The sequence below is a fragment of the Bacillus sp. 205(2023) genome (assembly GCF_037027485.1).
In the GTDB taxonomy this organism is placed as follows: Bacteria; Bacillota; Bacilli; order Bacillales; family Bacillaceae; genus Bacillus; species Bacillus halotolerans.
In genome coordinates this window covers 57,672-115,342 of record NZ_JAXCHF010000004.1, presented here as the reverse complement: position 1 = coordinate 115,342, position 57,671 = coordinate 57,672, and the positions used below count along the sequence as shown (strand labels likewise).

The following is a 57,671-nucleotide window of genomic DNA, read 5'->3' as shown; positions in this document are numbered from 1 at the left end:
AAAGCCTGGCAGAAATGGGCACCGTTTGTAGATGAACGATTAGGATGCTACCTTGAAATTTACAGCAAAATAAATGGTTTGTGTCATGCAGAAGGAATTTTCCTCGGTCCAAAAAATGAATTGATTAAATTATTAAATCCTTTATTAAATGCTGGAACTCCAACACGAGCAGATATCAAAACATTATCCTATCCAGATGCTATAGATTTCTTAGACCCTGACGAACCCATCCCTGGCAGAAATGATCAGAGTGTTAAATTCTCCTCAGCCTGGGGACATGATCTTTGGTCTGACGAACCCATTTCAATCATGAGAAAATTCTTGGAAGAGGCCCCTGGAGCAGACTCCAATTTCTTTTTTATAAATTGGGGGGGTGCGATAAGAAGAGTACCTAAAGACGAAACAGCCTTTTTTTGGCGTCATCCACTGTTTTATACGGAATGGACGGCTAGTTGGCAAAATAAATCACAAGAAGCTTCAAACCTTGCCTCAGTTGAAAGAGTACGTCAGCTGATGCAACCATATGTAGCAGGTTCATATGTTAATGTTCCAGATCAAAACATTGAAAATTTCGGAAAAGAATATTATGGCGCAAACTTTGCAAGGCTTCGTAAAATAAAAGCGAAATATGATCCCGAAAATTTATTTTGTTTTCCACAAAGCATCCCGCCAGCTCGTTAAAAATTAATTCGTTTCGAAAATAAAACCCTCTGAGTTTATAACTTTAATTAAAAAATAGATGGAATCAATAACTCATACTACAAAAGCATTTGAATGGTTTCCGGCACCACGTCTGCCGGGGGGGGCGAATCCCTCCGAGCGCGTCCAATAGAACAACAGGAAAGACGAGGGTTTGGCATTTTGCCGCTTTTGTCTTTTTTGTTTTATAAAAATTTCCCGCTGAAACATAAATATTCCTCCTCTTGGGCACGTTATGAGATGTACGATATGAATTTGCAAGGAGGAAGAACATGGGTATTTTAAGCGGAAACCCGCAGGAAGAACCGATGCATTACGGTGAGGTATTCAGTTTGTGGAGTTATGTGATGGCGGGAAATAAAATGATCGGCAATTACCAGATGTTATTGCATCATGTTGGTGATGGCGATTTAAAGAAGCTGCTTCGTGAGTCCATCGAGAAATGCCAAGATGAAATCAAACAGGTCAGCAATATCCTGAAAGAAAATGGCGTGGGGCTTCCGCCCGCTTCTCCTGAACCGCCGGATGCAGATCTTAACGACATTCCGCCGGGCGCGCGGTTTCTCGATCCGGATGTGGCCGCATCTGCAGCGGCGCAAAATGCAGCCGGTCTTGTGACATGCAGCAAAATTATGGGGCAGTCGATTCGCGAAGACATCGCCATGATGTTTGGGCAATTTCATATGACCAAGGCGGCAACAGGGGCAAAATACTTAAGGCTGCTGAAAAACAAAGGCTGGCTCATCCCGCCGCCGCTTCATCTTCATAAACACCAGGAAGATGAGTAAAAGATAAAAGGCATATACAGCTTTCTGTATATGCCTTTTATGATTAAGACGTAAGACGCAGGCCGATGACGCCGGCAAGTATCAGGCAAAGAGAAATCAGCTGAGAAAGCTGAAACCGTTCCTTAAACCAAATCAGGCTGACTGCTGTTACGCCTATGCTGCCTATACCGGTCCAGACGGCATAAGCAACACCGGAAGGCAGGACTTGCATGGCCTGTGAAAGACAGTAAAAAGATAAAGCAAATCCGGCAGTCATCACAATAATCGGCCATTTTTTCTTTGTGCCGTCTATATATTTCATGGCGATGGCAGCTATAATTTCTTCTATACCCGCAATGAATAATAAAAACCACGCCATTATTTTTCACCTCTCGGCTGAGTTTTATTTTCTTTTGTGAAAAGCTTCATTCCTAAAATACCGGCTAGCAGCAGCATCAAAAAGAAGATTTGCGCTGCTGAGAAGGATTCGCCTAAGAAGATCCCGGTCGTGTAGGTTCCGACCGTTCCAATTCCGACAAATACGGTATACGCCGCGGCCATAGGAATTTTTCGATAAGAGCGGATTAACAGTATAAAGCTTATCGCTATTAATAGAAAAATCATAATCCAATCAAAAAGCGAATCCGCATGTTTGAGGGAGGAGGCCCAAACCACTTCTAGAAGCCCTGCTATCAAAACAAGTACCCAATACAACATTAACACCTCTTTTTATGAATGAACGTCAGTCATTTTTAGGCGTTAAAAAATGAGCGGTGTCACCCAGTCATTTTTTAAGCTTTACCTAAGCTCCGTTTTAAGAATGTGAAAATTTCTTTTTTAGATACTTCAAGGTTTTCATCTTGTTCAAACCCGATATAAAACCGTTCTGCTGTGTTCTCAACCAAATTGATGATGGTTCTTGCCGTCCACTTTGCATTGATGCCTTCGATCACATCTTGGCTGTCGATCGCCTTGTTGATGATGTTCTCAAGCCAGGAATAATAAGGCTGATAAATGGTCTCCCATTTTTCCATGGAATGGTCGATGGCAAGCCCCGAATAGCAGAGGACAATAATATCTTTATGGCGCTCTGTGATATGAAACGTCTCATCAATTAAGGTTTGTAAGACGGTCCAAAAATCTTCCTCGCCATTCAGTCTTCCTTTGATTTGCTCTAGCGTATGAGTAAGAAGGTTTTCCGCAATGGCCGGAATCAGAGCATTTTTGGATGAAAAATATAAATAAAACGTTCCTTGGGCAGTGCCGGCTTTTTTTACGATCTCTGAGATGGAGGCTTTATCGAGTCCCTTTTCAGAAATGACTTCAATCGCCGCCTGCAGAATCTTTTCATATTTTCCTGATGTTTGTTTTGGCATGAGGAACACCTCCTGTAATGACTGACTATCATTCATTTTATCTCGAGTGACGGCGTTTGTAAAGCGAAAAAAGAAGCAAGAGAAACTCCTGCTTCTTTATTTATCATCATCAATCGCGGCTTTCGGGAGCCCGGTATACTTTGCCCAATAGTAAATCGCAAGCGAGCCGATGGCAACCAATATGAGATCGACGGGATTGCTGATAATGCCTAAGCCATGCCCGAAAGAGCCGATATAGGAAAAAATCAGCATCATGACATAAAATCCGACGAGCCACCAGGCTGATTTTAGCTGCTGGGCCAGGCTGACGTCTTCTTTAGGCGCGTATTTGCTGAAGCAGAGATAGATCAAAAACATGACGAGCTGTGAGCCGAGAAGCCAGGAAACAGTTGTCCATCCTGACCAGTACACAATAAACGCTGTGAAAATAAATGAAAGCGGCCCGATGATGCTCATTCCTTTCAAATAAAACGGCCTGTTTAAGTCCTTCGCATTTACTCTCAGTGCGGCTGAACAAATTGGTGCAATCGCATAAGAAAGGATGAGAGCGACAGAACAGACATTGACGAGCGCGTTCCACGAAGGAAATGGGAGCGTCCAGAAAATCGACATGGCAAATGAAAGCCAGAGTGAAGCACGGGGTGTTCCCGTTTCTTTATTGACCTTTGAAAATATGCCAAATAATGTGCCATTCCGCGCCCAAGCGTAAACGAGGCGAGATGTCGTATTCATAAAAATATTCCCGTTTCCTCCCGGAGACAGAATGGCGTCTAAAATGACAAGCGTTGCAAGCCATCCTAAACCAAGCATGACCGCAATGTCTTTAAACGGCAATGAAAATTCACGGCCGATTGCCGGCCAGCCGTTTTTCAGCGTTTCTGTCGGAATCGCACCGATAAAGGTGATTTGCAAAATCGTGTAAATAATGGTTGAAACGATAATACAGATAATTAAAGCGATGGGGATATTGCGTTTCGGATTTTGTACCTCACCGGCAACAGACACAATAGGGTGCAGCCCGAGATATGCAAACATGACACCCCCGGTCGAAATGGCGGCCTGTATGCCTGTAAAACCAAAAGGCGCAAACCCTTCAACCGACAAGTTTCCCGGCTGAAAATGAAAAAACAGCACAATAATGATCGTGACCGGTACGATATATTTAAAAATAGAAATAATGAAATTGGCTTTTGCAAAGGTTTTAACGCTCCAGTAATTCAGCAGGAAAAACAAGCAGAGCAAGGCAAACTGCAAAATCCAGCCTGCAATGGTCGGTGAGTCAGAGCCCTCTTTGGTCAGGCCCGGAAACCAATAGGCCACATATTGCCGGACGGCTGTGACTTCAATCGAAATCAGGCTTGTGTAAGCGACAATTGTGACAAATGAAATTAAATAGCCGACCAAATGGCCGTGTGAATAAACCGGATACCTGATGATGCCTCCAGTGCGGGGTAGAGCGGCTCCGAGTTCTGCGTACACCAGTCCGATTAACAGAATAATGGCTCCTCCGATAATCCAGGAAAAAGCGCCGGAGGGTCCTGCTTTTGAAGCGACATTACTGACAGCGAACAGCCATGCTGATCCAAAGATAGCTCCCATCCCGATCAGAATCAGATCAAACAGCGACATCGATTTTTGAAAATTTCCTTGTTTAGACATCCGCTTCCTCCTTAGAAACAAGCCTTATATTTCTTACAATGCCCAATATGAAACAGAGAATACCGTTCTGAAATAAAAAACAGGCGCAGCCCGCGCTGCACCTGTTTTTATTCATGAATCGAATCAAAGTGTTTCACTGTTATATTTTTGAAGGAGGCTGTGCCGCCATCAGAAAAAAGGGTAATACCTTTATCTTCAGGCTTTGGGAAGACTTCATTTGAAAAAACGGTTTTCCCGTCGTCAACAAATACCTCTACCGTTGTTTTATCGACAAGTATTTTCAAATGCACCTTACGTTTGCTTACATCATAAGGAGCTTTGCTTTCGACATAGGTATTGCTTTTGTCAGGCTGATTTGTGGCTGCTCTATTGACATATGCATAGCCGCCTTCAGCGAAAATGCCGACATCAATATGGCGTTTTTGGTCTTCTGATTCTCTGAGCCTGACGCCAGCATTCTTCAGCTCTGACCAAGAAAGATCCGTATCAAGCTGGTACGTATCACCTGTTATCGACAGAGTTTTTGATCCGTTCACATCCTGATCCTCTATTTCGTCAGTTGAAACAGTCAGCTGCTCCAAAGCTTCAATCGGCTGTGAGACGAGGCTGTATGTTCCGTCCTGCTCCTGCAGTCGGAGTTCGCGTATGACAGAATCTGTGCCGTTAAAGCCGTTCTTCATTGTCGGGGTGTTGTTGGCATAATCCCAATTGTTCATCCAGGCAAGCGCATACCGCTTTTCTAATGGATCTGTGCTTTTGCTGTCTTCGAACGTCACACCGCCGTACCAGTCGAAGCCATAGTCAAGCCATTGAGCTTCAGTCTGATCCGCTGTAAATTCTTTTCCGTCGAAGCTTCCGGTCCAGTAGGCGTACGTATTTGGTTTGCCCCACGGTTTACCGTTCGCGCTCGCACCGAGAACCCATTTATTCGTTCCGTCGCTTGCCCGCATCATGTAGAGGTCAGGACATTCGACCATTCCCGCCTGCTCTGGGAAGAATCCGCTTGTGTAATGCCAGTCCTTAAGATTATCGGATTCATAAAAGCCGATTTTTGATCCTTCAGCCATGACCATGACCCATTTGTTATCCTGGTCATCCCATATCACTTTCGGATCTCTAAAATCGTCTGTGCCCGGATTAGGCATAACGGGGTTGCCAGTGTAGAATTTGAAAGATTTTCCTTTGTCTGTGCTGTACCACAAATATTGTTCCTGCTTTTTGTCTTTGGCTGAGGGCTGTGTCACAATCGCGACAAGCGCATTTTTCCCGAAGCCGGCTGTGTTCTCTTTATCCACCACGACGGAACCAGTCCAAATATCACCGTCCGGGTTTGTATATTTCGGAATCGCCACGCCTTCATCTGTCCAGTGCACCAAATCGTCTGATACGGCATGGCGCCATTCTGTACCGTTGCCTTTTGGGTAATCCCGGTTATATAGATAGAAATAATGATACTTGCCATCAAAATAGATCGGTTTTTGAGGGTCATTTTTCCATTTATCCGGCGTCGTAAAATGATATGCCGCCCGGTAGTCCGGCTTTTGGACAGATTTTGATTTTTTGGCCGGCTCCTCGTTTGACCATAAGTCAATAAACAAAAGTATTCCTGTAAAGATGAGGAATACGGCTGACCATTTGCATGTTTTTTTATATTTCATTTCGGATTCTCCGCTTTAGATTTTAATAAAGAAATAAAAGAAAATGCCAATAGGGTATCGGCATTTTCTTTTGCGTTTTATTTGTTAACTGTTAGTTGTCCTTGTTCAAGGATGCTGTTTTTCACAACAGATGTCTTTTTGCCTTTGATGTTCAGTAAGAAGCTTGGCGCAAACGTTGCTTGTTTGTCTGCATAGAAGCCTCTGTTTGTCATGTAGCTTGTAATCACGACATTGTTCCCTTTAGCTTGCGGTACGGCAAAGTGTGAGTAAGTAAAGGTCACATCGTTAGGATCTAGATCCATTTTCAGTACAAGGCCGGTTTTGTTCAGCGGCTTGTACGGGCCTGTTAAGGAGTTAGAGACATAACCCAGCATGTAAATATCGTTAGACGTAATGCCGTCGATTGTCATTTTTGATCCTCTAGAGTCAGTGAACAGATACCATTTGCCGTTCATTTTGAAGACATTCGCACGTTCGATTTCGTCAGTTACTGTGTTAGATGTGATCAGCGGCTTCATGACTTTCTTCAGTGTGTAGTCATCGTTAAGCTCAATCATGCCAAGTGCGCCGTTAGCTAATTCTGCAGTGCGTTTTTTATCGCTTTGCAGAAGTTTTTGACTTTCTTGACGGAAGAATGATGAGCTTTTGCCATAATAAGCTTTGTTAAATAAAGATTCTTCGCCTTGGTAGCCGTCTTCAGTTCCTGTGTTCGCTTCAAATACCAGGTATTTGCGGCCATGATCTTCCACATAGTGAGGGTCTCTCAGCGTATGGTTATCGCCTGAACTATAGTTGCCCTCATCAATGAATTGCTGAACATTTTGATATGTTTTTCCGTCGCCGTCAAAAATGGACTTGTGATCTTCTACACCGTTAATCGTAAGAGAACTGTCTGAAGTTGACACGTTAACCTGTGCAGTTGTCAGTGTTTGTTTGCCGTAATGTTTACCGGAAAAGTCAGTGTAGAATAAACGGATTTTGCCGTCAGATGTAAATGTAGCTGATCCTGACCATTCTTGTGTCTGATCTTTTAAGATGGGATCATTTGCATCAAACTTGTCACTATCTTTAAAGACACGGCCTGCGTTCTTCCAGCTGTCAATGGAAGTCTCGCCAACTTTTTGATAGAACATGTAAATCGATGTGTCATCCGCGTTTTTAGGGTCTCCTGCTAATGCAAAGACAACATGATAGCCATGATAGTTTGCGACTGTGCCGTCAGCGTTTTGTAATGGCCAGCTGTCCCACACGTCCAAACCTTTTGCGGAAGAGATGTTTTTAATCTTCGATTGGTCAAATTCAGGCACCTGATATTTTTCATTCTTTTGCTGTTCAGGGATTTGCAGCATGTCGTGGCGGGTAATATGGGAAATGCCGTACGTTTCTTTATACGGTTTGTGATCTGCTTCTTTCGCAAACGCTTGAGTCGCGCCTCCTGCCAGCAGTGCGGTTGTAAAGGTTAATACTGTTGCTTGTTTGGCAAACTTTTTGATGTTCATCGTTCATGTCTCCTTTTTTATGTACTGTGTTAGCGGTCTGCTTTCTTCCAGCCCTCCTGTTGATAATGGCAAGTCGGTTACGTGCAATAAAAAAAGACCTAAAATATGTAAAGGGGTGACGTCAAAGAATACACTTTGCCCTTAACACATTTTAGGTCTTGCCTGCTTTATCAGTAACAAACCTGCGTAATTTACTTTTCGACATTATTCTATTAGACACTGATTCTTATTTCAACGGGTCTATTTTCCTCTTTTGTTTGATAGAAAATGAAGAAAAAGAATTTAAGAGTACAGGTCTTATGGACTAATCCGACTGATTATTTCTTTGCATCTTCTACAGGTTATAAAAAGCTTTCGCATGGGCATAAAGTTCCTTTTTATCAGGCCTATCCGAACAACACAAAAGTGATAAAGAAATGTAAATTCATAAATCATTCACAAATATGTGACAGTATAAATAAAGCCATTTTAGCTTCATAAGGGAAGGAATGATAATAAAAAAGATTTTAAACGGTGGTCCTTTTTCTTCTAGCATATAAGTGTTGACTTATATAATTGGTGAATTATACAATGAACGCGGAAGGGAGCTGATGCTTGATGAAGCATGCCTTGACATCTGCTGAAATCAGTCACTGCCTGAAGCTTCTTCATGATCAAACCAGGCTTTTGATCATGAAGCTGCTGGAGGAAAAAACATACTGTGTCTGCCAGTTTGTCGATATGTTTGACATGAGCCAGCCAGCTATCAGCCAGCATTTACGGAAGCTGAAACAGGCCGGATTTGTGAAAGAAGAGAAAAAGGGACAATGGCGGTTTTATTCAATTAATTCGGCTTGTCCTGAATATGGATTGATTCAATCGATTCTCAGTCACATCAGCTCAGATGATGACGTGTTGCAGTCTATTCAGAAAAAAGAAACTCAAGTTTCTTGTAAGTAGGAGGTTCTCGTTTGAGTTCAGCAGTTTTAGCAGCAAGTATCTTTATCCTTACACTTATTTTTGTTATTTGGCAGCCGAAAAATCTGTCTATTGGCTGGTCAGCCTGCGGGGGAGCGGTTTTGGCTTTGCTTGCGGGGGTTGTGAGCGTAAAGGATGTGGCGGACGTTACCGGCATTGTATGGAATGCGACTCTGGCGTTTGTGGCGATCATTCTCATCTCGCTCATTTTAGACCACATTGGCTTTTTCGAATGGGCTGCTTTGCATATGGCGAAGGCGGCCAAAGGCAGCGGCCTTCGTATGTTTATTTATATTTCCGTTTTAGGCGCCGTCGTGGCGGCGTTTTTTGCCAATGACGGTGCGGCGCTTATTTTAACGCCGATTGTGCTTGCGATGATGCGGGCTTTGCGTTTTGAAGAAAAGCTGGTGTTCCCATTTATTATCGCGAGCGGGTTTATCGCTGATACAACATCGCTTCCGCTTGTGGTCAGCAATTTGGTGAATATCGTGTCGGCCGATTTCTTTCACGTTGGGTTCATTGAATATGCGGCACGGATGATTGTCCCGAATCTCTTTTCGCTTGCGGCAAGTATACTCGTCTTATACTTGTTTTTCAGAAAAGGGATTCCGAAACATTATGATCTCAGTCAGGTGAAGAAACCGGCTGACGCCATTAAAGATATAAACATGTTTCGTATGTCATGGCTTGTGCTGGCCATGTTATTAATCGGTTATTTTGTAAGCGAAATATGGTCCATCCCCGTATCCTTTATCGCCGGTGCGGTAGCTGTTTTCTTTCTTCTTATGGCGAAGAACAGCCCGGCCGTTCATACGAAGCAGGTGGTCAAAGGAGCACCGTGGGCGATTGTGTTTTTTTCCATTGGGATGTATGTCGTCGTGTACGGGTTAAGAAACGCCGGCTTAACAGACCTTCTGTCCAGCCTTATACAGGCAGCCGCAGACCAGGGGCTGTTGGCGGGAACCATGGGAATGGGCTTTATCGCGGCTATTTTATCATCGGTAATGAATAACATGCCGACCGTCATGATTGATGCTATTGCGATAGCCGGTACGGATACACATGGAATGATGAAAGAAGCCTTAATTTATGCAAATGTCATCGGTTCTGATCTGGGGCCGAAAATCACGCCGATTGGGTCGCTGGCGACGCTGTTATGGCTTCATGTTCTCGCGCAAAAAGGAGTGAAAATCTCTTGGGGGACATACGTGAAAACAGGGGTGATTCTGACTGTTCCGACCCTGCTGATGACGCTTTTCGGCCTGTATATCTGGTTATTGATCATTCACTAAAACATCTGGGAGATGAACAAACATGTCTACAAAAACCATCTGCTTTTTATGCACGGGCAACTCCTGCCGCAGCCAAATGGCTGAAGGCTGGGCGAAACATTATCTAGAAGATGAATGGAATGTATACAGCGCGGGAATCGAAGCGCACGGGCTCAATCCGAATGCTGTAAAAGCGATGAAGGAAGCGGGGATCGACATCTCCGGCCAAACATCAGATATCATCGATCCGGCTATATTAAACAGTGCTGATCTTGTCGTGACGCTTTGCGGGGACGCAGCTGATAAATGTCCGATGACGCCGCCTCACGTCAAGCGCGAGCACTGGGGCTTTGATGACCCTGCAAAAGCGGAAGGATCGGAAGCGGAAAAATGGGCGTTCTTTCAGCGAGTTCGTGACGAAATCGGCGAGCGGCTCAAGCGCTTTGCGGAAACAGGTAAATAAGCTGGAAAAGCCGGGAGGATGGTCTCCCGGCTTTTTTGTGGCTCTCATCGCGGTGATGATGCTGGCTGTACCCGCAGATAACAGGGGATACCAAACGATATTGCCATTGGTAATTCTCGTAATCGCAATTAAAAATGTGGATTGATCTTATATCTTTTTTATAGTTCTTGTAGTAGAAGCAGTAATCCGTTTTGGAACTAGCAGCTTTCATTTTTGTTTTTGAGTTTAGTCGGGCAGATACCGTTTCAAAGCCTGTAACGATCAATATAATAATGTATTGCGAAAGCAAACAAATGATAGAAGCGAAAGAAAACGTATAAGGAGGAATAAGTCAATGCCGCCACGGCCAACGAAATGGATTAAGAGAAACGATCGACCGGAACCTCTTTTATCACCAAGTGTCATGCAAGGCAGAAATGCAAATACCCCATCCACTCAACAAAACCAGCTCTTCGCACCAATTACATCAGATACGAACCAGCCTATTTCTGCTTTCAGAGCCACCAGCAATGCGAATCTGTCAGTGGCTGCAAATGCAGCTAGCGGAGTCCGATTTCAAAATGTACAATTTGATTTGGCGAATGAATATAACCCCAACACATCTACATTTTCACCGAGAACAGCAGGCGTATATTCTTTAAATGCATCAGTTGAGTTTCAAACGAATGCGATTGTTGACTTCAACTTAGAAGTCGTATTTCTCGTGAATCAAGATGTGGTAGGCGGAAATAGCCAATTTCAAGCAGGAAATCTTCCGGCAGTCGTAGCCATTACGGAAATTCTTCAGTTAAACGCCGGAGATACGGTGACAGTTGCAATGAGAAGTACTGCCGCCGGATTCATTCAAGCGACTCCGAGAACCCGTTTTGCAGCCGCCAGAGTTCCTTCTCCGACTGCGTAAAAAAGAGATTTTGATTCAATGTAAATCTAAAGTTGATTTTTCCTGCTAGAGGATTGATCAGCTTTTTTTATATTTTCAAAATAATTGAAACATTTACAGCTCAGTATCGTACGAAAAAGGGGAGGTGGAGCAATGAAGCAGAAGAAAAGGAAGGAACTTAAGACTTTATTTGAAACATTAGGTGAAAGAAAACAATTCAACGGGGCGGTTTTAGCCGCAGAGGATGGCGACATTTTATATCATCACGCTTTCGGTTATGCGGATTTGCCGGAAAAACGGCTTTTGCAAGAAAACTCTTTGTTTGAGCTGGCATCACTATCAAAGCCTTTTACAGCGATGGCAGTTGTTCTATTGAAGGAGAAAGGGATTCTTGGTTATGAGGATACGGTGGAGCGCTGGATTCCCGGATTTCCTTATGAGGGTGTTACGATTCGGCACTTATTGAACCATACATCCGGGCTTCCCGATTATACGGAGTGGTTTGTCGCCAATTGGAATAAAAGCGAGATTGCAGTGAATCAGGATGTTGTGGATATGCTAATGAATGAGCAGCCGCCTTGCTATTTTGCTCCGAATGAAGGCTGGCTGTACAGCAATACGGGGTATGTGCTGCTGGCAGTTTTGATTGAGAAGGCATCCGGCATGGGCTATGCGGATTTTTTGAAACAACATATTTTCACCCCGGTCGGCATGGCGAACACGAGAGTATATAACAGAAGGCTGCGTCCTGAGCAGATTGATGGCTATGCGTATGGTTATGTGTATGATGTGCATTCCGGACAGTACGTTCTTCCTGATGATCTGGAGGAAACCAGCTATGTTGTGTATCTGGATGGAATACAGGGAGACGGTACAGTGAATTCTGTCACAAGCGATTTATTTCGGTTTGATCAGGCTTTATATCAGGACAAATTGATCAGCAAGGCTTCTAAGGAAGCCGCGTTTTCGCCTGTACAACTGAACAATGGGGAAACGGTTGACTACGGATTTGGCTGGGTGCTGCAAAACAGCCCTGAAAAAGGACGAATTGTCAGCCATAGCGGAGGCTGGCCCGGCTATTCGACGATGATGATCCGATATATAGACCATCGTAAAACGCTGATCTATTTGAGCAATATGGAACAGGATGCTGATTATGAGCAAGCGATACTGAAGGCGGCGGAGAATATTTTATTTGACCAGCCTTATGAAATCCCGGAACGTCCTGCTGATAAAAAGAAAAAAGACATTGATACAGCGATTTACAGCCGCTATGTTGGCAGCTACTCCATTCATGATGGGACAGCTGCGACGGTGACAGCCGAGAACGAGCGGCTTTATCTGCAAATTACCGGACAGATGAGGTTTGAATTATTTCCTTCCTCGGAAACGCGTTTCTTTCTGCAATCATTGCCTGTTGAAGTTGAATTTATGTTAGGGGATGGTGCTGCGAAGAGCTTTATCATTTATCAGGACGAAACAGAGGAAGAAGCGGTCCGGACGGATAGAAAGGAATGAATTTGATGATTGGCATATTAGCTGGAATGGGGCCAAAATCGACCTCTCCGTTTTTAGATAAGGTCATTGATTACTGTCAGAAGCTCTATGGCGCTTCACATGATATCGACTACCCGCAGATGATGATTTATTCCTGTCCGACACCCTTTTATGTCGATCGTCCAATCGATCATGATGAAATGAAAAAAGCGATTATTGATGGAGCCGTCAAGCTGGAGAAGACCGGTGCGGACTTTATTTCTCTTCCTTGTAATACCGCGCATGCCTATTTTGAAGACATCCAGCAGGCATTGTCGATTCCTTTGTTACATATCATTGAGGAAACGATGAAGGAGCTTCCGGATTCAGCACAAAAAGTGGCTGTTTTAGGAACAGACTCAAACATACAATCCTGTATTTATCAAAAAGGGTTGAAGGCGGGCGGACATGAGTTTATTCATGAGAAACATTGGCAGCGGGAAGTCAATCAGCTCATCGCCGCGATCAAACAGCCGAATCATGTTCACAAGACTCAGGACATATGGCGGGAGCTATATTTGGAAATCAGTAAAAGAGCGGATCTCATCATTTCGGCTTGCACAGATTTGAACACGGTGTTAGATCATTTTCACGGTGATATCCCGATTATAGATTCCTCTGATTGTCTCGCAAAAAGCACGGTCAGCACGTATCTTGCTTATCAAAACGAACCATTCAACAAGGGCTGTATGTAATCGGCTCTTGTTTTTTTGTGTTCTTATCGTTTGACAGCCTCATGCAATGTTGTTAAAGTAAACATGTAAATAGTTACATGATCTCTTCTGGAGGTCAGGTGGTGCTTATGAAGAATCCAGTTTTAAAGAAATTCGTCTCTCTAGACATGAAGGTTGATCCTCCGATCACCATTGGTGAGACAGGTTTAGGGCTGAGACGTTGGATTCCGATTCGATCGGGAACAATAACCGGGGAAGTGAAGGACGTATTTTGCCGGGCGGAGCTGATTCGCAAATCATTCGCGCTGACGGCAGAACAGATTTATCTGCCAGATATGTCATAGAAACAGCAGATCATGAACTGATTTACATTGAAAACAATGGAATACGGCAAGTCAGCGAGCCGTTCCGAACCCAAGCAGCACCCGGTGAAATGATTGACACCGAGCATGTTTATTTCCGCACGGTGCCGACTTTTGAGACAGGCAGTGAAACCTATCGATGGCTGTATGACCGCTTGTTTATCGGTTCCGCAGAAAGAACCCCTGATTACGTTCGATTAGACATTTATGAAGTAGAGTAAAAGACTAAGGAGAGTGTGAAATATGGAAAACTTTATCGGAAGCCACATGATTTATACTTATGAAAACGGTTGGGAATACGAGATTTATATTAAAAATGACCATACAATTGATTATAGAATTCATAGCGGAATGGTTGCCGGACGCTGGGTTCGGGATCAGGAAGTGAACATTGTCAAACTGACAGAGGGCGTATATAAAGTGTCTTGGACAGAGCCGACAGGCACAGATGTTTCGTTAAACTTTATGCCGAATGAAAAACGCATGCACGGCATTATTTTCTTCCCGAAATGGGTGCATGAACATCCTGAAATTACGGTCTGCTACCAAAATGACCACATTGACCTGATGAAAGAATCACGCGAAAAATATGAAACCTATCCAAAATACGTAGTGCCTGAATTTGCGGAAATTACATTTCTGAAAAATGAGGGAGCCGATAATGAGGAAGTCATTTCTAAAGCGCCTTATGAAGGAATGACAGACGATATTCGCGCAGGAAAATTGTAAAAAACAAAAACCCGGTAAAGAGAATGACTTCTCTTTACCGGGTTTTTTTTGCTGAGTATGTGGGCACCATCACAATTCCTGCGAAAAACAGTATGATTCCAATCCAGCGAATGGGCTGGTAATAAGCTGTGTCTCGCAAAAAAACGACTGCTGATAAAATGAAGATACATGCTGCCACAACGATGACGGCACCCATGCAGCCCGATTTCCCCATGTGATTCTCCTTATGAGTGTAATAGTTTTTTCCGCTTCTCACCATCAGGATCATGCTCAATAGAAAGTTCGCAATTCAAAATCAGGGTTTCTCGTTTGTTTTCAGTATAAGCCGGCCATTGTACATCCTCGCAGCTTGGATTTCCTGTTTTTGCGAAGGCAAGCCATGCTGATTGTATCGTGTGTGAGAGCTGTTTGACCTCATCCGTAATGTCTGCTTGTACCATTCGTTTCAGTCCGTTTAGATTGCCGAACACAAACGGCAGTTCCAGTGCGTGAAACGCTTTATTGTATGGCGGCTTGTCCGGATGCCAGCCGAATCGGTACATCCAGACAGGTGCGTAACGGGACTGGGCGGAGGCGCAGGCGACGGCCGGGCGCCAAAACAGCAAATCGGTCATGATATGAATTTGGCTTTCGAGAGAGCGCGGATACAGATCGGCCGCTTTCTTTGCCAGCGGCTGACCCAATAGATACTCAAGCGCTTCATCTATCGTTTCCTGAGAGTGAACTTCTGAATCCGGTGTGAAAAATAAATACCCTTCATCACGATTTGTTCCGACTAACAGCGGAATGCCGTCAGCAGCCCCTTGAGCAATGGCTTTCTCAGGCTCAGCAGGCAGTGTTTTCGGATCAAGTGCAGGCTGGAAGAACAGCTGAAAGATATTTTCATTTTCGGTTTTTCGCAGCTGATCGGCGGCTTTAAGCAAATCTTCCGCAGACACAGTATGCAGCCTGTCCAATTGGTGGCGGTCAATTCCAAGGATTCGTAAAAAAGCATGCGCGGTGCTGGCCGCTTTTTCTTCCGTCATGGTTCGGGAAGATCCGCTTTCCAGGATTGCTTTCTGGAACAGGCCTTTTGCAGCAGGCATGGCAAGCAGTGCGGCAATGCTCATACCGCCTGCTGATTCTCCAAACACCGTTACATTTCCCGGATCGCCGCCAAACGCAGAGATATTGTCCCTGACCCATTTCAGAGCCGCGGTTTGGTCAAGCAGTCCAAGGTTGTCGGAATACGCTTCATCAATGGAAGACAAATGTAAAAAGCCGAATGGCCCCAGCCGATAGTTCAGTGTGATGACAATGACATCCCCCTGAGCCGCCAGGTTTGAGCCGTCGTATAAAGGCTCACTGCCTGCGCCGAGATAAAATGCGCCGCCGTGAATCCACACCATGACAGGACGATTTTTGCCCGGAGTGTCAGGTGCAAATACATTTACATACAGGCAATCCTCAGACTGGCGGGGCAGTTCAGGGTATGAATATGACAGTAAATCAGGCGGCTGCGGGCAAACCGGGCCGTACGCAGTTGCGTCCAGTACGCCTTCCCAGGCTGCCGGCGGCTCAGGTGCTTTAAAGCGCAATTGTCCGACGGGCGGCTTTGCGTAGGGGATGCCTTTCCATATTTGGACACCGTTTTTTGAAATGCCTTTCACTGTGCCGTATTGCGTTTTGACCATTGATTCAGACATAGCGTTCTCTCCCTTTTTCCCCATTATAAACAGATTTGTCCTGATGATGCGAACCTCAGCCCCTTATCTGATAGTCATTTTCCCATCGTTTTTAAAAAGGTTTTGACTTCTTGAACTGTCAGGCCGATTTCTCTCGCTTCTGCCATCAGCGCTTTCCACTCTTCTATATTCGATTCTGTCAGCTTTCGGTTTCGGTAGGAGGCGGTTTCAGGCTCCTCTTTCTTCAGCTTGTTCGTAAAAGTGAACAATTCTTCCTTTTCCATTCCAGCTTGAACAGCTTGCACAAGATGCACACGCCATTCATCCTCTCCGCCGCTGATTTTTTGATACATCATCGTTTCAGCGTCGAATAATTCTGTTAATTCGACATCCAGGGTTGCTGATACTTTTTTTAAAAATTGAACGGACGGATTCTTATGAACGCCTCTTTCAATCTTGCTTAAATAGGATTTTGAAACGCCTGACTCGATAGCCAGCTGATTTATAGAATAGCCTTTTCTTTTGCGGTACAAACGGATAATTCTTCCAATCATAATATGAAATTCTCCTCTATTCCTGTCGTTATTTCGTTCATTATAAGGAATTATTCGTTCTTTATAAAATTTAAAATAATAAGGGAAGCGCAGTAAATAAGAGGAAAATCATGATATTGTTCTCTAAAGAGAACTTATTGGCTTATTTTGCAATTTTTAAATAATAAAGTTTTCTTTTATAATCCAATCATTAACAGAAAGGGGCTTGGGAAGCCAGCCGTGAGAAGGCTGAAGGCTATGAATATATGAATGAGAATATGAGTTTTAAAGAATTATACGCGATTGTCAGACATAGATTCGTGCTGATTCTGCTCATCACAATAGGCGTCACCTTTATTACTGGTTTTGTGCAATTTAAGGTTATTTCACCGACTTATCAGGCGTCGACTCAAGTGCTGATTCATGAATCAGACGGTGAAGAAAACTCGAATCTCAGTGACATCCAGCGAAATCTTCAGTACAGCAGCACGTTCCAATCCATTATAAAAAGCACGGCCTTGATGGAAGAGGTCAAGGCGGAATTGCATCTTTCTGAATCGGCTTCCTCGCTGAAAGGAAAAGTGATGACCAGCAGTGAAAATGAATCAGAAATTATCACCGTTGCTGTTCAGGATCACAATCCGGAGCAAGCGGCTACAATTGCGAACACGTTAGTCAGCAAGTTTGAAAAAGAAGTAGATGAACGAATGAATGTCCAAGGCGTACATATTCTATCAGAGGCGAAGGCTTCTGAAAGCTCGATGATCAAGCCGTCCCGAATGAGAAATATGGTCATGGCTTTTGGGGCGGCCGTGATGGGCGGCATTACACTGGCTTTTTTTCTGCATTTTCTCGATGATACGTGCAAAAGCGCACGGCAGCTCAGCGAGAAAACCGGATTGCCCTGCTTAGGCTCCGTCCCTGATGTCAAAAAGAAACGGAATCGCAGGGTTGGATAAAACATTTCGAGGAGTGAAGTGAGTGGTCTTTAGAAAAAAGAAAGCAAGGCGAGGTTTGGCTCAAATATCCGTTTTACATCATAAATCAATTGTTGCGGAACAATATCGCACCATTCGGACAAACATTGAGTTTTCATCCGTACAGACCAACTTGCGGTCCATTCTCGTCACCTCCTCTGTGCCTGGTGAAGGAAAATCGTTCAGTGCAGCGAATCTTGCGGCAGTCTTTGCGCAGCAGCAGGAAAAGAAAGTGCTGCTGGTGGACGCCGATTTAAGAAAACCGACAATTAACCAGACGTTTCAGGTTGAAAATCTGACCGGGCTGACAAATGTGCTGGTCGGCAATGCTTCTCTAAATGAAACAGTGCAAGAGACACCGATCGATAACTTATATGTGCTGACAAGCGGACCGACGCCGCCGAATCCGGCAGAACTGTTATCCTCGAAGGCAATGGGAGATTTGATATCAGATATCTATGACCAATTCAGTCTGGTGATCTTTGATTCTCCTCCGCTTTTAGCTGTCGCGGACGCTCAAATTTTAGCGAACCAGACAGATGGAAGCGTGCTCGTTGTCTTAAGCGGAAAAACAAAAACCGATACCGTCCTGAAAGCGAAGGACGCACTGGAGCAATCCAATGCAAAGCTGTTGGGCGCTCTCTTAAATAAAAAGAAAATGAAAAAATCAGAACACTATTCCTATTAATTTGTGCTTTTAGGTGATGTCTCCTTACCTGTATCAATGGAGGCACTCGGCTCCGCTGTGGGCAGCTTGAACAGGCTGCCTTAGATGCTGGTCGTCGCTGGCGGGGCGTGAGGACGGGTTAAATGCCCACTTATTTGATATACATAGGAAATGTTATCGGTTTAGCTGCTGTCGTTTTTTAGATGACGAAACCGCCGCAGCTAAACCGATAAAAGTATTAGGGGGGAAAAGGTTGAGTTACCGGAGAAGACTGTCAATGATTATCGCGCTGGATACTTATCTCGTTTTGAATTCAGTTATTGCAGGATATCAATTTTTAAAAGATTCTTATCAATTTTATGACTCCGGAGCATTATTGCTTACCGCTGTCAGCTTGCTCCTCAGCTATCATGTATGTGCTATCCTGTTCCGTCAGTATAAACAAGTCTGGACATACACCGGGCTTGGCGAACTGATCGCTCTGCTTAAGGTCATTACGATTTCAGCCGCTGTGACCGGCATCATTCAGTACGCTGTGTATCATACAATGTTTTTCCGGCTGTTAACGGCGTGCTGGGTGCTTCAGCTTCTGTTCATCGGGGGGACCCGCGTTTTATCGAGAATAATAAAAGAAAGCATCAGAAAAAAACGCAGCACGTCGGCCCGCGCATTGATTGTCGGAGCGGGATCAGGCGGAACCCTGATGGTCAGGCAGCTGCTGCAGAAAGACGATCCTGACATTACACCTGTCGCTTTTATTGATGACGATCAAACGAAACATAAATTAGAAATTATGGGACTGCCCGTCATCGGCGGAAAAGAAAGTATCATGCCTGCGGTGCAAAAGCTCAAAATTAACTATATTATCATTGCGATTCCTTCTCTCCGTACCCATGAACTGCAGGTGCTATACAAAGAATGCGTGCGGACCGGAGTGAACATCAAAATCATGCCTCATTTTGATGAAATGCTGCTTGGAACGCGCACTGCCGGGCAAATCAGAGATGTAAAGGCTGAGGATTTACTCGGCAGGAAGCCGATAACCCTCGACACAAGCGAAATTTCAAACCGCATCAAAGAAAAAACAGTTCTCGTCACAGGAGCGGGCGGTTCAATCGGCTCGGAAATCTGCCGGCAAATCAGCGTGTTCCAGCCTAAGGAAATCGTTCTTCTCGGCCATGGGGAAAACAGCATTCATTCTATTTATTCTGAACTGAATGGACGATTCGGCAAACACATCGTGTTCCACACAGAAATTGCGGATGTGCAGGACCGCGACAAAATGTTTACCTTAATGAAAAAATACGAACCGCACGTCGTCTATCATGCGGCTGCCCATAAGCATGTGCCTTTAATGGAGCACAACCCCGAAGAGGCAGTCAAAAACAACATTATCGGAACAAAAAATGTGGCGGAAGCGGCAGATATGTGCGGGACAGAGACATTTGTGCTCATTTCATCTGATAAAGCGGTGAACCCGGCCAATGTAATGGGGGCAACAAAACGCTTTGCTGAAATGATTATTATGAATCTGGGGAAATTCAGCAGAACAAAATTCGTCGCTGTCCGCTTTGGCAATGTGCTCGGCAGCCGAGGCAGCGTCATTCCGGTTTTTAAGAAACAGATTGAAAAAGGCGGTCCCGTTACGGTGACACATCCGGCGATGACCCGCTATTTCATGACCATTCCCGAAGCGTCACGGCTTGTCATCCAAGCTGGAGCGCTGGCGAAAGGACGCCAAATTTTTGTTCTTGATATGGGCGAGCCCGTAAAGATTGTCGATCTCGCCAAAAACCTCATTCATTTATCTGGCTACACGACGGAGCAGATTCCGATTGAGTTCACAGGCATTCGCCCGGGTGAAAAAATGTATGAGGAGCTGCTGAACAAAAATGAAGTTCACGCCGAACAAGTTTTTCCGAAAATCCATATCGGCAAAGCGGTGGACGGCGACTGGCCATTGCTGATGCGCTTTATAGAAGATTTCAATCAGCTGCCGGAAGCCGAGCTCAGAGAGCGGCTGTTTGCGGCAATAGACACATCAAACGAAATGACGGCTGCCGGCGTTCGTTAGGGGGAGTGGAGATGACGAAAAAAATCCTATTTTGTGCCACTGTCGATTATCACTTTAAAGCTTTTCATCTTCCTTACTTTAAATGGTTTAAACAATTAGGCTGGGAGGTTCATGTCGCTGCGAGCGGGCAGACGCGGCTGCCGTATGTCGATGAGAAATTCTCCATTCCGATTCGAAGGTCACCCTTTCATCCTCAGAACATTGCCGTTTACAGACAGCTGAAGAAAGTGATCGAAACCAACGAGTACGACATCGTCCATTGCCATACGCCGGTCGGCGGCGTTCTTGCCCGGCTTGCGTCACGGCATGCGAGACGAAACGGAACAAAGGTGATCTACACCGCTCACGGATTTCATTTTTGCAGCGGAGCGCCGATGAAAAACTGGGTCCTTTATTATCCGGTTGAAAAATGGCTTTCTGCCTATACAGACTGCCTGATCACCATAAATGAAGAAGATTACACACGAGCGAAAGGGCTTCAAAGACCGGGCGGAATGACAGAAAAAATTCACGGCATCGGCGTTAATACAGACAGGTTCCGGCCAGTCAGCCTTGAAGAGCAGCATAGGTTGAGAGAAAAGCACGGCTTCCAAAAAGATGACTTTATATTGATCTATCCGGCTGAACTGAACCTCAACAAAAATCAGAAGCTGTTAATTGAAGCTGCCGCACTGCTGAAAGATAAGATTCCTGAGCTCCGTCTTGTTTTTGCCGGAGAAGGAGCGATGGAACAAACGTATCGGGCCTTAGCTGAAAAGCTTGGAGCTTCCCGCAATGTTTGCTTTTACGGCTTTTGCCGCGATATTCACGAGCTGATCCAGCTTGCGGATGTATCTGTCGCCTCCAGCATCAGAGAAGGCCTCGGCATGAATGTGCTTGAGGGCATGGCGGCGGAGAAGCCGGCGATTGCCACTGAGAACCGTGGACACCGGGAAATCATCCGGGACGGAAAAAACGGGTTTCTCATCAAAATTGGCGACAGCGCCGCTTTTGCCGATCGCATTGAACAGCTCTACCTTGAGCCGGAACTGCGGAGAACACTCGGACAGGAAGGCCGCCAAACAGCCTTGCGCTTTTCGGAAGCGCGAACGGTAGAGGAAATGGCAGATATTTATTCCGTGTACATGGATATGGATAAAAAGGAGAAAAGCGTATGAATTCAGGACCGAAAGTTTCTGTCATTATGGGCATTTATAATTGTGAACGCACTTTGGCGGAAAGCATTGAATCTATTCTCAGCCAATCCTATAAAAATTGGGAGCTGATTATGTGCGATGATGCGTCAACAGACGGCACGCTCCGTATCGCGAAGCAGTACGCCGCTCATTACAGCGACCGCATCAAGCTGATTCACAATCAAACAAACAAGCGGCTGGCCGCTTCGTTAAATCACTGTCTTTCTTATGCGACAGGCGAGTATATCGCCCGTCAGGACGGAGATGATCTGTCCTTTCCGCGCCGTCTGGAGAAGCAGGTTGCTTTTTTAGAAAAGCATCGTCACTACCAGGTGGTCGGCACCGGCATGCTAGTGTTTGATGAATTTGGCGTAAGGGGCACACGGATGCTGCCTTCTGTTCCGGAGCCGGCCATCATGGCGAAAGGGACGCCGTTTTGTCATGGGACAATCATGATGAGAGCCAGCGCTTACCGTACGCTGAAAGGCTATCGCTCGGTGCGGCGGACAAGACGAATGGAGGATATCGATTTGTGGCTCCGCTTTTTTGGAGAGGGCTTCCGAGGCTATAACCTCCAAGAAGCGCTGTATAAAGTAAGGGAAGACAGCGACGCATTCAAGAGGCGGTCTTTTACCTATTCAATCGACAACGCTATTCTTGTGTACCAGGCATGCAGACGCCTGAAGCTTCCTTTTTCCGCTTACATCTATATCGCAAAACCGCTCATTCGCGCGTTTATGCCTCCTGCTGTGATGAATCGTTACCATAAAAAAAGAGTGATGAATCAGAAGGAAGGGCTTGTGAAGCATGAATAACAGCCAGCAGCGCGTGCTCCATGTTCTCAGCGGCATGAACAGGGGCGGCGCGGAAACCATGGTCATGAATTTATATCGGAAAATGGATAGAAGCAAGGTGCAATTTGATTTTTTAACCTATCGAAATGATCCGTGCGCTTATGATGAAGAAATTTTATCGCTAGGCGGGCGGCTTTTTTATGTCCCGAGTATCGGACAAAGCAATCCCCTCACATTTGTGAAGAATATAAGAAACACAATAAAAGAAAACGGGCCGTTCAGCGCGGTTCATGCGCACACAGATTTTCAAACCGGCTTTATCGCGCTTGCGGCAAGGCTAGCCGGGGTGCAGGTCAGAGTATGCCATTCCCATAACACCTCGTGGAAGACCGGCTTCAATTGGAAGGACCGCCTGCAGCTGATGGTGTTCAGACGCCTCATTTTGGCATATGCGACTGAATTGTGCGCTTGCGGAGAGGATGCGGGACGGTTTTTATTCGGGCGATCCAATATGGAGCGGAAGCGGGTTCATCTGCTGCCGAACGGAATAGACCTTGATCTGTTCTCTCCCGCCGGGCAGGCGGCCGATGACGAAAAAAAATCACGCGGCATAGCGTCTGACCGTCTGATCATTGGTCATGTGGCCCGGTTTCATGAAGTGAAAAATCACGCGTTTTTGCTGAAGCTTGCCGTTCACCTGAAAAAACGGGGAGTTCGCTTTCAGATGGTTCTCGCAGGGGACGGACCGCTGCGGGAGCAGATGGAGGAGGAAGCGCGGCGGCTGAATCTGCTTTCAGATGTCCTCTTTTTAGGAACTGAAGAACACATTCATGAGCTCATGCGCACCTTTGATGTATTTGTCATGCCGTCGCTGTACGAAGGCTTGCCTGTTGTGCTTGTGGAAGCGCAGGCTTCAGGCCTTCCGTGCATTATTTCCGACACGATCACAGAAAAAGTCGACACGGGGCTCGGACTTGTGAAAAGGGTGAGTCTCTCTAAGCCGATGGACATTTGGGCTGAAACGATTGTAAGAGCGGCCGCCGCAGGCAGGCCGAAGCGGGAGCTCGTGAAAGATACCCTTGCGAAACTCGGCTATGATGCGCGGCGAAATGTGGGTGCATTGATGAATTTATATCAGATTAGCACTGAAAAAGGACAATAAAAATGATTGTGTATGTCGTCAATATGGGAATTGTATATATTTGGTCTTGGTTTGCTAAAATGTGCGGCGGTCGGGATGAGTCACTTGCTACCGGCTATCGTCCGAACAAGCTTCTCATTTGGATTCCGCTCGCCTCGCTTGTGCTTGTTTCGGGCCTGCGTTACAGGGTCGGTACAGATTTTCAGACGTATACGCTGCTGTATCAAATGGCAGGAGACTATCAAAATATTTGGCAGATATTCGGTTTCGGCACGGCGAAAACGGCAACAGATCCGGGCTTTACCGCACTGCTATGGCTGATGAATTTTATCACGAAGGACCCGCAAATCATGTATGTGACCGTTGCGGCCGTGACCTATATCTTTATTATCAAGACGCTGGCAGACTACGGAAGACCGTTTGAGCTGAGCGTCTTTTTATTTTTAGGAACCTTTCATTATTACGCATCCTTTAACGGAATCAGACAATACATGGTGGCAGCCGCTTTGTTTTGGGCGATTCGCTATATCTTCAATGGAAACTGGAAGCGTTATTTTCTGATTGTGCTGGTCAGTTCGCTCTTTCACTCCTCGGCGCTGGTGATGATTCCGGTCTATTTTATTGTCAGAAGAAAAGCCTGGTCACCGGCAATATTCGGTCTCTCAGCTTTATTTCTCGGCATGACCTTTTTATATCAGAAATTTATTTCGGTATTTGTCGTTGTCCTTGAAAACAGCTCATACAGCCATTATGAAAAGTGGCTGATGACAAATACAAACGGAATGAATGTGGTCAAAATCGCTGTTTTGGTCCTGCCGCTGTTTTTGGCCTTTTGTTACAGGGAGCGCCTCCGAAAGCTGTGGCCGCAAATCGATATTGTCGTCAATTTGTGCCTTCTCGGGTTTTTATTCGGTCTCTTGGCCACAAAGGACGTGATCTTTGCCAGATTTAATATTTACTTCGGACTGTATCAAATGATCCTAGTCCCTTATTTTGTCAGGATATTTGATGAGAAATCGAATGCGTTGATCTATATCGCCATTGTGGTTTGTTATTTTTTATACAGTTATTTGCTTATGCCGGTTGATTCTTCCGTTCTGCCGTACAGAACGATTTTTTCCCGGTAATTTATGCAAGAGGAGCCGGTCATTATGGAAACACCTGCGGTTAGTCTGTTAGTCGCTGTTTATAATACAGAAACCTATATCAGAAACTGCCTTGAATCTTTAAAGAACCAGACATTGGACAATATTGAAATCATCATCGTCAATGACGGTTCGGCAGACGCCAGCCCGGACATCGCTGAGGAATATGCAGAAAAGGATAAACGATTCAGAGTCATTCACCAGGAAAACCAAGGGCTCGGTGCGGTCCGGAACAAAGGGATCGAAGCGGCCCGCGGCGAATTTGTGGCTTTTATTGATTCAGACGATTGGATCGAGCCTGATTATTGCTTGCAAATGGTTCAGGCAGCTTCGGAGGAAACCGATCTGGTCATTTGCAACTATGCCGCGGAGTTTGAGGATACTGAAAAAACCGTTGTCTCAGACATTGCGGAAACCTATCAGGATCAGCCGAAGGAGTCCTATATCAAGGCGTTATTCGAAGGGAAGGTCAGGGGATTTTCATGGAATAAACTGTACCGAAGAAGCATGATTGACGCACACCGGCTTTCGTTCCCGCTCAGAGGTGAGCTGGAGCATGTCGAGGATCAGTTTTTCAGCTTCAGGGCACATTTTTTCGCCCGCTCGGTTTCCTATGTAAAAGCGCCTCTCTACCATTATCGCATTCACCTTTCCTCCATCGTGCAGGGTTATCAGAAAAAACTGTTTGAATCAGGACTGGCGCTGTATCAGGCGAACGCAGGGTTCTTACAGGAGAACAACAAGCTGGAGGAGTACCGAAAGGAGCTTGATTTCTTTATCGTTCTCCATGGGACCATTTGTCTTTTGAACGAATGGAAAACAAGCGCCAGCCGGCGTCTTTTGGAAAGGCTCAAAACGGTCGGCGTGATTTGCGCTGATCCGGTGTTTCAAGGCAGTCTGTCGAAAACGGGGACAGCGCCTTTTGACGCAAAACGGTCATGCCTGCTGCTGATGGCGAAATACAGAATGATTCCGCTCGTTGCCATGGCGTCCGCCGCGTATCAGCGAGTGATCGAGTACAAAATGAAAATCAGAGGGTGAAGACATGTCGTTACATTCATTGAAAATCAATCTTGCAGAATGGCTGCTGCTAAAGGTCAAGTACCCGTCCCAATTTTGGCTGGGTGCGGCCGATCAGCCGGTAAAAGCTGCCGCACATAAGAAGAAAATCATACTGACCCTGCTGCCTTCCCATGACAATTTGGGGGATCATGCTATTGCTTATGCCAGCAAAGTGTTTCTTGAGCAGGAATACTCCGATTTTGAAATCATTGAGGTCGATATGAAGGACATATACAAATCAGCAAAAGCGCTGATTCGCTCCCGCCACCCGGAAGATATGGTCTTTATCATCGGCGGCGGAAACATGGGGGATTTATACCGGTATGAAGAGTGGACGCGCCGCTTTATCATTAAAACGTTTCATGATTATCAAATCGTCCAGCTACCGGCAACCGTTCATTTTTCTGATACGAAAAAGGGACGAAAAGAGCTGAAACGGGCGCAGAAAATTTATAACGCGCACCCCGGTTTATTGCTGATGGCGCGTGATGAAACTACGTATCAATTTATGAAGCGGCATTTTAAAGAAAAAAAGATCCTGAAGCAGCCTGATATGGTGCTGTATTTAGATAGAAGCAGCACCCCTGCGGAACGCGAAGGGGTGTATATGTGTTTACGCGAGGATCAGGAAAGTGTGCTTCAGGAGGATCAGAGAAAACGCGTGAAGACCGCTCTTTTTAATGAATTTGGCGAGATCAAAGCTTTTACGACAACGATCGGGCGCCGGGTCAGCCGCGGTACACGGGAACAGGAGCTGGAAGCGCTTTGGTCTAAGTTGCAAAGTGCTGAAGCCGTTGTCACAGACAGGCTGCACGGCATGATTTTTTGTGCGCTGACAGGAACGCCGTGTGTAGTGATCCGGTCTTTTGATCACAAAGTAATGGAAGGCTACCAATGGCTGAAAGATATTCCAACCATGAAGCTGATTGAACAGCCGGAGCCGGAAATTGTGACAGCCGCAGTGAAAGAGCTGCTGACAAAAGAAACAAACCGTGCCGGCTTTCCGCGGGAGATGTATTTTAAAGGGCTGCGGGATAAAATCAGCGGTGAAGCACAATGACGCCGCTCGTCAGCATTATTGTCCCGATGTATAACGTTGAACCATTCATTGAAGAATGCATCAATTCACTGCTTGCCCAAACGCTGTCCGATATAGAAATCATCCTTGTTAATGATGGAACACCCGATCGATCTGGTGAGATGGCAGCGGCATACGCGAAACGGGATGCAAGAGTTCAAGTCATTCATAAAAAAAATGGAGGCTTGAGTTCGGCTCGAAACGCGGGAATCAAAGCGGCGCGCGGCACGTATATCGGGTTTGTAGACGGAGACGATTATGTCTCTCCCGCCATGTTTCAAAGGCTTGCAGAAGAAGCGGAGCAGCACCGGCTCGATATCGCTGGCTGCGGATTTTATAAACAGTCCGAAGACAGGCGGGTATACGTGCCGCCGCAGCTCGAAACAGGCCGTGTGCTGACCAAAGCGGATATATCTGAGCAGCTCCAACGTGCCCACGAAACGAGATTTATCTGGTATGTATGGCGATATGTGTATCGCCGTGAGCTTTTGGAGAGGGCGAACCTGTGGTTTGATGAAGACATCCGTTTTGCTGAAGATTCACCCTTTAATTTATCTGCTTTTTATGAAGCCGATCGGGTAAAAATGCTGGATGAAGGCTTGTACATATACCGTGAAAATCCGAACAGCCTGACGGAACTCCCTTATAAGCCTGCGATGGATGAAAATATCCAAAAACAATATCAAGCCAAACTCGCATTCTACAATCAGTGCGGCTTAGCGGATGTGTGCAAAGAGGATTTAGATGTGTACATTTGCAAGCACCAGCTTCCGATGCTTCTGGCAAACGCCTGTGCCTCATCGCAGCCGCCGAAAGACATCAAAAAACAGATCAGACAGATTTTATCCTATGACATGGTTCGGCAGGCTGTCAGACACACACCGTTCCAGCATGAGAAATTAGGCAGAGGCGAGCGATTGGTCTTAGGACTGTGCAAATGGCGGCTGATCTTTCTCATCAAGCTGTTTTTTGAGACACGCGGAACCATGAAAGGCAGTGCGAAGCAGGCATGAAATTCACCATTAACTTCAGCGCCAATCTCACAGCTTTTCTTCTGTCCGTATTCCTGTCTGTCTGGATGACGCCTTTTATTGTCAAAACGCTCGGTGTCGAGGCTTTTGGCTTTGTGAATTTAACGCAAAATGTGATTAATTATTTTTCCATTATCACGGTGGCGCTCAGCTCCGTGGTTGTGCGTTTTTTTTCTGTCGCAGCCCACAGGGGAGAGCAGGAAAAAGCAAATGCGTATATCAGCAATTATTTGGCTGCATCTGTTTTGATTTCATTGCTGCTTCTGCTGCCTCTTGTGAGTGCGGCTTTTTTTATTGACCGCGTTATGAATGTCCCTCAGGATCTATTGGCTGATGTTCGGCTGTCGATTTTAATTGGGAGTCTGCTGTTTCTTTTAACATTTTTGATGGCGGGGTTTGGGGCGGCGCCGTTTTATGCCAACCGGCTGTATATCACCAGTTCGATTCAGGCGGTGCAAATGCTCATCCGCGTGCTGTGTGTGCTGGCGCTGTTTGCCTGCTTTACGCCAAAAATCTGGCAGATTCAGCTTGCCGCTTTAGCCGGTGCCGTCATAGCGTCTATTCTGTCTTTCTGCTTTTTCAGAAAACTGATTCCATGGTTTTCATTTAGGCTGAAAGACTTGTCATTCCGCATAAGCAAGGAACTGTTTCAGGCAGGAACCTGGAACTCAGTCAATCAGATCGGCGTGCTGCTTTTTTTGCAGATCGACCTATTAACCGCCAACTTGGTGCTGGGTGCATCTGAAGCGGGAAAATACGCGGCGATTATCCAGTTTCCGCTGCTGCTGCGCAGTTTGGCAGGAACAGTTGCATCTCTATTTGCGCCTGTCATTACTTCTTATTATTCAAAAGGCGATATGGACGGCTTGGTCAAGTACGCCAATCAGGCAGTGAGACTGAACGGGCTTTTGCTTGCGCTTCCGGCTGCATTATTGGGAGGTTTGGCCGGGCCTTTTCTGACGATCTGGCTTGGTCCGTCCTTTTCCTCTGTAGCGCCGCTTTTATATATTCACGCCGGATATTTGGCGGTCAGTCTTGCCTTTATGCCGCTGTTTTATATATGGACCGCCTTTAATCAACAAAAAACACCGGCGCTCGTCACCCTGCTGTTAGGCGCAGTGAATGTTGTGCTGGCGGTCACATTAAGCGGGCCGGCGCATCTGGGGCTTTACGGCATTACGCTGGCCGGAGCGATTTCGCTTGTGCTGAAAAATGTTATCTTTACGCCGCTTTATGTATCACGCATTACCGGCTACAAAAAGCATGTGTTCTTTACAGGCATGTTCGGTCCGGTCTTTGCCGCTTTATTTGCCTGGGCGGTTTGTGAGGCCATCCAGTTATGTATCACCATTGAAAGCTGGACATCACTGATTGCCGCAGGTGCTGCCGTCAGCTGCTGCTACGCGGTTTTCGCTTTTATGTTTGTTTGTACGAAAGAGGAACGACAGCTGGTGCTGAGACGGTTTAGAAAAACGAAAGGAGCTGTAAATATTTGATCCTGAAACGTCTTTTTGATCTGACGGCCGCTATTTTTTTATCGTGCTGCACGGGTGTCATTATTCTATTCACTATCGCCGTAGTCAGGCTGAAAATAGGATCGCCTGTCTTTTTTAAACAAGTACGGCCCGGCCTGCATGGGAAGCCGTTCACCCTTTATAAATTCAGAACGATGACGGACGAACGGGACAGTGAGGGAAACCTGCTGCCGGATGCAGTCAGGCTTACGAAAACCGGCAGGCTGATCAGAAAGCTAAGCATTGATGAGCTGCCGCAGCTTCTGAACGTTTTGAAAGGAGACCTCAGCCTCGTCGGTCCCCGGCCGCTGCTGATGGACTATCTGCCGCTTTATACGAAACAGCAGGCACGGCGCCATGAGGTGAAACCCGGGATTACAGGCTGGGCGCAGGTCAACGGCAGAAACGCGATTTCCTGGGAAAAGAAATTTGAACTGGATGTTTGGTACGTTGACAACCGTTCATTCTTGCTCGATTTGAAAATTTTATGTCTGACGGTACGCAAAGTTCTTGTTTCAGAAGGTATTCAGCAAACCAATCATGTGACCGCAGAACGCTTCACAGGAAGCGGAGATGTGTCCTCATGAGAAACGTGGCCATTGTGGGAGACGGCGGTCACGGAAAGGTGATCAGAGAACTCATAAGCGCCCGTTCAGACACGCGCTTAGCTGCGGTGCTGGACAATAAATTCAGCACATTTGCTGCCGGGAAAGAGCTGTACACAGGCCCCCCGGCAGCAATTCCTGAATTGCGCAGGCTGATCCCTGATGTCATGTTTGTGATTGCAATTGGAAACAACAGCGTCAGAAAACAGCTGGCGGAGCGGCTGGGGTTATACAAAGAAGATTTCATCACATTAATCCACCCGTCAGCCATCATCAGCAAATCGGCTGTCATCGGGGAAGGAACGGTTATTATGGCCGGTGCGATTATTCAGGCGGATGTTCAGATCGGCGCCCATTGTATCATCAATACGGGCGCGATTGCAGAGCACGACAATCAGATCGGCGATTTCGTACATCTTTCTCCGCGCGCCACGCTTTCTGGTGGTATTGCGGTTCAAGAAGGGGCTCATGTTGGCACCGGGGCCTCCGTCATTCCGCAGGTTACTATCGGCTCTTGGAGCATTGTCGGCGCAGGTTCCGCGGTGATCCGCTCCATCCCTGCCGGGGTAACGGCAGCAGGAACCCCGGCGCGCGTGATTTCCTCTATTCAAACCTAAAGCAAAGGATGGTTACATGCATAAAAAAATCTACTTATCCGCCCCTCATATGAGCGGCAGGGAGCAGCACTATATTTCAGAAGCCTTTCGCTCAAACTGGATTGCGCCGCTTGGGCCGCTTGTGAATACATTTGAAGAAAAATTAGCTGAACGAGTCGGCGCCAAAGGAGCGGCTGCGGTCAGCTCAGGCACCGCCGCGATTCATTTGGCGCTACGTTTGCTGGATGTAAAAGCGGGAGACACCGTGTTTTGTCCGTCCTTTACATTTGTGGCAACGGCAAACCCGATTTTATATGAAAAAGCGGTGCCTGTTTTTATAGATTCTGAGCCGGATACGTGGAATATGTCTCCGAAAGCACTTGAAAGAGCACTGGAGGAAGCAAAACGAAATGGAAATCCGCCCAAAGCGGTCATTGCCGTCAACCTGTACGGACAAAGCGCGAAAATGGATGAGATTGTAAGCCTGTGCGGCTTATACGGAGTGCCGGTCATTGAGGATGCGGCTGAATCCCTCGGTTCAGTCTATAAAGGGAAGCAGAGCGGGACATTCGGCCGTTTCGGCGTTTATTCATTTAATGGAAACAAAATCATTACCACTTCAGGAGGCGGGATGCTTGTATCAGACGATGAAGCTGCCATTGAAAAAGCAAGATTTCTCGCTTCACAGGCCCGCGATCCTGCTGTTCATTATCAGCACAGTGAAATCGGGCACAACTACAGATTGAGCAATATCCTTGCCGGAGTCGGCATGGCCCAGCTTGAGGTGCTGGATGAGCGGGTGGAGAAAAGACGGGAGATTTTTACGAGGTATGAAAATGCGCTTGGCAGCCTAGATGGCGTTTGCTTTATGCCGGAATACTCAGAAGGCGTGTCCAACCGCTGGCTTACTGCACTCACGCTCGATAACGGGCTGATTCCATATGAGGTAGTTCAGCATCTTGCTGAAGAACAGATTGAAGCGAGACCGCTTTGGAAGCCGCTGCATACCCAGCCTCTGTTTACATCATCTGCATTTTATTCCCATACAGATTCTGAAAGTGTGTGCGAAAACTTATTCAGGCGAGGGATCTGCCTCCCATCCGGAACAAATATGACCGAAGAAGATCAAGACCGAGTAATCGATGTGTTGTTACACTTATTCCAAACAACAGAGGTGAAGAGATGGACAGCAAGCATTCAATGATCAGCCTGAAGAAAAAACTGGCCGGGCTGCTCGAAATGATTCCGAAGCAATCCGTAATCATTTACGCCGACTATCCTCTATACGGAAATGTAGGGGATCTATTTATTATGAAAGGAACGGAAGCCTTTTTTAAAGAAAATGACATTCGGGTCAGAAAACGCTGGAACCCAGACAATTTCCCAATCGGGCGAAAGCTTGATCCGAATCTGATCATCGTCTGCCAGGGAGGCGGCAACTTCGGGGATTTGTATCCGTACTATCAAGGATTTAGAGAGAAAATCGTTCAAACCTATCCAAACCACAAAATCGTCATTCTGCCGCAATCCATCTATTTTCAACATGAAGACAACTTAAAACGGACGGCTGACATTTTCTCTGCCCATTCAAATCTGCATATCATCACAAGGGAAAAAGCCTCCTATGCAACGGCACAGGCGTACTTTCAAAACAATCATATCAAGCTATTGCCTGATATGGCCCACCAGCTGTTTCCCATCATTCCGACACAGCAGCCGATCGGCCAAAAGCTGAGATTTATCAGAACAGATCATGAAGCAAATGATGAGCTTCAAAGACATGCGCAAGCGGAAAGCTATGACTGGCGTACAGTGCTGTCAGCTTCAGACCGCCGGACAATCGCTTTTCTCCAAACGCTGAACGTCCTGAACAAAAAAGCGGGCAATCCTCTGCCAATCGCATTTATATGGAGAAAATACTCGGATTACATCGTCACCAAAGCCATTCGCTTTTTCAGCCGTTACCAATCGGTGGAAACGTCAAGACTGCACGGCCATATTTTGTCCTCTCTTCTTCAAAAAGAAAACACGGTCATTGATAATTCCTACGGAAAAAACGCCAATTACTATCATACTTGGATGGAGGGAGTGCCAAACACTCAAATCATTCGGGACGCCTCAAAGAAGGAAAACCTTCCTGCTCACATGTGAGCGGAAGGTTTATTTTGCTTCTCCGCGTTTTACTTTGTTGTAGGCTTCATCTAAATGCTGAATCCGCTTCAGGACAACGGCGTTTTTTGTCAGCTGATCCTGCACAAGTGTGGAAACGACAGAACGGTAGTAGCTGTTCATTGCGTGGATCTTATCCTCAGACGGGTTCATTTCAATATGCTGCTTTAAGTTTTCAATAAAATACGGTACAGAAAAAAGTTCAGACATTTCTTTGGCAGCTCCTTTTTCATAAATGTATACGGTGTCATCCCAATCATGTACAATGAAGAAAGGGGAGTGAGCAAGATGGATATGAAACTTCAGCAAGTACAAGTACTAAAGCCTCAACTGACACAGGAGCTCAGGCAGGCCATTACGCTGCTTGGCTATCATTCGGCGGAACTGGCCGAATACATTGATGAGCTCTCACTGGAAAACCCTCTTATTGAACGAAAGGAAACAGACACACCGCCACTATCTTACCATAAAACAAACAAAAACAGGATCAGCAGGCAGGAGGCGGGCCTTCAATTAAGCAATCCGCAAAAAACACTGCAGGATGTCCTCAAACAGCAGTCGCTGGATATGAATCTGTCAAACACTGAAAAAAAGATTTTTAATTATCTGATACATTCGCTTGATTCAAACGGATATCTGGAGGAAGATGTGGAGGAGGCAGCCCGGCGCCTGTCTGTTTCGGCAGAGGAAGCGGAAGCGGTTCTGAGAAAACTACAGTCGCTTGAACCAGCGGGAATCGGCGCAAGATCTCTTCAAGAGTGTATTCTGCTGCAATTACAGCGTCTCCCGAACAGAAATGAACAGGCAGAACTGCTTGTTTCAGAACACTTTGATGTATTTGCGCAAAAAAACTGGAAAGCGCTTTCAAAAGAAACTGGAATCCCGCTTCACGCGATTCAGGACATTTCTGATAAAATTGCTGCGCTTCACCCAAGACCCGGCCTTCTGTTTGCCAGTCCGGAGCAGGATATGTATATTGAACCTGACATTTTCATCATCGTTAAAAACGGCCAGATCACAGCGGAACTGAACAGCCGCTCGTTCCCGGAGATTGAGCTGCATCCGCAGTACAGGCCGCTTCTATCGTCGGGCGCCTGTCAGGATACGGTTTCCTATTTATCTACGAAATATCAGGAGTGGCGCTGGCTGAGCCGCGCGCTGAGGCAGCGGAAGCAGACGATCACCAGAATTGTAAATGAGCTGACCGCACGTCAAAAAGATTTTTTCCTAAAAGGGCGGAGCGCTATGAAGCCGCTGACACTGAGAGAGGTGGCGGATTGTCTGGGCCTGCATGAATCAACCATCAGCCGGGCCATTAAAGGGAAAACGATACAAACGCCTTACGGATTGGTTGAGATGAAGATGTTCTTCTCAGGAAAAGCAGAGGCCTCTGGAGATGGCGATACATCCAACTATGCGGTCAAAACGCATCTTCAAGCATTGATTCAGCAAGAGGATAAAACAAAACCCCTCTCAGATCAAAAGCTTGCTGACCTGTTATATGAACAGCACCGCATCCAAATCTCCAGACGCACAGTGGCGAAATACCGCGATCAATTGAACATTCCGTCATCGGCAGCCAGAAAACGGTACAAATAAAATCCTCCCTGTAAGGGAGGATTTTTTTACGGAATCATCCAGCTGAAAAACTGGTGCTGCAAAAAGGTGATGATACAGACGAGCAGCAGCAAAAACAAGCTGTGCTTGATCGTAAAGCGGAAAAGATCCGACTCCTTCCCGGCGAGTCCGACTGCCGCACACGCGACCGCGATTGACTGCGGGGAAATCATTTTGCCGGTGACGCCGCCTGATGAATTGGCCGCGACCGATAGGACAGGGTCCATTCCGACCGATAAGGCTGTTACTTTCTGAAGGTTTCCAAACAGCAGGTTAGCCGACGTATCCGAGCCGGTAATAAAGACGCCGAGCCAGCCGAGAACCGGCGAAAAGAAGGTGAACATCGAGCCTGTCAGCGCCAGCGTCATGCCGAGCGTTGTGCTCATTCCCGAGGAGTTGGTGACATATGCAAAACCAACGACCGAGGCGATCGTTAAAATCGGAAACTTCAATTCCTGCAGTGTTTCGCTAAAAACAGCCCCCCATTCTTTCCACGAAATGGACGTGATGAATTTTGACAGCACTGCGGCAATTAAAATCGCGGTGCCTGCCGAACCAAGCAACTCAAGCTTATAAACCGCTTCAATCGGAGTGCCGTCAGCATTGACGATCTGATTGTTCAAAAAAGGCACCCCAGGAGCAAAAGTCAGCTTTTCTCCAATCACATTCAGCCATTTTAAGACAATGGCTGTGCCATCGTAATGCCCTGTCAGCGCGGATTTGACCGAAGGAATGCCCCAAACAGAAATCATCACCGTCAGCAGCAGAAACGGCGACCAAGCCTTAAAAATCTGCCCGCCGGTGTAAGTCGGTGCATCAGGGTGCAGTTTTGCCGTTTCAATTGCGGCGGCCGATTCCTGCTCCCCCGCAAACCGGAATGTCTTCTTCGGCTTCCACCATTTCAAAAACACAGCTAGCGCAGCCATCGATACTAGCGCCGACAAAACATCCGGCAGCTCCGGTCCCAGAAAGTTGGAACTGAGATACTGAACAGCGGCAAAGGAAACACCGGAAACAAGAATCGCCGGCCATACCTCAAAGGCTTTCCTGAATCCGCTCATAATGATAATTAAATAAAGAGGAATAAATACAGATAAAAACGGCAGCTGCCGCCCGACCATTTGAGAAATCTCCATCGCCGGAATCCCTGTCGGCCCTTCTACAGCTGTAATCGGAATCCCAATCGCCCCGAAGGCTACTGGCGCCGTATTGGCAATCAAACAAATCCCCGCCGCATAAAGAGGGTTAAAACCGAGGCCGACAAGCAGTGCGGCCGAAATCGCGACCGGCGCCCCGAAGCCCGCCGCTCCTTCTAAAAAAGCCCCGAATGAGAAAGCGATCAGCAGCGCCTGAAGCCGGCGGTCATCGGTAATGGAGAGAACAGAGCTGCGAATAATATCAAACTGTCCCGTTTTTACAGTGATTTTATACAAAAAAACAGACGTCACAATGATCCAGCCGATTGGCAGAATGCCGTATACGGCTCCTTGTGTAGCGGACATAAGCGCTTTTTCCGCCGGCATCCCGTAAATCAATACAGCAATCAGCAGCGCGATTCCCAAGGTGGACAATCCCGCCGTATACCCCTTCATTCGTTTAATGGCGAGTGCCCAGAAAAAGAAAATAATCGGTACAAGTGCGGCAAGCGCAGATAAAAGCAAATTTCCCCCTATAGGCGTATATGCCTGTGTCCATTGCATCCCAAACCCCTCCTTCAAACATAACTGGCTATGTGTAAGCGGTTTCCAAAGATGATATGATCATCTGATGACTAGATAATAAGACCAGTTACCTAGCATTATATTTTGAAAAAAATCAAAGTACAAGACTTTTTGACGAAATTGTCTAAATCTTTTGGCGGCGCCCAAAAGGGAGTATAATAGATCGTAAACAGCCAGACCTACAAGTTGCGGGGTGAATTGCATTGAAATATAAACAGATTAAAACAAAAAAGATATATGAAGAAGTCGCGGATGCATTATTAGATATGATCAAAACCGGCCAACTGAAGCCGGGGGATAAACTTGACTCCGTTCAGGCGCTTTCCGAAAGCTTTCAAGTCAGCCGTTCAGCGGTGCGCGAAGCGCTTTCCGCATTAAAAGCGATGGGGCTTGTCGAAATGAAACAGGGAGAAGGCACCTACCTAAAGGAGTTTGAACCTGATCAAATTTCTCAGCCTCTGTCAGCCGCACTTTTAATGAAAAAAGAAGATGTCAAACAGCTGCTCGAGGTCAGAAAGCTGCTTGAAATCGGCGTGGCTTCATTAGCTGCCGAAAAACGGACAGAAGAGAATCTCCAAAGCATTCATGCGGCGTTAAAGGAAATGGGGGAGATTGAAGCAGACGGGGAGCTAGGCGAAAAAGCAGACTTCGCCTTTCATTTGGCACTCGCTGACGCTTCACAAAACGATCTGCTTAAACATCTGATGAATCACGTATCATCATTGCTGCTGGAAACGATGAGAGAAACGCGGAAAATCTGGCTGTTTTCCAAGAAGACCTCGGTACAGCGGCTTTATGAGGAGCATGAACGGATTTATAATGCCGTGGCTGCCCAGGACGGAGCACAGGCGGAAGAAGCGATGCTGGCACACTTGACGAATGTGGAAGATGTCCTTTCGGGATATTTTGAGGAAAACGTGCAATAACCGACTCATTTCCCGGGCAATTCTGCTGGTGCATACAAACAACCAAGACTGAGCTGTAATGGTTCAGTCTTATTTTCATTGTGCGGCTGACACAGCTTGACATTTACGAAAAAGAAAGTAAAATATTTTACTAAAACGACCACTGGCATGTTTGGGAATGGAGGCAGATATAATGGCGACAATAAAAGATATCGCACAAGCCGCGGGATTTTCGATTTCAACCGTTTCCCGTGTTTTAAATAACGATGAGAGCCTTTCTGTACCGGACGAGACGCGTGAAAAGATATATGAAGCCGCGGAGAAACTTAATTATCGCAAGAAAACTGTAAGGCCGCTGGTGAAACACATTGCTTTTTTATATTGGCTGACAGATCAAGAGGAGCTGGAAGATGTCTATTTCAAAACAATGAGATTAGAAGTAGAGAAATTGGCGAAAACCTTCAATGTCGACATGACGACCTATAAAATAACGGACGGTATTGAATGCATTCCAGCTCATACAGAAGGTTTTATTGCCGTGGGCACCTTTTCTGATAAAGAATTAGCGTTTCTCAGAAATCTGACGGAGAACGGTGTTTTTATTGACTCTTCACCTGATCCCGACCATTTTGATTCAGTAAGGCCGGACTTAGCGCAAATGACGAAGAGAACGGTAAACATCCTAGTTGAAAAAGGGCATAAGAATATCGGATTTATTGGCGGCACGTACAAAAATCCGAACACGAATCAAGATGAAATGGATATTCGTGAAAAAACGTTCCGATCCTATATGCAGGAAAAAGGGATGCTGGACGAGCGCTATATATTATGCCACCGCGGCTTCTCCGTCGAAAATGGCTACCGCCTGATGACTAAAGCGATTGAAGCATTGGGTGATCAGCTTCCGACCGCCTTTTTTATCGCGGCAGACCCGATTGCGGTCGGCTGTCTGCAAGCCCTGAATGAAAAAGGAATCGCGATACCAAACAGAGTGAGCGTCGTGAGCATCAATAACATCAGCTTTGCCAAGTACGTCTCTCCGCCGCTGACGACCTTTCATATTGATATCAAGGAACTATGTAAAAACGCTGTGGAATTATTGCTTGAGCAAGTGCTGGAAAAGCGGAAAACGGTTAAAACGTTATATATGGGAGGTGAATTAATCGTCAGAAAGAGCATGAATTAAATCGTATTTCAAAATGGCTTAGTATTCTAAGTCATTTTTTGTTTGGTAAAAAAATTTATTTATAAGAGTAAATAGTTTGTTTACACATTTTCTCAGTCATGCTATATTGTTTTTGAAGCGCTTTCATCTAATACGGAAGGGTGACAATTGATGAAAATGGTAAAAAAGTACGCCGGTGTCATGCTCTGCGCGGCTGTCAGTTTATCTTTAGCCGCCTGCGGACCGCAGGAAAGCAGCAGCGAAAAAACAAGTTCAAAGGGCTCGGAGCTTGTCGTGTGGGAGGATAAAGAAAAAAGCATCGGCATTAAAGACGCTGTTGCCGAATTTGAAAAAGAGCATGATGTAAAGGTCAAAGTTGTTGAAAAACCTTATGCCCAGCAGATTGAAGATTTGCGTATGGACGGCCCGGCCGGCACAGGGCCTGACGTGTTGACCATGCCCGGTGACCCGATCGGAACGGCTGTCACAGAGGGATTAATCAAAGAATTAAACGTCGAAAAGGATGTTCAATCGCTCTACACAGACGCATCCATTCAGTCTCAAATGGTGGATCAGAAGCTTTATGGCCTGCCTAAAGCCGTCGAAACAACAGTGCTTTTTTATAACAAAGATCTCATCTCAGAGGACGAATTGCCGCAAACGCTGGAAGAGTGGTACGACTACTCTAAAAAAACGGCTGATGGCAGCAAATTTGGATTTTTAGCCTTATTTGATCAAATCTATTACGCGCAAAGTGTTATGGGCGGGTACGGCGGATATATCTTTGGAAAGGATAAGGATGGAAACGATGATCCGTCTGATCTTGGAATCAATAATGAAGGCGCTGTCAAAGGTGCTGAGCTGATTCAGAAGTTTTATCAAGACGGCTTATTCCCGGCTGGCATTGTCGGAGAGCAGGGAATCAATGTACTCGAATCACTGTTTACAGAAGGAAAGGCTGCTGCGATTATTTCAGGCCCATGGAATGTAGAAGCCTTTTCGAAAGCGGGAATTGATTATGGCATCACCAAGCTTCCGAAGCTGGAAAACGGCAAAAACATGAGCTCTTTTATCGGCGTCAAAAGCTACAATGTCAGCGCATTTTCAAAACATGCAGAGCTGGCGCAAGAGTTAGCCGTTTTTCTGGCTACTGAAAAGAATTCTAAAAAACGATATGAACAAACGAAAGAAGTTCCGGCCGTTCAATCATTAGCGAGTGACAAGGCGATCATGAAAAGCGATGCGGCACGGGCGGTCACCGAACAATCCCGCTTCTCAGAGCAGACGCCGAATATACCGGAAATGAACGAAATATGGACCCCGGCTGATTCGGCATTACAAACGATTGCAACAGGAAAAGCGGACCCGAAAAAAGCCTTAGATCAGGCTGCCGAAACGGCCAAAGGGCAGATGAAGGCAAAGCATAGCGGAACATAAAGAGAAAAGTAGATTTGTATTGTAAGAGAGGTGAAGACGGTGCAGCATCGTAAAGTCGCTTTGTTATTGTCAATCATTCCGGGCCTTGGTCAATTCTACAACAAACAATGGATCAAAGGCCTCCTGTTTCTCCTCTTGGGCGCATCGTTTTTTGCGGTATTTGGAGATTTGCTGAATATGGGGCTTTGGGGAATCTTCACGCTGGGAACAGAGGTGCCGCGGGATAACTCGGTGTTTCTGCTGGCGGAAGGCATTATCGCTGTCATTGTGACATGCTTTGGACTTGCGGTATATTATGTGAATTTGCGAGACGCTTATCAAAGCGGAAAACGCCGTGATGAAAAGAGGCCCTTGAGCTCTCTCAAGGAACAATATCAAAATATCATCGCTCAGGGCTATCCATATGTCGTCAGCGGACCATCTCTGTTTATTTTAATTTTCGCGGTGATCTTTCCCATCTTATTCAGCTTTGCCTTAGCTTTTACAAACTATGATTTATATCATTCTCCTCCTGCTAAATTAGTAGATTGGGTTGGTTTTCAAACCTTCACTGATATTTTTACTGTCGATATTTGGCGCTCGACCTTTTTTGATGTGCTGGCTTGGACGGTGGTGTGGACGCTTTGTGCTTCCACTCTGCAAGTCAGTCTGGGGATATGGCTGGCGATCATTGTGAATCAGAAAGACATCCGGTTTAAACGGTTTTTCCGGACTATTTTGATTTTGCCATGGGCTGTTCCCGGATTTGTCACGATTTTAATTTTTGCAGGTTTGTTTAACGATAGTTTCGGCGCAATGAATCATGACATCTTGGCTTTCTTGGGCATTGATCCGCTTCCGTGGATGACAGATGCGAATTGGTCGAGGCTGGCGCTGATCCTCATGCAAGGCTGGCTTGGTTTTCCGTATATCTTCCTTGTTTCAACGGGTGTTTTGCAATCGATTCCTGAGGATCTTTATGAAGCGGCGACAATCGATGGTGCTTCCATCTTCTCAAAGCTGAGATACATCACGCTCCCGATGGTGTTCATTGCAATGGCTCCGATTATCATTACGCAGTTCACATTTAATTTTAATAACTTCAATATTATTTATCTTTTCAATGGAGGCGGTCCGGCTGTTTCCGGATCAACAGCCGGCGGAACAGATATTCTCGTATCGTGGATTTATAAATTGACGATGCAGTCCAGCCAATATTCCCTTGCGGCTGCTTTAACCATTTTATTGTCTGTGTTTGTGATTGCCATTGCATTGTGGCAATTCAGACAGACGAAGTCTTTTAAAGAGGAGGGCTGAGACATGCTGGCAGATATGAAGGTCAAAAAATTTATGCGGCTCCTTTTCTCTTACTTGTTTTTAGCCTGCATGGCGGCCATTATTGTGTATCCTCTCCTTTGGACGGCAGGCGCCAGCTTTAATCCCGGCAACAGTTTAATCAGTACATCCCTCATTCCGAAGAATCCGACGTTCGACCACTACAAAGAATTATTTGCGGGCAAAGAAAGCCTTCAATATGTGCAGTGGTATATCAACTCGATAAAAATCAGCCTGTTTACGATGGCTGGCTCACTGATCTGTGTGACGTTTACGGCCTATGCGTTTTCCCGCTTTCGGTTTAAAGGGAGGAAATACGCATTAACGCTCTTTTTATTGCTGCAAATGATACCTCAGTTTTCTGCATTGATCGCCTTGTTTGTGCTGGCTCAAATGTTAGGAATGATCAACAGCCATTGGCTGCTGATCCTGCTTTATATCGGCGGCCTGATCCCGATGAATACGTACTTGATGAAAGGATATATGGATTCTATCCCGATTGATTTAGACGAAAGCGCAAAGATTGACGGGGCAAGCAGCACGAGGATCTTTTTGCAGATCATCCTGCCTTTATCAAAACCGATGGCGGCAGTGGTTGCGATGAATGGATTTACCGGCCCGCTCGGAGATTTTGTTTTGTCATCAACGATATTGAGAACACCTGAATCATATACATTGCCCGTAGGCTTATTCAATTTAGTCAATGATGTCATGGGAGCAAGCTATACGACATTTGCGGCGGGTGCCTTGCTCATCAGCATACCTGTTGCCGTCATCTTTATCATGCTGCAAAAGAATTTTGTGTCCGGATTAACCGCAGGCGGAACGAAAGGATAAGAGAATAAGGGGGAGAACATCATGTCAAAGCTTGAAAAAAAGCACGTTACAAAAGCGAAGTTTATGCTCCACGGAGGAGACTACAACCCTGATCAATGGCTGGATCGGCCGGATATTTTAGCCGACGATATAAAGCTGATGAAGCTTTCCCATACCAATACGTTTTCTGTCGGCATTTTTGCATGGAGTGCGCTTGAGCCGGAGGAAGGTGTATATCAATTTGAATGGCTTGATGATGTTTTTGACCGTATCCACAGTATCGGCGGCCGTGTCATTTTAGCAACGCCGAGCGGAGCGCGTCCTGCCTGGCTGTCGCAAACCTACCCTGAAGTGCTGCGGGTCAATGCCTCCAGAGTGAAACAGCTGCACGGCGGACGGCATAACCACTGCCTGACGTCCAAGGTCTATCGTGAAAAAACGCGGCACATCAACCGTTTATTAGCAGAAAGGTACCGCGGTCATCCGGCGCTTTTGATGTGGCATATTTCCAATGAATATGGAGGAGAATGCCACTGTGATCTATGCCAGAACGCTTTCAGAGAGTGGCTGAGAATGAAATATGACAATAGTCTCAAAGCATTGAATAACGCATGGTGGACGCCGTTTTGGAGTCATACATTCAATGACTGGTCACAAATTGAAAGCCCTTCCCCGATTGGAGAAAATGGCTTGCACGGCCTGAACTTAGACTGGCGCCGGTTTGTCACGGATCAAACCATTTCCTTTTATGAAAATGAAATCGTACCGCTGAAAGAGCTGACGCCGGACATTCCGATAACAACGAATTTTATGGGTGATACACCAGATTTAATTCCTTATCAGGGTCTCGACTACAGCAAATTTGCAAAGCATGTGGATGTCATCAGCTGGGACGCTTATCCTGTGTGGCACAATGATTGGGAAAGCACAGCAGATTTGGCGATGAAGGTCGGCTTTATCAATGATCTGTACAGAAGCCTCAAGCAGCAGCCCTTTTTATTAATGGAGTGTACGCCTAGCGCTGTCAATTGGCATAACGTAAACAAAGCGAAACGTCCGGGCATGAACCTGCTTTCATCTATGCAAATGATTGCCCACGGATCAGACAGCGTCCTCTATTTCCAATTTCGAAAATCACGAGGATCATCGGAAAAACTGCATGGGGCGATTGTGGATCATGACAACAGCACAAAGAACCGCGTCTTTCAAGAAGTGGCAAAAGTCGGGGAGACATTGGAACAGCTGTCTGAAGTCGTTGGAACGAAGAGACCGTCTGAAGCTGCTATTTTGTATGATTGGGAAAATAATTGGGCGCTTGAGGACGCTCAGGGATTTGCAAAAGCGACAAAGCGTTATCCGCAAACACTGCAGCAGCATTACCGCACATTCTGGGAACAGGATATCCCGGTCGACGTCATTACAAAAGAACAAGATTTTTCAGCGTATAAGCTGCTGATCGTCCCCATGCTGTATGTAATCAGTGAAGAAACCATCACGCGATTAAAGAAGTTTACGGCTAACGGCGGAACCTTGGTGATGACGTATATCAGCGGAATCGTCAACGAGCATGACTTAACGTACACCGGCGGCTGGCACCCAGACTTGCAAACGATATTTGGAATTGAGCCGCTCGAAACAGATACGCTGTATCCGAAAGATCGAAATGCCGTCAGCTACCGCAATCAAACGTATGAAATGAAAGATTATGCAACGGTGATCGAATTGAAAGCCGCAACGGCAGAGGGTGTGTATCAGGATGACTTTTATGCGCATACCCCTGCGGTTACAAGCCATCAATATGAACAAGGAAAAGCGTATTTTATCGGCGCGCGTTTAGAGGATCAATTTCACCGGGATTTTTATCAAAGTTTGATAAAAGAACTGTCTTTGTCTCCGGTTTTTCCGGTTAAGCATGGTAAAGGCGTCTCCGTACAGGCGAGACAGGATCAGCACAATGACTATATCTTCATCATGAATTTTACGGAACAACAGCAGCTGGTTTCGTTTGATAAGCGTGTGAAGGATATTGTTACTGGTGAAATGCTTTCAGGAGACCTGATCTTGGAAAAATATGAAGTGAGAATTGTCGTGAACTCACATTAAGGTGTGCCTCCGCTCTATATGGGCGGGGTGTTTTTTGAAATCGCTTACGTGAGAGGGTGGAAATATGAAAAGCAGTATCATCATGCTGTTAGTCGCTGTTATCGTCTGGAGCGGGATCGGAAGTTCATCGGGATATGCCGCCGCAGAGGGGGAGAAATATGTGTCAGAGCTTCAGGCAAATGACCTTTTTGTTAAAAAGGTAGCGGGCATGAACAAGGACTTTATCAAAGGAGTTGACGTGTCGAGCATTATTGCTTTAGAAAACAGCGGTGTAACCTTTTTCAATGCAAGCGGGAAACGTCAGGACATCTTTACAACCTTAAAGCAAGCAGGTGTCAACTATGTCCGCGTCCGCATTTGGAATGACCCGTATAACGCTTATGGCAATGGTTATGGGGGAGGCAATAATGATGTTCAAAAAGCCATCCAAATCGGAAAAAGAGCAACCGCGAACGGGATGAAGCTGCTGGCAGATTTTCATTATTCCGATTTCTGGGCAGATCCTGCAAAACAGAAGGTGCCAAAGGCTTGGGCGAACTTAAGCTTCGAAGCTAAGAAAGCGAAGCTCTATGAATTTACAAAACAAAGTCTGCAAGCCATGGTTAAGGAAGGCATTGATATCGGTATGGTACAGGTCGGAAACGAAACAACAGGAGCATTTGCCGGTGAAACGGATTGGAAGAAGATGAGTCAATTATTCAATGAGGGAAGCCGGGCAGTCAGGGAAACAAATCGTGACATATTGATCGCGCTGCATTTCACCAACCCAGAAACGTCAGGACGATATTCATATATTGCTGAAACCCTCAACAAAAACAAAGTCGATTATGATGTATTTGCCAGCTCATATTATCCATTCTGGCACGGTACGTTACACAATTTGTCCTCCGTGCTGAAAGCTGTTGCGGATACGTACGGCAAAAAAGTCATGGTGGCGGAAACGTCATACACCTATACGGCTGAAGACGGAGACGGACATGAAAACACAGCGCCTAAAAGCGGTCAGACGCTGCCATACCCGATTTCAGTGCAAGGCCAGGCAAATGCCGTAAGAGATGTGATGGATGCAGTGGCAAAGACAGGAACACCCGGATTGGGCGTTTTTTATTGGGAGCCTGCGTGGATTCCGGTCGGCCCGAAGACGCAATTGGAGAAAAATAAAACGATATGGGAAACATATGGTTCCGGATGGGCCTCCAGCTATGCAGCCGAATACGATCCTGAAGACGCAGGTAAGTGGTATGGAGGAAGTGCAGTGGATAATCAAGCTTTGTTTGATTTCAACGGACATCCGCTGCCATCCTTACAGGTATTCAAATACGCGGAAACAGGCCATATCCCGAAAAAATAATGAAAATCCATGAGGTGTAACAACGCATTGTTATCTCTCATGGATTCTTTTATTTTACATCTACTAAAATAAAACACTCATCATCGTTTTTGGGCTCAGCTTGAAGAGATGAGAGGATTTTGTTTTTCAGCTCAGCTATAGGCAAATCAGGATGATTCTTTATTAAACGGTGTAAATAACATGATGCCGTCGGGTCCATCACACCGTCTGTATACAGAAGCAGCCTTCCGCCGCGTGTATAGTGAAGGCTGCTTGACTGAAACACCGCTTCTTCAAACATCCCAATCGGCGGTGCGGTTGCGTCCAGCGTTGATTGGGTTCCCTCGGCATCCTGCCATAATGCGGGCGGATGGCCCGCGTTGACATAATCAATTCTTTGCCGGTCTGTATCAATGATGAGGCAAATGGCGGTACAGTAATGCCTTGCTTCCTCGTCGTTTTGAAACAAACTGTGAAGATGGTAGTCTAGTTCCTTCATGACTTTGTCGGGACTGATCCCTTGTGTCATTAATCGCTGGAATAAAGGATGGAGGGACATCGTAACTAATGCAGAAGAAATGCCGTGTCCCATTACATCAAGGAGGATCAAGCCGTAGCGGTGCTCATCGATTTGATAAAATCCATATAAGTCGCCTGATAAGTCACTGGATGCTTTATAATACGAATCAATCTGAATGTGATCATTCAAGATCGGCTCGGTCAATGAATTTTCTTGAATCTTTCTGGCGAGTTCAAGCTCTCTTTTTGTATTCGATCTGAATTGCTGATTTTGCTTATTGATCGCAAGAAGCTCTTCTTGTTTCACCTTCAGCGTCTGCAAAGCAATTTCCAGCTCCGCATTTGCTTTCTGTTTGGCGAGCAGTGCTTCCTCAGCCGCGTTTCTGGCAATCAGCAGCTCATTTTCATATTCGTTTCGTTTCCGCATCGGAATGACAACGCATTCTGTTACAGCGGCTTCCTGATCCGCTCTTCGAACAGCGTTTATAAGAACGGGGACTTCTTCCCCATTGTTTGTTTCCAGGGAGATGTACATTTCTTCAATGTGTTGTTCAAGCTGCAAAAGCGGAACAAAATAAAGCTGATAAAAAAGCTTTGCAGGAACGGTTAAAAGAGCATTGACATGCTGGCCGATCACCTGTTCCGATTCGTAATCAAGAATCTTAAGCAAGGTGTGATTGACAGCTAAAATGGTACCCTCTTCAGATAAAGTAAGGAAACCGCATGGTGCATAATTCAATTGTTGATCCATTCAGAGGGTCACCTCTATCCCTTTCGTTCCTAAATCATGTATGCGTTCAAATAATCGCTGATCAGCTGTATTGTCTCTTCGGGATGGCTCATATGCGGGCAGTGCCCGTTGGCTTTCATCTGTATGAGTGTGCTGTAAGGGAGATGCTTTTGCATATACTCACCTACTAATGACGGTGCAATGACATCATTCGAACATTGCAGGATAAGCGAAGGCACGGTCACCTTTGGAAGATCTTTTCGATGATCTGAAAAAAACGCCGCCTTCGCGAATTGCCGTGCGATGATAGGATCAGTAGAACAAAAACGGCTTTCCAGCTCTTCCTTAATTTCTGGCCGATCCGGCTGATTCACTACGGTCGCCGCAAAAACGGTTGCCCAGCCTATGTAGTTTTTCTCCATCATATCTATTAACCCAAGGAGCTGCTCTTCCTCAAAACCCCCGTAATACTCAGGCGGATCATTTAAATAGCAAGGAGAAGGCCCCACCATAATCAGTTGTGAAAAAAGCTCGGGACGTCGTAATGATGCAAGCATGCCAATCACAGCCCCCACAGAATGCCCCACAAAAACGGCTTTTGACAGATCTAACGCTTCACAAACATCCAGAACATCCTGGGCATAGCCGTCAAGTGTGCGGTAACGAACCATATCATATGCGTGCAAATCAGAATTTCCCGCACCTACGTAATCAAATAGAATCAGCTGGTATTCGTCTTCAAAGGCAGGAGCCACGGCATTCCACACGCTCTGATCACACCCGAAGCCAGGTGCAAATACGATGGATGCTGCACCGTTCCCCCTCACCTTCACATGATTCCTAGTCAAAATAGCTTGATCCATAGTCGGCTCCTTTCAGCTAAAACGACATGAAGATTAATATGTATATCATACCACTTCAAGGCGTGAATTGCGGGCTTTCTATGAAAGTAAATAGGCGTCTTGCAGAAAGAGGACATGCGGCATGGAGAGCTGGATTGATTGGAAGATGTAGCGGAAGGATTGCCTAGGTGCCGGATATAATATAAAGCGGTAATATCATCTGAATGACACAAATGACATTTGTCATCTCAAATCATGACACCCCTTACTAAAATCATCTGATCCGGTATTTTACAATCAATGTAAGCAATCAGGAGGTGCTCATAAAATGAATGAGGTTGTGTCAGTAAGAAATGTCACAAAACATTTTCAGCAAAAAACAGCAGTGAAGAACATTCATTTCAGCATAGGAAAAGGAGAGATCGTGGCCATCCTTGGCCCGAATGGCGCAGGGAAGACAACAGCGATCTCTATGATGCTGGGATTGCTGAAGCCAAGTGAGGGTGAAATCAAATTATTTAACCGTCAGCCTGATGAAAAACAGGTGCGTGAAAAAATCGGTACCATGCTGCAGGAAGTGAGTGTCATGCCGGGATTAAAGGTCTGCGAAACCCTTGAGCTTATCCGCAGTTATTATCCCCATCCATTATCCATGAAAGAGCTTGTCTCGCTGACAGCACTCACAAAAGAAGATTTGAAAACACCGGCAGAGAAATTATCCGGCGGACAAAAACGCCGTCTGAGCTTTGCTTTGGCACTTGCCGGCAATCCGGAGTTACTTGTATTTGATGAACCGACTGTCGGAATGGACACGACATCAAGACACCAGTTTTGGAAGACAGTGAACAGCTTGGCGGATCAAGGCAAGACCATTATTTTTTCAACTCATTATTTACAGGAAGCAGATGATGCCGCGCAGCGCATTTTGTTTTTTGCTGAAGGACGGCTTGCCGCAGACGAAACGCCGAAGCAAATCAGAGCAAGGATTCAGAAGCAGTCTGTTTCCTTTAAGGTTTCATCGGATGAATCATTGGAAAAGCTTTATCGGCATCCGGAAGTAGAACGAGTGACTCAAAAGCATCAGCGAATCAGTATTCAAACGTCAAATACTGATAAAGTGTTAGCGCTCATCTTTCAAGAAAACATCAATGCACGTGATATTCGAATCGATCAAGGAACGCTCGATGAGGCATTTCGACAGCTTGCTGACGGGAACAGGGAGGCGATGTGAGATGAACATGCTGCGGAAACAGTGCATAGCTGAAATGAAAAGGGTGCTCAGGAATAAATACTTTGTGTTTTGGTCGCTTGTTATGCCGATTGCCTTTTACTATCTCTTTACAAACGTAGTAAATACCAATGTCGCTGACAAGGGCGCCTGGAATGCCCATTATTTAATGTCTATGACCACCTTCAGCGTAATGGGTTCGTCTATGATGACGCTTGGAATCCGTTTGGTACAAGAACGGGCACAAGGCTGGTCAGTTTTTATCCGCATCACGCCTCTGCCGGATCATATTTATTTGGCGGCTCAGATGATCGGGCAAAGTGTCATTCATCTTTTATCTATTACTGTCATCTTTCTTGCCGGCGCCATCATAAACGGCATTGACTTGTCACCGTTTGAATGGGTCATGAGCGGGCTTTGGATTTTAATTGGGGCATTTCCGTTTTTAGCGTTAGGGACTTTAATCGGTCTCATGAGAAAAGTAGAAACGGCAGCCGGGGTCAGTAATGTGCTTTACATGCTGCTGGCGATAAGCGGTGGCATGTGGATGCCGATCGAGGTCATGCCGGACATATTGAAAAACATAGGTCAGTGGCTCCCGTCTTATCATTTTGGGAGCGGAGCGTGGGCTCTTGTTCAAGGCGAGCTTCCAACCTGGAAAAATATTCTGATGTTAATCGCTTATTTAGTGATCTTCATGCTACTATTTAAGTATATAAGAAGAAAACAAGAAGCGGTGTAATACATGAGACTCATAAAATCCATATTTCCCAAGCAATTCGGTTTTTTCCCTTATATCTTTTTGGTGTATACCATTATGCCGTTTCTTTCTTTATTGAGAGAATCGGGAAGCAAACAAGTGCTGGGATATGGCATGCTGCTCCTATTTGTTGTGACATATCGTCAATTGTTCGTCAGTGCGGACAGACCTTCATTTACGTATTGGTTATGCGCGCAAATGGCCATTATTTTTATTTATAGTTTGTTTTATCATATCAGCTATATTTATTTAGGCTTTTTCCCGGCAAACTTTGTGGGCTATTACCGTGAGAAAACGAAGTTCAACCGTGCTTTCTTTGGGCTTGTCTTCATGCTGATATTTCCTTGCCTGTATCAATTTCTGGCGGACTCGGTCTCGATCAGGGAGCTGTTTTCTGTTCTTCCGTTTCTGGTCATTATGCTGATTTCTCCCTTCGGAATTCGTTCCATGTTTCGAAGAATAGAGCTTGAAAAGAAGCTTGACCAAGCCAACGAACATATAAAGGAACTCACCAAAAGGGAGGAACGTGTTCGGATAGCCCGCGATCTTCATGATACACTCGGCCATACCCTCTCGCTCCTCACGTTAAAAAGCCAGCTGATTCAGCGGCTGGCGGCAGCAGATGCAGAACGGACCAAGCTTGAAGCGAAAGAAATGGAAACAAGCTCGCGTGCGGCACTCAAACAAGTTCGTGAGCTTGTAGCGGATATGAGAACGGTCACCATGACGGAGGAGCTAGCCAACATTCGGCACATTTTAAGAGCGGGTAATATTACCTTTCAATACGAAGGGACCGAAGATTTTTCAGACATATCCCCCGTCACTCAAAATATTGTCAGTATGTGTATGCGGGAGGCAGTGACAAATATCATCAAGCACAGCAAAGCGACTCATTGTGCAGTCACCATTTCTCAATATGCCGACAAAATGACCGTTCTTATACGGGATGACGGAACAGGAGCGGTGAAGGAGAAGATGTTTGGGAATGGATTGCGGGGAATGCAAGAGCGGCTGATGTTTATTGACGGAGAGATGACTCTTTCAGACCATAACGGAACGGTGTTGACACTGACGATTCCGCTCATTAGAAAAGCAGAATGATAGGAGGACGAAATAGATGATTCGTCTGTTTATTGCTGAGGATCAGCGAATGCTTTTAGGCGCTCTGGGATCCTTGCTTGACCTGGAAGAGGATATGAAGGTCATCGGACAAGCGTTAAATGGAGAAGAGGCGCTGAAAGCCATTCTCAGGCTGGAGCCGGATGTCTGCATCATGGACATTGAAATGCCGGTTCACAGCGGGCTGGAGGTTGCAGAGGAGATAATGAAAAAAGGCTGTAAAAGCAAGGTCATTATTCTGACAACCTTTGCCCGCCCAGGATATTTTGAACGCGCCGTCAAAGCCGGCGTACACGGATATCTTTTGAAGGATGGGGAAATTGACGATCTGGCAGATGCCATACGAAAGTGTGTAAAGGGAAAACGGATGTTCAGCCCGGAATTAACCTTTAACATGATTCGTGATGAAAATCCGCTGACTGTAAGAGAACAAGAAATACTGCGGCTGGCTGCTTTAGGCAAGACAACAAAAGACATCACACTTGAACTCTATTTATCTCAAGGCACAGTCCGAAACTATATATCAGAAATCATCCAAAAACTGAATGCGAAAAACCGGACAGAAGCCGCTAGTATTGCTGAGGAGAAAGGATGGATTTAATGAGGAACCTGGTTAATCATACATAACCAGGTTCCTTTTTATTTACAGGTTTATTTTTGGTCGACTTATTTGTCCGTCCGCAAAGCTTGTACTATACACCAAGGTTACGGGATATGTCAGGTTCAGCCTTCATCGGTGCTTTTTTGTTTGAAACCCTTTTGCGCTAATGAGGGGAGGCGCGGGTTGGATCGTCCTTCTCAGTGCTCTTTCGTTCCTTTATCTCTTTGTGAAAACATATAAGACATACGCAGGAACATTAAAAAGCAATATCAGCCTTTTGAACGCTCTGTCCTATGTACAGGCATTTTTTTATTGCTGAAATCATTAGAAAATGCTTTCAATTTTGTGTCCAAATAGTGTACGATATTGGTAAAAGCTTTAACTTCAGGTCATCAGATGACCAGATCATATATTGGGGATGAGAGAGGGGTTCATCATGAAAGTCTCACTTTTTGTCACTTGTCTTGTTGATATGTTTCAAACAAACGTAGGAAAAGCAACGGTAGAGCTGCTTGAGCGGCTCGGATGTGAGGTTGATTTTCCGGAGGGGCAGATCTGCTGCGGCCAGCCGGCTTACAACAGCGGTTACGTCAATGACGCCAAAAAAGCAATGAAACGAATGATTGAAACGTTTCAGGAGTCAGATTATGTCGTCAGTCCATCCGGTTCCTGCACCACAATGTTCAGGGAGTATCCGCACCTGTTTAAAGATGATCCGAAATGGGCGGATAAAGCGCAGAAGCTGGCGGATAAAACGTATGAATTAACAGATTTTATCGTCAACGTCCTTGGGGTAGAGGATGTCGGCGCGACCCTTCATAAAAAAGCGACCTTACATACGTCATGCCATATGACGAGGCTGCTCGGCGTATCTGAGGAGCCGATGAAACTGCTGAGCCATGTGAAGGGGCTTGAATTCACGTCACTTCCGGGGAAACACAACTGCTGCGGATTCGGAGGAACGTTCTCTGTTAAAATGGCGCAGATTTCTGAGCAGATGGTTGATGAGAAAGTCGCATGTGTGGAGGAAACGGGAGCAGAGGTGCTCATCGGCGCTGACTGCGGCTGTTTGATGAATATCGGGGGACGGCTCGGCCGAAAAGACAAGAATGTCAAAGTGATGCACATCGCCGAAGTGCTCAACAGCAGATAACACTGGATACAGAGGGGGAAAAGGATCATGGCGATGAAAATCGGTACTGACGCTTTTAAAGAGCGGGTATCACAGGGGATCGATAATGAATTTATGAGAGGCGCTGTTTCGGGTGCGCAGGAGCGTCTGCGGACGAGACGGCTGGAAGCAGCCGAAGAGCTGGGAAACTGGGAAGAATGGCGTTCGTTATCTGAGGAGATCAGACAGCATGTCCTTGAAAATCTTGATTTTTATTTGGAGCAGCTTGCATCCAATGTATCAAGCAGAGGGGGACACGTTTATTTTGCTGAGACAGCTGAAGAAGCATCCTCTTATATCCGCAGCGTGATTCAAAAGAAAAACGGCAAAAAAATCGTAAAGTCTAAATCTATGGTGACAGAAGAAATCAATCTGAATGAAGTGCTGGAGGAGGAAGGCTGTGAAGTCGTCGAAACCGACCTCGGCGAATATATTTTGCAGATTGATGATCATGACCCGCCGTCACATATTGTGGCACCGGCTCTTCATAAAAATAAAGAGCAGATTCGCGATGTGTTTAAGGAAAGACTGGACTATAAACACACAGAAAAACCGGAAGAGCTCGTTATGCATGCGCGCGGCATCCTCCGGAAAAAATTTCTGGAAGCCGATATCGGCATTACCGGCTGCAACTTTGCCATTGCCGACACGGGTTCAGTCAGCCTTGTAACCAATGAAGGAAACGGTCGGCTTGTTACGACATTGCCGAAAACACAAATCACTGTCATGGGAATGGAGCGCATTGTCCCGTCTTTTTCCGAATTTGAAGTGCTTGTCGGCATGCTGACAAGAAGCGCTGTCGGACAGCGGCTGACGAGTTATATCACGGCCTTAACCGGCCCCAAACTGGAAGACGAAATCGACGGCCCGGAGGAATTCCATCTTGTCATTGTTGACAATGGCCGGTCCAACATTCTCGGCACCGAATTTCAGTCTGTGCTGCAATGTATCCGCTGTGCTGCCTGTATCAATGTCTGCCCTGTGTACCGCCATGTCGGCGGACACTCATACGGCTCGATTTACTCGGGGCCGATCGGGGCCGTTTTATCGCCGCTGCTCGGCGGTTATGACGATTATAAGGAGCTGCCGTACGCGTCTACACTGTGCGCGGCTTGTTCAGAAGCCTGCCCGGTCAAAATCCCGCTTCATGAGCTGCTTCTCAAGCATCGTCAGAACATCGTCGAAAAAGAAGGCAGAGCGCCGATCAGTGAAAAGCTTGCGATGAAAGCATTCGGTCTTGGGTCTTCCTCTTTGTCGCTTTATAAAATGGGCTCAAAATGGGCGCCGGCCGCCATGACGCCTTTTACAGAGGACGACAAAATTTCGAAAGGGCCCGGCCCGCTTAAAGGCTGGACGCAAATCCGCGACTTCCCGGCACCGCATAAATCAAGATTCAGAGACTGGTTTACAGATAGAGAAACAAGTGAACGCACGAAGGAGGAGCAGTGATGACGAAGGGAACCATTCAGAATCAAGAGAGCTTTTTAAACCGGATCGCGTCACGCCTTGGCCGAGACAGAAGAACGGGTGGCGTGGCCGTCCCTGAGTGGGCGCATCAGCCGCAATATAAAACATTTGAAGGGTATTCGGCCGATGACTTAGTCACGGTGCTCAAAAACCATTGTGTCAAAATCCATACTGAGCTGATTGAGACGGATTCAATCGGTCTGTACGATGCCTTGCGCGAACAAGTCAGCCGGTTTTCCGGAGGGCCTGTCATCATTCCGAAGGACCCCCGGTTTGAGGCTTACGGTTTAAAAAGCCTGCTCACCAAAGACTGGCCTGGTGAAGGAACGCAAGTCTGGGAATGGGATGCTGACCAAGGTGAAGAAAATATCAAAAAAGCGGAGCAAGCGAATGTGGGGATTACATTCAGTGAAATCACACTGGCCGAGTCGGGTACGGTTGTTCTTTATTCTTCAAAAGACATCGGCCGCTCTGTCAGTCTTCTGCCGACAACTTATATTGCCATTGTGCCGAAATCAAGCATAGTGCCGAGAATGACACAAGCCAGTGATATCATTCGGCAAAATATGGCTGACGGCATCACGGTTCCCTCATGCATTAACTACATTACAGGACCGAGCAACTCCGCCGACATCGAAATGGATTTGGTGGTCGGTGTTCACGGTCCGGTTAAAGCGGCTTATATTCTCGTATCTGACCGCTGATCTAAAAAAGCCCGGCAACTTATGCCGGGCTTTCTGCTTGAAAAAACTTCATTTTCCAAAAATTTGGCCGATGAGAAGAATATGACGTGAAAAAGGAGGGAACGAAATGAAAAAATGGCTGATCATAGCTGTTTCACTAGCGATTGCGATCGTTCTGTTTATGTATACAAAAACAGAAGCAAAGGCGGCCGGTATGACATTAGGCTATACAACCGGGGATACGGCATCATACAATTCTCTTACGAAGTACCATAAATATATCAGCTCCATTGCCACTGATACGTTTGCGTTTGATAAAAACGGACGTGTGATTGGCGATGTCCCGGGCAAGCAGCTTACATACGCGAAAAAAAATAAAATCAAAACGTGGGCCGTCATTTCCAATTATAATGACGCTATTTATGATTTTGACGGAAACTTAGCGAATCGGGTCATGACTGACAAAACAGCGAGAAAACGATTCACAGACCAGCTCATTTCTTTGGCAAAAAAGCACCACTATTACGGAGTCAATATTGATTTTGAGGCAGTTAATCCGAAAGACCGTTCTGCATACTCAGGCTTCATTCAATATGTCTCACAAGCTTTGAAAAAGAAACATATCAAAACAATGGTTTCCGTTCCGGCCAAAAGCGCCGATGATAAAAACGATGACTGGAGCTGGCCGTATGATTATGCGAAAATCGGAAAATATGCCGACTATGTGCAAGTCATGACTTACGACGAACACGGCATTTGGGGCGAACCGGGCTCAGTGGCAAGCACAAGCTGGATCAAGCGCTCGCTGCAGTTTTCTGTCAAAAAAATCAAAGCAAACAAAGTGATCATGGGGGTCCCTGCGTACGGCTATGATTGGGATCTGAAAGACGGAAGCAGCAGCTCAGCGAAGGAATGGAATGACATCAAGTCCCTCATTAAGAAGCAGAAAGCAAAGCCGGCATTCAATAAAAAAACAGGTTCTATGACGTTTTCTTACACTGACAAAAAGAAACATAAACATGTCGTTTGGTATGAAAATGAAAAAACAATCGAAACAAAAAGCCGTCTGGCGAAACAATATAAAATAGCCGGTGTCTCTGTCTATGCTTTAGGACACGAATCGGAATCCTTCTGGAAGGCCATTCAGAAAGGGACAAAATAACAATTTCTTTTTTCTCGCAAGTTATTGACAGAGAAAACAGAAGCACGTATATTATGTTAATATATTCAGATCATAAAATTTAAGTTTTTCAGAAAACTAAAACACATAGATTGGGAGCAGTAAAAGAAAGGTATCAGTACAGAGAGCTGCGGGATGGTGCGACGCAGCCTGATTCTTCTTTGAACTCGCCCGGGAGTGGTAGGACGAAACGGAATAGATTGAATATTCCCCATGTTTTAACGGCTAACCTTCGTTACAGGGTCAAAAAGCTGGATTCTTCTAAGAAGGATCAACAAGAGTGGTACCGCGGTCAGCCGAAGGCTCGTCGTCTCTTTATCTATTCGTATAGATAAGAGACGGCGGGCTTTTTTTGTTTTTGAAGACGAGAAGGAGAGGAAAAAGAGGATGAAAAAGGACAATCAGACGTTAAAACGCACGATGACGTCCCGCCATATTATGATGATGGCGCTGGGCGGTGCAATCGGAGCAGGTTTATTTAAAGGAAGCAGTTCGGCAATTGATGTGGCAGGGCCATCGGTCATTATCGCATACCTGCTCGGCGGCATTATTTTGCTGTTTATAATGCAGGGGCTCGCAGAAATGGCTGTGCGCAACCGAAACGCGAGAACCTTCCGTGATCTTGTGCAGCAGGTGTTAGGAAATTACGCTGCATATTTCTTGGACTGGATCTACTGGAAAATGTGGGTGCTTAACATTGCGGCTGAGGCTGTTGTAGCTGCGATCTTTATTCAATATTGGCTGCCGGGCTGCCCGATCTGGGTGCTGGCATTAGCAATTTCTCTTGTTGTTACGATTGTGAACTTGCTTTCTGTAAAAATCTTCGCCGAAACTGAGTATTGGCTGGCTATGATCAAGATTACCGTTATTGTTATCTTTATTTTATTAGGATTGCTGCTCTTATTTGTATCATTCGGTGATCATACAGCGGCCGGGTTTTCGAATCTGACAGAGCACGGCGGATTTTTCCCGCACGGAGGCACCGGGCTGATCACAGCCATGCTTGTCGTCATCTATTCCTATGGCGGTACAGAAATTATCGGTGTGACGCTGGCTGAGACAAAAAATCCGGAACAGGTTGTCCCGAAAGCAGTCCGCAGCACATTAACACGGATTGTCGCGTTCTACCTGCTTCCGTTTTTCATCATTGTCAGTCTGATCCCGTGGAATCAAGTGAATTCAGTTCCTGAAAGTCCTTTTGTGATGGTCTTTAAAATGGTAGGCATTCCGGGGGCGGACCATATCATGAATGCAGTCATCCTGCTTGCCATCATTTCCTCTATGAATTCAGGTTTATACGGATCGTCCCGCATTTTGTATACACAGGCAACTGACGGAAGACTGCCGCGGATCTTTTCTAAGCTTTCATCGAAAAACGTCCCGATGTTTGCGATACTGATGTGCACTTCTTCTTTATATATTGGCGTATTGATTTCTCTGTTCGCCGGAAGCCAGACATTTAATTACTTAATGGGATCACTGGGATATACAGTCTTATTTATTTGGCTGATCATCGGATTGGCCCATTTGAAATCAAGAAAACATCAAACAGAAACACCGGCTTATTATGTCAAATGGTTCCCGTACACCACATGGTTTGCGATTCTGGCATTACTCGCCATTTTGATCGGGGTCATCATGACAACGTCAATTGTCATTACCATCATTACTGCGTCGATATACCTTTTGATTACGATTGCGTATTTGGTCAAAGGACGCAAGCACCAGTAAATAAAAAACTCTTGTCATTAGACAAGAGTTTTTTATTGTGCAGCCTTCTCATTTACACCGAGCGCAGCCGCTTTCTGAGCCTTTGATTTTGTATTGACGAGGCAAATGCTTGTGACAATCAGAAGAAGGCCTGCCAAGAGGCTGACGGTTAACGGCTCATGCAGGAAAATCGAACTGGCCACGATGGAAATGAGCGGAATCAAAAAGGTGTAGGAAGCAACCTTGCTTGCTTCTCCAGAACCGACAAGGGTAAAAAAGACAAGCCATCCAAGCGCGATGACAAACACTGAGATAAACAGCAGACTGACGACAAACGGGACTGTCCATTGGATCGCGGAAAAGCTCTCTGTCCAGAAGCCGGATACGAGCAAAAATACGCTGCCGATTGTCAGCTGCAAGGCGACCATCCAGATGGAATCGACGCGGCTGCCTGTTCTTTTCATAAATACTGTTCCAAGTGCCCAGCTGAGCGCGGAA

55 protein-coding genes, 2 pseudogenes and 1 other annotated feature (2 of these 58 cut by a window edge) are annotated in these 57,671 nt (G+C 46.0%); of the genes and pseudogenes, 43 read left to right on the top strand and 14 right to left on the bottom strand.

Annotated elements, in window-relative coordinates:
• A protein-coding gene (locus WA325_RS12655; protein ID WP_227598859.1) for an FAD-binding oxidoreductase crosses the window boundary here: on the top strand, positions 1-681 show its 3' portion. Its footprint begins 663 nt before the window's first position; only the last 681 of its 1,344 coding nucleotides appear in the window; the start codon falls outside the window, past its left edge; its stop codon occupies positions 679-681.
• Between the two features lie 290 nt (positions 682-971).
• Positions 972-1,487 (top strand): DUF3231 family protein, encoded by a 516-nt coding sequence (locus WA325_RS12650; RefSeq protein ID WP_105990929.1) that lies wholly within the window; start codon positions 972-974, stop codon positions 1,485-1,487.
• Between the two features lie 43 nt (positions 1,488-1,530).
• On the opposite strand, the gene WA325_RS12645 is transcribed toward WA325_RS12650, so the two are convergent.
• The 6 genes from WA325_RS12645 to sacB form a co-directional block, all read right to left on the bottom strand.
• Entirely contained in the window at positions 1,531-1,845 is a 315-nt protein-coding gene (locus tag WA325_RS12645; RefSeq protein ID WP_024122952.1) for a DMT family transporter, read from the bottom strand.
• A complete protein-coding gene (locus WA325_RS12640; protein ID WP_227598912.1) occupies positions 1,845-2,180 on the bottom strand; it encodes a DMT family transporter in 336 nt (111 codons plus the stop codon). The genes WA325_RS12645 and WA325_RS12640 overlap by 1 nt, the downstream gene beginning before the upstream one ends.
• Before the next feature lie 77 nt (positions 2,181-2,257).
• Positions 2,258-2,842, bottom strand: coding sequence for a TetR family transcriptional regulator (locus WA325_RS12635; protein WP_024122950.1), 585 nt, complete (start codon positions 2,840-2,842; stop codon positions 2,258-2,260).
• A 96-nt stretch (positions 2,843-2,938) separates the two neighbouring features.
• Complete coding sequence (gene aspP / locus WA325_RS12630; RefSeq protein ID WP_202852946.1) at positions 2,939-4,501, bottom strand: aspartate/proton symporter AspP; 1,563 nt, start codon at positions 4,499-4,501, stop codon at positions 2,939-2,941.
• Between the two features lie 107 nt (positions 4,502-4,608).
• The gene (gene levB / locus WA325_RS12625) at positions 4,609-6,159 is read right to left on the bottom strand and encodes a 2,6-beta-fructan 6-levanbiohydrolase (RefSeq protein WP_105953972.1); all 1,551 of its coding nucleotides are present in this window, start codon (positions 6,157-6,159) and stop codon (positions 4,609-4,611) included.
• 77 nt (positions 6,160-6,236) lie between these two features.
• Positions 6,237-7,658: a levansucrase gene (gene sacB / locus WA325_RS12620; RefSeq protein WP_024122947.1), complete on the bottom strand. Its 1,422-nt coding sequence runs from the start codon at positions 7,656-7,658 to the stop codon at positions 6,237-6,239.
• Between the two features lie 597 nt (positions 7,659-8,255).
• Here sacB and WA325_RS12615 point away from each other — a divergent pair.
• The 9 genes and pseudogenes from WA325_RS12615 (at position 8,256) to padC (ending at position 14,530) form a co-directional block, all read left to right on the top strand.
• A complete protein-coding gene (locus tag WA325_RS12615) occupies positions 8,256-8,597 on the top strand; it encodes an ArsR/SmtB family transcription factor (RefSeq protein ID WP_336183729.1) in 342 nt (113 codons plus the stop codon).
• Between the two features lie 11 nt (positions 8,598-8,608).
• On the top strand, positions 8,609-9,907 hold the full coding sequence (locus WA325_RS12610; protein ID WP_105953969.1) for an arsenic transporter: 1,299 nt from the start codon (positions 8,609-8,611) through the stop codon (positions 9,905-9,907).
• 22 nt (positions 9,908-9,929) lie between these two features.
• Positions 9,930-10,349 carry an arsenate reductase (thioredoxin) gene (gene arsC / locus WA325_RS12605; RefSeq protein ID WP_336183728.1) on the top strand — a complete coding sequence of 140 codons (420 nt, stop codon included), beginning with the start codon at positions 9,930-9,932 and terminating at the stop codon, positions 10,347-10,349.
• A complete protein-coding gene (locus WA325_RS12600; protein WP_202852948.1) occupies positions 10,330-10,494 on the top strand; it encodes a hypothetical protein in 165 nt (54 codons plus the stop codon). The genes arsC and WA325_RS12600 overlap by 20 nt, the downstream gene beginning before the upstream one ends.
• Before the next feature lie 189 nt (positions 10,495-10,683).
• The gene (locus WA325_RS12595; RefSeq protein ID WP_227598852.1) at positions 10,684-11,250 is read left to right on the top strand and encodes a complement C1q domain-containing protein; all 567 of its coding nucleotides are present in this window, start codon (positions 10,684-10,686) and stop codon (positions 11,248-11,250) included.
• 132 nt (positions 11,251-11,382) lie between these two features.
• A complete protein-coding gene (locus WA325_RS12590) occupies positions 11,383-12,747 on the top strand; it encodes a serine hydrolase (protein WP_336183727.1) in 1,365 nt (454 codons plus the stop codon).
• Between the two features lie 5 nt (positions 12,748-12,752).
• Positions 12,753-13,460 (top strand): aspartate/glutamate racemase family protein, encoded by a 708-nt coding sequence (locus tag WA325_RS12585; protein WP_336183725.1) that lies wholly within the window; start codon positions 12,753-12,755, stop codon positions 13,458-13,460.
• Positions 13,461-13,567: 107 nt separating this feature from the next.
• Positions 13,568-14,022 (top strand): annotated as a pseudogene (locus WA325_RS12580) (DUF3237 domain-containing protein).
• 22 nt (positions 14,023-14,044) lie between these two features.
• Entirely contained in the window at positions 14,045-14,530 is a 486-nt protein-coding gene (padC, locus tag WA325_RS12575; RefSeq protein ID WP_003235304.1) for a phenolic acid decarboxylase, read from the top strand.
• Between the two features lie 27 nt (positions 14,531-14,557).
• Here the strand turns inward: padC and WA325_RS12570 are convergent.
• The 3 genes and pseudogenes from WA325_RS12570 to slrR form a co-directional block, all read right to left on the bottom strand.
• Positions 14,558-14,744, bottom strand: a pseudogene (locus WA325_RS12570) (hypothetical protein); the annotation flags it as partial.
• 10 nt (positions 14,745-14,754) lie between these two features.
• A complete protein-coding gene (locus WA325_RS12565) occupies positions 14,755-16,215 on the bottom strand; it encodes a carboxylesterase/lipase family protein (RefSeq protein ID WP_336183724.1) in 1,461 nt (486 codons plus the stop codon).
• A gap of 74 nt (positions 16,216-16,289) precedes the next feature.
• Positions 16,290-16,748 carry an HTH-type transcriptional regulator SlrR gene (gene slrR, locus WA325_RS12560; protein ID WP_268511142.1) on the bottom strand — a complete coding sequence of 153 codons (459 nt, stop codon included), beginning with the start codon at positions 16,746-16,748 and terminating at the stop codon, positions 16,290-16,292.
• 245 nt (positions 16,749-16,993) lie between these two features.
• On the opposite strand from slrR, the gene WA325_RS12555 reads away from it, so the two are divergent.
• The 15 genes from WA325_RS12555 (at position 16,994) to WA325_RS12485 (ending at position 32,737) form a co-directional block, all read left to right on the top strand.
• A complete protein-coding gene (locus WA325_RS12555; RefSeq protein WP_442895281.1) occupies positions 16,994-17,686 on the top strand; it encodes a YveK family protein in 693 nt (230 codons plus the stop codon).
• Between the two features lie 22 nt (positions 17,687-17,708).
• Positions 17,709-18,392, top strand: coding sequence for a protein tyrosine kinase EpsB (gene epsB / locus WA325_RS12550; RefSeq protein ID WP_305934978.1), 684 nt, complete (start codon positions 17,709-17,711; stop codon positions 18,390-18,392).
• 232 nt (positions 18,393-18,624) lie between these two features.
• The gene (locus tag WA325_RS12545; RefSeq protein ID WP_336183723.1) at positions 18,625-20,445 is read left to right on the top strand and encodes a polysaccharide biosynthesis protein; all 1,821 of its coding nucleotides are present in this window, start codon (positions 18,625-18,627) and stop codon (positions 20,443-20,445) included.
• Positions 20,446-20,456: 11 nt separating this feature from the next.
• Complete coding sequence (locus WA325_RS12540; protein WP_059292502.1) at positions 20,457-21,602, top strand: glycosyltransferase family 4 protein; 1,146 nt, start codon at positions 20,457-20,459, stop codon at positions 21,600-21,602.
• The gene (gene epsE, locus WA325_RS12535) at positions 21,599-22,435 is read left to right on the top strand and encodes a glycosyltransferase EpsE (RefSeq protein ID WP_024122933.1); all 837 of its coding nucleotides are present in this window, start codon (positions 21,599-21,601) and stop codon (positions 22,433-22,435) included. Before WA325_RS12540 ends, epsE begins: the two co-directional genes overlap by 4 nt.
• Positions 22,428-23,576, top strand: coding sequence for a glycosyltransferase family 1 protein (locus WA325_RS12530; protein ID WP_336183722.1), 1,149 nt, complete (start codon positions 22,428-22,430; stop codon positions 23,574-23,576). Before epsE ends, WA325_RS12530 begins: the two co-directional genes overlap by 8 nt.
• 2 nt (positions 23,577-23,578) lie before the next feature.
• The gene (epsG, locus tag WA325_RS12525) at positions 23,579-24,682 is read left to right on the top strand and encodes a biofilm exopolysaccharide biosynthesis protein EpsG (RefSeq protein WP_336183721.1); all 1,104 of its coding nucleotides are present in this window, start codon (positions 23,579-23,581) and stop codon (positions 24,680-24,682) included.
• A 24-nt stretch (positions 24,683-24,706) separates the two neighbouring features.
• Positions 24,707-25,741 carry a glycosyltransferase family 2 protein gene (locus WA325_RS12520; RefSeq protein WP_105953956.1) on the top strand — a complete coding sequence of 345 codons (1,035 nt, stop codon included), beginning with the start codon at positions 24,707-24,709 and terminating at the stop codon, positions 25,739-25,741.
• A gap of 4 nt (positions 25,742-25,745) precedes the next feature.
• Positions 25,746-26,822: a polysaccharide pyruvyl transferase family protein gene (locus WA325_RS12515; RefSeq protein WP_336183720.1), complete on the top strand. Its 1,077-nt coding sequence runs from the start codon at positions 25,746-25,748 to the stop codon at positions 26,820-26,822.
• Positions 26,819-27,853: a glycosyltransferase gene (locus WA325_RS12510; protein WP_336183719.1), complete on the top strand. Its 1,035-nt coding sequence runs from the start codon at positions 26,819-26,821 to the stop codon at positions 27,851-27,853. The genes WA325_RS12515 and WA325_RS12510 overlap by 4 nt, the downstream gene beginning before the upstream one ends.
• A complete protein-coding gene (locus WA325_RS12505) occupies positions 27,850-29,367 on the top strand; it encodes an MATE family efflux transporter (protein WP_185848592.1) in 1,518 nt (505 codons plus the stop codon). The genes WA325_RS12510 and WA325_RS12505 overlap by 4 nt, the downstream gene beginning before the upstream one ends.
• On the top strand, positions 29,364-29,972 hold the full coding sequence (locus WA325_RS12500) for a sugar transferase (RefSeq protein WP_336183717.1): 609 nt from the start codon (positions 29,364-29,366) through the stop codon (positions 29,970-29,972). The genes WA325_RS12505 and WA325_RS12500 overlap by 4 nt, the downstream gene beginning before the upstream one ends.
• A complete protein-coding gene (locus WA325_RS12495) occupies positions 29,969-30,607 on the top strand; it encodes an acetyltransferase (protein ID WP_336183715.1) in 639 nt (212 codons plus the stop codon). The genes WA325_RS12500 and WA325_RS12495 overlap by 4 nt, the downstream gene beginning before the upstream one ends.
• 16 nt (positions 30,608-30,623) lie before the next feature.
• A complete protein-coding gene (locus WA325_RS12490; RefSeq protein WP_336183714.1) occupies positions 30,624-31,790 on the top strand; it encodes a DegT/DnrJ/EryC1/StrS family aminotransferase in 1,167 nt (388 codons plus the stop codon).
• Positions 31,769-32,737 (top strand): polysaccharide pyruvyl transferase family protein, encoded by a 969-nt coding sequence (locus tag WA325_RS12485; protein WP_336183712.1) that lies wholly within the window; start codon positions 31,769-31,771, stop codon positions 32,735-32,737. Before WA325_RS12490 ends, WA325_RS12485 begins: the two co-directional genes overlap by 22 nt.
• 9 nt (positions 32,738-32,746) lie before the next feature.
• Here WA325_RS12485 and yvfG read toward each other — a convergent pair whose 3' ends face one another.
• Positions 32,747-32,965 carry a protein YvfG gene (gene yvfG / locus WA325_RS12480; protein WP_185848596.1) on the bottom strand — a complete coding sequence of 73 codons (219 nt, stop codon included), beginning with the start codon at positions 32,963-32,965 and terminating at the stop codon, positions 32,747-32,749.
• A 78-nt stretch (positions 32,966-33,043) separates the two neighbouring features.
• Between yvfG and rpoN the strand changes: the two genes are divergently transcribed.
• Positions 33,044-34,354 carry an RNA polymerase factor sigma-54 gene (gene rpoN, locus WA325_RS12475; RefSeq protein ID WP_099043511.1) on the top strand — a complete coding sequence of 437 codons (1,311 nt, stop codon included), beginning with the start codon at positions 33,044-33,046 and terminating at the stop codon, positions 34,352-34,354.
• A gap of 26 nt (positions 34,355-34,380) precedes the next feature.
• On the opposite strand, the gene lutP is transcribed toward rpoN, so the two are convergent.
• Positions 34,381-36,072 carry an L-lactate permease LutP gene (gene lutP / locus WA325_RS12470; RefSeq protein ID WP_336183711.1) on the bottom strand — a complete coding sequence of 564 codons (1,692 nt, stop codon included), beginning with the start codon at positions 36,070-36,072 and terminating at the stop codon, positions 34,381-34,383.
• Positions 36,073-36,296: 224 nt separating this feature from the next.
• On the opposite strand from lutP, the gene lutR reads away from it, so the two are divergent.
• From lutR to WA325_RS12435, 7 genes are all read left to right on the top strand, one after another.
• On the top strand, positions 36,297-37,019 hold the full coding sequence (gene lutR, locus WA325_RS12465) for an L-lactate utilization/bacilysin biosynthesis transcriptional regulator LutR (protein ID WP_024122919.1): 723 nt from the start codon (positions 36,297-36,299) through the stop codon (positions 37,017-37,019).
• A 172-nt stretch (positions 37,020-37,191) separates the two neighbouring features.
• Entirely contained in the window at positions 37,192-38,184 is a 993-nt protein-coding gene (locus WA325_RS12460) for a LacI family DNA-binding transcriptional regulator (RefSeq protein WP_151174524.1), read from the top strand.
• A 150-nt stretch (positions 38,185-38,334) separates the two neighbouring features.
• Positions 38,335-39,600 (top strand): sugar ABC transporter substrate-binding protein, encoded by a 1,266-nt coding sequence (locus tag WA325_RS12455; protein WP_336183709.1) that lies wholly within the window; start codon positions 38,335-38,337, stop codon positions 39,598-39,600.
• 39 nt (positions 39,601-39,639) lie between these two features.
• The gene (gene ganP / locus WA325_RS12450; protein WP_326326901.1) at positions 39,640-40,896 is read left to right on the top strand and encodes an arabinogalactan oligomer ABC transporter permease GanP; all 1,257 of its coding nucleotides are present in this window, start codon (positions 39,640-39,642) and stop codon (positions 40,894-40,896) included.
• Between the two features lie 3 nt (positions 40,897-40,899).
• Positions 40,900-41,751 carry an arabinogalactan oligomer ABC transporter permease GanQ gene (gene ganQ, locus WA325_RS12445; protein ID WP_326326899.1) on the top strand — a complete coding sequence of 284 codons (852 nt, stop codon included), beginning with the start codon at positions 40,900-40,902 and terminating at the stop codon, positions 41,749-41,751.
• Between the two features lie 18 nt (positions 41,752-41,769).
• Positions 41,770-43,833: a beta-galactosidase gene (locus tag WA325_RS12440; RefSeq protein WP_105990951.1), complete on the top strand. Its 2,064-nt coding sequence runs from the start codon at positions 41,770-41,772 to the stop codon at positions 43,831-43,833.
• A gap of 64 nt (positions 43,834-43,897) precedes the next feature.
• On the top strand, positions 43,898-45,184 hold the full coding sequence (locus WA325_RS12435) for an arabinogalactan endo-1,4-beta-galactosidase (protein ID WP_336183708.1): 1,287 nt from the start codon (positions 43,898-43,900) through the stop codon (positions 45,182-45,184).
• Positions 45,185-45,233: 49 nt separating this feature from the next.
• Here WA325_RS12435 and WA325_RS12430 read toward each other — a convergent pair whose 3' ends face one another.
• Positions 45,234-46,433 carry a PP2C family protein-serine/threonine phosphatase gene (locus WA325_RS12430; RefSeq protein WP_326326895.1) on the bottom strand — a complete coding sequence of 400 codons (1,200 nt, stop codon included), beginning with the start codon at positions 46,431-46,433 and terminating at the stop codon, positions 45,234-45,236.
• 29 nt (positions 46,434-46,462) lie between these two features.
• Positions 46,463-47,275 carry an alpha/beta fold hydrolase gene (locus tag WA325_RS12425; protein WP_336183707.1) on the bottom strand — a complete coding sequence of 271 codons (813 nt, stop codon included), beginning with the start codon at positions 47,273-47,275 and terminating at the stop codon, positions 46,463-46,465.
• Between the two features lie 307 nt (positions 47,276-47,582).
• On the opposite strand from WA325_RS12425, the gene WA325_RS12420 reads away from it, so the two are divergent.
• From WA325_RS12420 to WA325_RS12380, 9 genes are all read left to right on the top strand, one after another.
• Entirely contained in the window at positions 47,583-48,485 is a 903-nt protein-coding gene (locus tag WA325_RS12420; RefSeq protein WP_336183706.1) for an ABC transporter ATP-binding protein, read from the top strand.
• 1 nt (position 48,486) lies between these two features.
• Entirely contained in the window at positions 48,487-49,224 is a 738-nt protein-coding gene (locus tag WA325_RS12415) for an ABC transporter permease (RefSeq protein WP_248338623.1), read from the top strand.
• Between the two features lie 3 nt (positions 49,225-49,227).
• A complete protein-coding gene (locus WA325_RS12410; RefSeq protein WP_336183705.1) occupies positions 49,228-50,343 on the top strand; it encodes a sensor histidine kinase in 1,116 nt (371 codons plus the stop codon).
• 16 nt (positions 50,344-50,359) lie between these two features.
• Complete coding sequence (gene yvfU, locus WA325_RS12405) at positions 50,360-50,962, top strand: two-component system response regulator YvfU (protein WP_336183704.1); 603 nt, start codon at positions 50,360-50,362, stop codon at positions 50,960-50,962.
• A gap of 436 nt (positions 50,963-51,398) precedes the next feature.
• On the top strand, positions 51,399-52,115 hold the full coding sequence (lutA, locus tag WA325_RS12400; protein ID WP_024122905.1) for a lactate utilization iron-sulfur protein LutA: 717 nt from the start codon (positions 51,399-51,401) through the stop codon (positions 52,113-52,115).
• Positions 52,116-52,142: 27 nt separating this feature from the next.
• Positions 52,143-53,582, top strand: a complete 1,440-nt coding sequence (gene lutB, locus WA325_RS12395) for a lactate utilization iron-sulfur protein LutB (RefSeq protein ID WP_202852969.1) — start codon at positions 52,143-52,145, stop codon at positions 53,580-53,582.
• The gene (gene lutC / locus WA325_RS12390; RefSeq protein ID WP_336183703.1) at positions 53,582-54,304 is read left to right on the top strand and encodes a lactate utilization protein LutC; all 723 of its coding nucleotides are present in this window, start codon (positions 53,582-53,584) and stop codon (positions 54,302-54,304) included. The genes lutB and lutC overlap by 1 nt, the downstream gene beginning before the upstream one ends.
• Positions 54,305-54,410: 106 nt before the next feature.
• On the top strand, positions 54,411-55,445 hold the full coding sequence (locus tag WA325_RS12385) for a glycosyl hydrolase family 18 protein (protein WP_336183701.1): 1,035 nt from the start codon (positions 54,411-54,413) through the stop codon (positions 55,443-55,445).
• 97 nt (positions 55,446-55,542) lie between these two features.
• Positions 55,543-55,781, top strand: a binding site (T-box leader).
• A 69-nt stretch (positions 55,782-55,850) separates the two neighbouring features.
• Positions 55,851-57,194 (top strand): amino acid permease, encoded by a 1,344-nt coding sequence (locus WA325_RS12380; protein ID WP_248338632.1) that lies wholly within the window; start codon positions 55,851-55,853, stop codon positions 57,192-57,194.
• A 32-nt stretch (positions 57,195-57,226) separates the two neighbouring features.
• Here WA325_RS12380 and WA325_RS12375 read toward each other — a convergent pair whose 3' ends face one another.
• Positions 57,227-57,671, bottom strand: partial view of a DMT family transporter gene (locus tag WA325_RS12375; RefSeq protein WP_105992115.1) — the end only. It continues 473 nt past the right edge of the window; the window shows 445 of its 918 coding nt (coding positions 474-918); its start codon lies off the right edge, out of view; the stop codon is at positions 57,227-57,229.

What these genes read in the sequence shown, in the direction of transcription:
- WA325_RS12430 (WP_326326895.1), bottom strand. Translation starts at nt 46,433, where the DNA reads ATGGATCAACAATTGAATTATGCACCATGCGGTTTCCTTACTTTATCT.
- WA325_RS12425 (WP_336183707.1), bottom strand. Translation starts at nt 47,275, where the DNA reads ATGGATCAAGCTATTTTGACTAGGAATCATGTGAAGGTGAGGGGGAAC.
- padC (WP_003235304.1), top strand. Translation starts at nt 14,045, where the DNA reads ATGGAAAACTTTATCGGAAGCCACATGATTTATACTTATGAAAACGGT.
- WA325_RS12565 (WP_336183724.1), bottom strand. Translation starts at nt 16,215, where the DNA reads ATGTCTGAATCAATGGTCAAAACGCAATACGGCACAGTGAAAGGCATT.
- WA325_RS12540 (WP_059292502.1), top strand. Translation starts at nt 20,457, where the DNA reads ATGACGAAAAAAATCCTATTTTGTGCCACTGTCGATTATCACTTTAAA.
- WA325_RS12515 (WP_336183720.1), top strand. Translation starts at nt 25,746, where the DNA reads ATGTCGTTACATTCATTGAAAATCAATCTTGCAGAATGGCTGCTGCTA.
- lutP (WP_336183711.1), bottom strand. Translation starts at nt 36,072, where the DNA reads ATGCAATGGACACAGGCATATACGCCTATAGGGGGAAATTTGCTTTTA.
- WA325_RS12380 (WP_248338632.1), top strand. Translation starts at nt 55,851, where the DNA reads ATGAAAAAGGACAATCAGACGTTAAAACGCACGATGACGTCCCGCCAT.
- rpoN (WP_099043511.1), top strand. Translation starts at nt 33,044, where the DNA reads ATGGATATGAAACTTCAGCAAGTACAAGTACTAAAGCCTCAACTGACA.
- lutA (WP_024122905.1), top strand. Translation starts at nt 51,399, where the DNA reads ATGAAAGTCTCACTTTTTGTCACTTGTCTTGTTGATATGTTTCAAACA.
- WA325_RS12645 (WP_024122952.1), bottom strand. Translation starts at nt 1,845, where the DNA reads ATGGCGTGGTTTTTATTATTCATTGCGGGTATAGAAGAAATTATAGCT.
- WA325_RS12485 (WP_336183712.1), top strand. Translation starts at nt 31,769, where the DNA reads ATGGACAGCAAGCATTCAATGATCAGCCTGAAGAAAAAACTGGCCGGG.
- lutB (WP_202852969.1), top strand. Translation starts at nt 52,143, where the DNA reads ATGGCGATGAAAATCGGTACTGACGCTTTTAAAGAGCGGGTATCACAG.
- slrR (WP_268511142.1), bottom strand. Translation starts at nt 16,748, where the DNA reads ATGATTGGAAGAATTATCCGTTTGTACCGCAAAAGAAAAGGCTATTCT.
- sacB (WP_024122947.1), bottom strand. Translation starts at nt 7,658, where the DNA reads ATGAACATCAAAAAGTTTGCCAAACAAGCAACAGTATTAACCTTTACA.
- WA325_RS12495 (WP_336183715.1), top strand. Translation starts at nt 29,969, where the DNA reads ATGAGAAACGTGGCCATTGTGGGAGACGGCGGTCACGGAAAGGTGATC.
- yvfG (WP_185848596.1), bottom strand. Translation starts at nt 32,965, where the DNA reads ATGTCTGAACTTTTTTCTGTACCGTATTTTATTGAAAACTTAAAGCAG.
- WA325_RS12415 (WP_248338623.1), top strand. Translation starts at nt 48,487, where the DNA reads ATGAACATGCTGCGGAAACAGTGCATAGCTGAAATGAAAAGGGTGCTC.
- arsC (WP_336183728.1), top strand. Translation starts at nt 9,930, where the DNA reads ATGTCTACAAAAACCATCTGCTTTTTATGCACGGGCAACTCCTGCCGC.
- yvfU (WP_336183704.1), top strand. Translation starts at nt 50,360, where the DNA reads ATGATTCGTCTGTTTATTGCTGAGGATCAGCGAATGCTTTTAGGCGCT.
- WA325_RS12635 (WP_024122950.1), bottom strand. Translation starts at nt 2,842, where the DNA reads ATGCCAAAACAAACATCAGGAAAATATGAAAAGATTCTGCAGGCGGCG.
- WA325_RS12650 (WP_105990929.1), top strand. Translation starts at nt 972, where the DNA reads ATGGGTATTTTAAGCGGAAACCCGCAGGAAGAACCGATGCATTACGGT.
- levB (WP_105953972.1), bottom strand. Translation starts at nt 6,159, where the DNA reads ATGAAATATAAAAAAACATGCAAATGGTCAGCCGTATTCCTCATCTTT.
- WA325_RS12595 (WP_227598852.1), top strand. Translation starts at nt 10,684, where the DNA reads ATGCCGCCACGGCCAACGAAATGGATTAAGAGAAACGATCGACCGGAA.
- WA325_RS12455 (WP_336183709.1), top strand. Translation starts at nt 38,335, where the DNA reads ATGAAAATGGTAAAAAAGTACGCCGGTGTCATGCTCTGCGCGGCTGTC.
- WA325_RS12490 (WP_336183714.1), top strand. Translation starts at nt 30,624, where the DNA reads ATGCATAAAAAAATCTACTTATCCGCCCCTCATATGAGCGGCAGGGAG.
- epsG (WP_336183721.1), top strand. Translation starts at nt 23,579, where the DNA reads ATGATTGTGTATGTCGTCAATATGGGAATTGTATATATTTGGTCTTGG.
- aspP (WP_202852946.1), bottom strand. Translation starts at nt 4,501, where the DNA reads ATGTCTAAACAAGGAAATTTTCAAAAATCGATGTCGCTGTTTGATCTG.
- WA325_RS12435 (WP_336183708.1), top strand. Translation starts at nt 43,898, where the DNA reads ATGAAAAGCAGTATCATCATGCTGTTAGTCGCTGTTATCGTCTGGAGC.
- WA325_RS12420 (WP_336183706.1), top strand. Translation starts at nt 47,583, where the DNA reads ATGAATGAGGTTGTGTCAGTAAGAAATGTCACAAAACATTTTCAGCAA.
- WA325_RS12555 (WP_442895281.1), top strand. Translation starts at nt 16,994, where the DNA reads ATGAATGAGAATATGAGTTTTAAAGAATTATACGCGATTGTCAGACAT.
- WA325_RS12585 (WP_336183725.1), top strand. Translation starts at nt 12,753, where the DNA reads ATGATTGGCATATTAGCTGGAATGGGGCCAAAATCGACCTCTCCGTTT.
- WA325_RS12460 (WP_151174524.1), top strand. Translation starts at nt 37,192, where the DNA reads ATGGCGACAATAAAAGATATCGCACAAGCCGCGGGATTTTCGATTTCA.
- WA325_RS12530 (WP_336183722.1), top strand. Translation starts at nt 22,428, where the DNA reads ATGAATAACAGCCAGCAGCGCGTGCTCCATGTTCTCAGCGGCATGAAC.
- WA325_RS12615 (WP_336183729.1), top strand. Translation starts at nt 8,256, where the DNA reads ATGAAGCATGCCTTGACATCTGCTGAAATCAGTCACTGCCTGAAGCTT.
- ganQ (WP_326326899.1), top strand. Translation starts at nt 40,900, where the DNA reads ATGCTGGCAGATATGAAGGTCAAAAAATTTATGCGGCTCCTTTTCTCT.
- WA325_RS12510 (WP_336183719.1), top strand. Translation starts at nt 26,819, where the DNA reads ATGACGCCGCTCGTCAGCATTATTGTCCCGATGTATAACGTTGAACCA.
- epsE (WP_024122933.1), top strand. Translation starts at nt 21,599, where the DNA reads ATGAATTCAGGACCGAAAGTTTCTGTCATTATGGGCATTTATAATTGT.
- WA325_RS12505 (WP_185848592.1), top strand. Translation starts at nt 27,850, where the DNA reads ATGAAATTCACCATTAACTTCAGCGCCAATCTCACAGCTTTTCTTCTG.
- WA325_RS12590 (WP_336183727.1), top strand. Translation starts at nt 11,383, where the DNA reads ATGAAGCAGAAGAAAAGGAAGGAACTTAAGACTTTATTTGAAACATTA.
- lutC (WP_336183703.1), top strand. Translation starts at nt 53,582, where the DNA reads ATGACGAAGGGAACCATTCAGAATCAAGAGAGCTTTTTAAACCGGATC.
- WA325_RS12410 (WP_336183705.1), top strand. Translation starts at nt 49,228, where the DNA reads ATGAGACTCATAAAATCCATATTTCCCAAGCAATTCGGTTTTTTCCCT.
- WA325_RS12520 (WP_105953956.1), top strand. Translation starts at nt 24,707, where the DNA reads ATGGAAACACCTGCGGTTAGTCTGTTAGTCGCTGTTTATAATACAGAA.
- WA325_RS12385 (WP_336183701.1), top strand. Translation starts at nt 54,411, where the DNA reads ATGAAAAAATGGCTGATCATAGCTGTTTCACTAGCGATTGCGATCGTT.